General features: G+C 69.8%; 52 protein-coding genes (1 of these 52 running past the window's edge). 34 read left to right on the plus strand and 18 right to left on the minus strand.

Features of this window, described 5'->3' with window-relative positions:
- Nucleotides 1-362: 362 nt before the first annotated feature.
- Nucleotides 363-1070: an ABC transporter ATP-binding protein gene (locus ACZ5WE_RS35705; protein ID WP_467695438.1), complete on the minus strand. Its 708-nt coding sequence runs from the start codon at nucleotides 1068-1070 to the stop codon at nucleotides 363-365.
- Complete coding sequence (locus ACZ5WE_RS35710; RefSeq protein ID WP_467695440.1) at nucleotides 1067-2152, minus strand: ABC transporter permease; 1086 nt, start codon at nucleotides 2150-2152, stop codon at nucleotides 1067-1069. Before ACZ5WE_RS35710 ends, ACZ5WE_RS35705 begins: the two co-directional genes overlap by 4 nt.
- A 273-nt stretch (nucleotides 2153-2425) precedes the next feature.
- Between ACZ5WE_RS35710 and ACZ5WE_RS35715 the strand changes: the two genes are divergently transcribed.
- Both ACZ5WE_RS35715 and ACZ5WE_RS35720 read left to right on the plus strand, forming a co-directional pair.
- A complete protein-coding gene (locus tag ACZ5WE_RS35715) occupies nucleotides 2426-3622 on the plus strand; it encodes a sensor histidine kinase (protein WP_467695573.1) in 1197 nt (398 codons plus the stop codon).
- A gap of 20 nt (nucleotides 3623-3642) precedes the next feature.
- On the plus strand, nucleotides 3643-4299 hold the full coding sequence (locus ACZ5WE_RS35720) for a response regulator (RefSeq protein WP_467695442.1): 657 nt from the start codon (nucleotides 3643-3645) through the stop codon (nucleotides 4297-4299).
- A gap of 30 nt (nucleotides 4300-4329) precedes the next feature.
- Here the strand turns inward: ACZ5WE_RS35720 and ACZ5WE_RS35725 are convergent, their stop codons facing one another.
- The gene (locus ACZ5WE_RS35725; protein ID WP_467695444.1) at nucleotides 4330-5145 is read right to left on the minus strand and encodes an IclR family transcriptional regulator; all 816 of its coding nucleotides are present in this window, start codon (nucleotides 5143-5145) and stop codon (nucleotides 4330-4332) included.
- 395 nt (nucleotides 5146-5540) lie between these two features.
- Between ACZ5WE_RS35725 and allB the strand changes: the two genes are divergently transcribed.
- Together allB and alc are read left to right on the plus strand one after the other, a co-directional pair.
- The gene (gene allB, locus ACZ5WE_RS35730) at nucleotides 5541-6875 is read left to right on the plus strand and encodes an allantoinase AllB (RefSeq protein WP_467695446.1); all 1335 of its coding nucleotides are present in this window, start codon (nucleotides 5541-5543) and stop codon (nucleotides 6873-6875) included.
- Between the two features lie 5 nt (nucleotides 6876-6880).
- A complete protein-coding gene (gene alc / locus ACZ5WE_RS35735; RefSeq protein ID WP_467695447.1) occupies nucleotides 6881-7996 on the plus strand; it encodes an allantoicase in 1116 nt (371 codons plus the stop codon).
- Nucleotides 7997-8079: 83 nt separating this feature from the next.
- Here the strand turns inward: alc and ACZ5WE_RS35740 are convergent, their stop codons facing one another.
- Entirely contained in the window at nucleotides 8080-8820 is a 741-nt protein-coding gene (locus ACZ5WE_RS35740; protein ID WP_467695449.1) for an SDR family NAD(P)-dependent oxidoreductase, read from the minus strand.
- 221 nt (nucleotides 8821-9041) lie between these two features.
- Between ACZ5WE_RS35740 and ACZ5WE_RS35745 the strand changes: the two genes are divergently transcribed.
- From ACZ5WE_RS35745 to ACZ5WE_RS35755, 3 genes are all read left to right on the plus strand, one after another.
- Nucleotides 9042-9956, plus strand: coding sequence for a DMT family transporter (locus ACZ5WE_RS35745; RefSeq protein WP_467695451.1), 915 nt, complete (start codon nucleotides 9042-9044; stop codon nucleotides 9954-9956).
- Nucleotides 9957-10005: 49 nt separating this feature from the next.
- A complete protein-coding gene (locus ACZ5WE_RS35750; RefSeq protein WP_467695452.1) occupies nucleotides 10006-10389 on the plus strand; it encodes a hypothetical protein in 384 nt (127 codons plus the stop codon).
- Between the two features lie 89 nt (nucleotides 10390-10478).
- A complete protein-coding gene (locus ACZ5WE_RS35755; RefSeq protein WP_467695453.1) occupies nucleotides 10479-10898 on the plus strand; it encodes a guanyl-specific ribonuclease in 420 nt (139 codons plus the stop codon).
- 47 nt (nucleotides 10899-10945) lie between these two features.
- Here the strand turns inward: ACZ5WE_RS35755 and ACZ5WE_RS35760 are convergent, their stop codons facing one another.
- Nucleotides 10946-11152 carry a hypothetical protein gene (locus ACZ5WE_RS35760; protein ID WP_467695455.1) on the minus strand — a complete coding sequence of 69 codons (207 nt, stop codon included), beginning with the start codon at nucleotides 11150-11152 and terminating at the stop codon, nucleotides 10946-10948.
- Between the two features lie 159 nt (nucleotides 11153-11311).
- On the opposite strand from ACZ5WE_RS35760, the gene ACZ5WE_RS35765 reads away from it, so the two are divergent.
- Together ACZ5WE_RS35765 and ACZ5WE_RS35770 are read left to right on the plus strand one after the other, a co-directional pair.
- On the plus strand, nucleotides 11312-12610 hold the full coding sequence (locus ACZ5WE_RS35765) for a sensor histidine kinase (RefSeq protein WP_467695457.1): 1299 nt from the start codon (nucleotides 11312-11314) through the stop codon (nucleotides 12608-12610).
- 55 nt (nucleotides 12611-12665) lie between these two features.
- Nucleotides 12666-13337: a response regulator gene (locus ACZ5WE_RS35770; protein ID WP_467695459.1), complete on the plus strand. Its 672-nt coding sequence runs from the start codon at nucleotides 12666-12668 to the stop codon at nucleotides 13335-13337.
- Between the two features lie 41 nt (nucleotides 13338-13378).
- Here ACZ5WE_RS35770 and ACZ5WE_RS35775 read toward each other — a convergent pair whose 3' ends face one another.
- Nucleotides 13379-14398 carry a Gfo/Idh/MocA family protein gene (locus tag ACZ5WE_RS35775; protein WP_467695461.1) on the minus strand — a complete coding sequence of 340 codons (1020 nt, stop codon included), beginning with the start codon at nucleotides 14396-14398 and terminating at the stop codon, nucleotides 13379-13381.
- Between the two features lie 127 nt (nucleotides 14399-14525).
- Between ACZ5WE_RS35775 and ACZ5WE_RS35780 the strand changes: the two genes are divergently transcribed.
- From ACZ5WE_RS35780 to ACZ5WE_RS35810, 7 genes are all read left to right on the plus strand, one after another.
- Nucleotides 14526-15275, plus strand: coding sequence for a GntR family transcriptional regulator (locus tag ACZ5WE_RS35780; protein WP_467695575.1), 750 nt, complete (start codon nucleotides 14526-14528; stop codon nucleotides 15273-15275).
- Nucleotides 15276-15398: 123 nt separating this feature from the next.
- A complete protein-coding gene (locus ACZ5WE_RS35785) occupies nucleotides 15399-16391 on the plus strand; it encodes a sugar ABC transporter substrate-binding protein (protein ID WP_467695463.1) in 993 nt (330 codons plus the stop codon).
- Between the two features lie 95 nt (nucleotides 16392-16486).
- A complete protein-coding gene (locus tag ACZ5WE_RS35790) occupies nucleotides 16487-17500 on the plus strand; it encodes a sugar ABC transporter substrate-binding protein (RefSeq protein WP_467695465.1) in 1014 nt (337 codons plus the stop codon).
- Nucleotides 17497-18567 (plus strand): ABC transporter permease, encoded by a 1071-nt coding sequence (locus ACZ5WE_RS35795; protein WP_467695467.1) that lies wholly within the window; start codon nucleotides 17497-17499, stop codon nucleotides 18565-18567. The genes ACZ5WE_RS35790 and ACZ5WE_RS35795 overlap by 4 nt, the downstream gene beginning before the upstream one ends.
- Nucleotides 18564-19391, plus strand: coding sequence for an ATP-binding cassette domain-containing protein (locus tag ACZ5WE_RS35800; protein WP_467695469.1), 828 nt, complete (start codon nucleotides 18564-18566; stop codon nucleotides 19389-19391). The genes ACZ5WE_RS35795 and ACZ5WE_RS35800 overlap by 4 nt, the downstream gene beginning before the upstream one ends.
- Nucleotides 19392-19527: 136 nt before the next feature.
- A complete protein-coding gene (locus ACZ5WE_RS35805) occupies nucleotides 19528-20685 on the plus strand; it encodes an ROK family glucokinase (RefSeq protein ID WP_467695471.1) in 1158 nt (385 codons plus the stop codon).
- A 3-nt stretch (nucleotides 20686-20688) separates the two neighbouring features.
- The gene (locus ACZ5WE_RS35810; RefSeq protein WP_467695472.1) at nucleotides 20689-21327 is read left to right on the plus strand and encodes a sugar kinase; all 639 of its coding nucleotides are present in this window, start codon (nucleotides 20689-20691) and stop codon (nucleotides 21325-21327) included.
- A 103-nt stretch (nucleotides 21328-21430) separates the two neighbouring features.
- Here ACZ5WE_RS35810 and ACZ5WE_RS35815 read toward each other — a convergent pair whose 3' ends face one another.
- The 5 genes from ACZ5WE_RS35815 to ACZ5WE_RS35835 form a co-directional block, all read right to left on the minus strand.
- On the minus strand, nucleotides 21431-22369 hold the full coding sequence (locus tag ACZ5WE_RS35815; RefSeq protein ID WP_467695474.1) for an ornithine cyclodeaminase family protein: 939 nt from the start codon (nucleotides 22367-22369) through the stop codon (nucleotides 21431-21433).
- Between the two features lie 34 nt (nucleotides 22370-22403).
- On the minus strand, nucleotides 22404-22778 hold the full coding sequence (locus ACZ5WE_RS35820; protein ID WP_467695476.1) for a DUF3662 domain-containing protein: 375 nt from the start codon (nucleotides 22776-22778) through the stop codon (nucleotides 22404-22406).
- A gap of 104 nt (nucleotides 22779-22882) precedes the next feature.
- Nucleotides 22883-23488 (minus strand): chemotaxis protein CheB, encoded by a 606-nt coding sequence (locus tag ACZ5WE_RS35825; RefSeq protein WP_467695477.1) that lies wholly within the window; start codon nucleotides 23486-23488, stop codon nucleotides 22883-22885.
- Nucleotides 23489-23551: 63 nt separating this feature from the next.
- Complete coding sequence (locus ACZ5WE_RS35830; protein WP_467695479.1) at nucleotides 23552-24085, minus strand: SMI1/KNR4 family protein; 534 nt, start codon at nucleotides 24083-24085, stop codon at nucleotides 23552-23554.
- A gap of 141 nt (nucleotides 24086-24226) precedes the next feature.
- Nucleotides 24227-30811, minus strand: coding sequence for a DNA/RNA non-specific endonuclease (locus ACZ5WE_RS35835; protein ID WP_467695481.1), 6585 nt, complete (start codon nucleotides 30809-30811; stop codon nucleotides 24227-24229).
- Nucleotides 30812-31130: 319 nt separating this feature from the next.
- Here ACZ5WE_RS35835 and ACZ5WE_RS35840 point away from each other — a divergent pair, with 319 nt between their 5' ends.
- The 6 genes from ACZ5WE_RS35840 (at nucleotide 31131) to ACZ5WE_RS35865 (ending at nucleotide 35279) form a co-directional block, all read left to right on the plus strand.
- Nucleotides 31131-31634, plus strand: coding sequence for a hypothetical protein (locus ACZ5WE_RS35840; RefSeq protein ID WP_467695483.1), 504 nt, complete (start codon nucleotides 31131-31133; stop codon nucleotides 31632-31634).
- Between the two features lie 2 nt (nucleotides 31635-31636).
- The gene (locus ACZ5WE_RS35845; RefSeq protein ID WP_467695485.1) at nucleotides 31637-31834 is read left to right on the plus strand and encodes a hypothetical protein; all 198 of its coding nucleotides are present in this window, start codon (nucleotides 31637-31639) and stop codon (nucleotides 31832-31834) included.
- Nucleotides 31835-32032: 198 nt separating this feature from the next.
- Nucleotides 32033-32242 carry a DUF6243 family protein gene (locus ACZ5WE_RS35850; protein ID WP_467695487.1) on the plus strand — a complete coding sequence of 70 codons (210 nt, stop codon included), beginning with the start codon at nucleotides 32033-32035 and terminating at the stop codon, nucleotides 32240-32242.
- 240 nt (nucleotides 32243-32482) lie between these two features.
- Nucleotides 32483-33781, plus strand: a complete 1299-nt coding sequence (pcaDC, locus tag ACZ5WE_RS35855; RefSeq protein ID WP_467695489.1) for a bifunctional 3-oxoadipate enol-lactonase/4-carboxymuconolactone decarboxylase PcaDC — start codon at nucleotides 32483-32485, stop codon at nucleotides 33779-33781.
- A gap of 40 nt (nucleotides 33782-33821) precedes the next feature.
- On the plus strand, nucleotides 33822-34454 hold the full coding sequence (locus tag ACZ5WE_RS35860; RefSeq protein ID WP_467695577.1) for an MBL fold metallo-hydrolase: 633 nt from the start codon (nucleotides 33822-33824) through the stop codon (nucleotides 34452-34454).
- A gap of 45 nt (nucleotides 34455-34499) precedes the next feature.
- A complete protein-coding gene (locus ACZ5WE_RS35865) occupies nucleotides 34500-35279 on the plus strand; it encodes an exodeoxyribonuclease III (protein ID WP_467695491.1) in 780 nt (259 codons plus the stop codon).
- 76 nt (nucleotides 35280-35355) lie between these two features.
- On the opposite strand, the gene ACZ5WE_RS35870 is transcribed toward ACZ5WE_RS35865, so the two are convergent.
- Nucleotides 35356-37137 (minus strand): SGNH/GDSL hydrolase family protein, encoded by a 1782-nt coding sequence (locus ACZ5WE_RS35870; RefSeq protein ID WP_467695493.1) that lies wholly within the window; start codon nucleotides 37135-37137, stop codon nucleotides 35356-35358.
- Nucleotides 37138-37389: 252 nt separating this feature from the next.
- Between ACZ5WE_RS35870 and ACZ5WE_RS35875 the strand changes: the two genes are divergently transcribed.
- The 5 genes from ACZ5WE_RS35875 to ACZ5WE_RS35895 all read left to right on the plus strand — a co-directional run bounded on the left by ACZ5WE_RS35875 (nucleotide 37390) and on the right by ACZ5WE_RS35895 (nucleotide 41134).
- Entirely contained in the window at nucleotides 37390-37827 is a 438-nt protein-coding gene (locus tag ACZ5WE_RS35875) for a DUF6278 family protein (RefSeq protein ID WP_467695495.1), read from the plus strand.
- A 121-nt stretch (nucleotides 37828-37948) separates the two neighbouring features.
- On the plus strand, nucleotides 37949-38692 hold the full coding sequence (locus ACZ5WE_RS35880; protein ID WP_467695497.1) for an amino acid ABC transporter ATP-binding protein: 744 nt from the start codon (nucleotides 37949-37951) through the stop codon (nucleotides 38690-38692).
- Nucleotides 38693-38708: 16 nt separating this feature from the next.
- Nucleotides 38709-39614 (plus strand): glutamate ABC transporter substrate-binding protein, encoded by a 906-nt coding sequence (locus ACZ5WE_RS35885; RefSeq protein WP_467695578.1) that lies wholly within the window; start codon nucleotides 38709-38711, stop codon nucleotides 39612-39614.
- Nucleotides 39615-39623: 9 nt separating this feature from the next.
- Complete coding sequence (locus ACZ5WE_RS35890; RefSeq protein ID WP_467695499.1) at nucleotides 39624-40268, plus strand: amino acid ABC transporter permease; 645 nt, start codon at nucleotides 39624-39626, stop codon at nucleotides 40266-40268.
- Nucleotides 40265-41134: an amino acid ABC transporter permease gene (locus tag ACZ5WE_RS35895; RefSeq protein ID WP_467695501.1), complete on the plus strand. Its 870-nt coding sequence runs from the start codon at nucleotides 40265-40267 to the stop codon at nucleotides 41132-41134. Before ACZ5WE_RS35890 ends, ACZ5WE_RS35895 begins: the two co-directional genes overlap by 4 nt.
- A 37-nt stretch (nucleotides 41135-41171) precedes the next feature.
- On the opposite strand, the gene ACZ5WE_RS35900 is transcribed toward ACZ5WE_RS35895, so the two are convergent.
- The 3 genes from ACZ5WE_RS35900 to ACZ5WE_RS35910 form a co-directional block, all read right to left on the minus strand.
- Entirely contained in the window at nucleotides 41172-42776 is a 1605-nt protein-coding gene (locus ACZ5WE_RS35900) for a CocE/NonD family hydrolase (protein WP_467695502.1), read from the minus strand.
- A 124-nt stretch (nucleotides 42777-42900) separates the two neighbouring features.
- Nucleotides 42901-44100, minus strand: coding sequence for a L,D-transpeptidase (locus ACZ5WE_RS35905; RefSeq protein ID WP_467695504.1), 1200 nt, complete (start codon nucleotides 44098-44100; stop codon nucleotides 42901-42903).
- A 146-nt stretch (nucleotides 44101-44246) separates the two neighbouring features.
- Nucleotides 44247-45005 carry a hypothetical protein gene (locus ACZ5WE_RS35910; protein WP_467695506.1) on the minus strand — a complete coding sequence of 253 codons (759 nt, stop codon included), beginning with the start codon at nucleotides 45003-45005 and terminating at the stop codon, nucleotides 44247-44249.
- A 104-nt stretch (nucleotides 45006-45109) separates the two neighbouring features.
- On the opposite strand from ACZ5WE_RS35910, the gene ggt reads away from it, so the two are divergent.
- Entirely contained in the window at nucleotides 45110-46921 is a 1812-nt protein-coding gene (gene ggt / locus ACZ5WE_RS35915) for a gamma-glutamyltransferase (protein WP_467695507.1), read from the plus strand.
- A 38-nt stretch (nucleotides 46922-46959) separates the two neighbouring features.
- On the opposite strand, the gene ACZ5WE_RS35920 is transcribed toward ggt, so the two are convergent.
- Nucleotides 46960-48801 carry a WD40 repeat domain-containing protein gene (locus ACZ5WE_RS35920; protein WP_467695509.1) on the minus strand — a complete coding sequence of 614 codons (1842 nt, stop codon included), beginning with the start codon at nucleotides 48799-48801 and terminating at the stop codon, nucleotides 46960-46962.
- A 45-nt stretch (nucleotides 48802-48846) separates the two neighbouring features.
- Entirely contained in the window at nucleotides 48847-49614 is a 768-nt protein-coding gene (map, locus tag ACZ5WE_RS35925; RefSeq protein ID WP_467695511.1) for a type I methionyl aminopeptidase, read from the minus strand.
- Between the two features lie 61 nt (nucleotides 49615-49675).
- On the opposite strand from map, the gene ACZ5WE_RS35930 reads away from it, so the two are divergent.
- The 6 genes from ACZ5WE_RS35930 to ACZ5WE_RS35955 all read left to right on the plus strand — a co-directional run bounded on the left by ACZ5WE_RS35930 (nucleotide 49676) and on the right by ACZ5WE_RS35955 (nucleotide 56533).
- Nucleotides 49676-49927 (plus strand): helix-turn-helix domain-containing protein, encoded by a 252-nt coding sequence (locus ACZ5WE_RS35930; RefSeq protein ID WP_467695513.1) that lies wholly within the window; start codon nucleotides 49676-49678, stop codon nucleotides 49925-49927.
- Nucleotides 49928-50186: 259 nt separating this feature from the next.
- A complete protein-coding gene (locus tag ACZ5WE_RS35935; RefSeq protein WP_467695515.1) occupies nucleotides 50187-51701 on the plus strand; it encodes a hypothetical protein in 1515 nt (504 codons plus the stop codon).
- A gap of 182 nt (nucleotides 51702-51883) precedes the next feature.
- Nucleotides 51884-52726, plus strand: a complete 843-nt coding sequence (locus tag ACZ5WE_RS35940) for a nitrilase-related carbon-nitrogen hydrolase (protein WP_467695517.1) — start codon at nucleotides 51884-51886, stop codon at nucleotides 52724-52726.
- Nucleotides 52723-54006, plus strand: a complete 1284-nt coding sequence (locus ACZ5WE_RS35945; protein WP_467695519.1) for an aspartate aminotransferase family protein — start codon at nucleotides 52723-52725, stop codon at nucleotides 54004-54006. The genes ACZ5WE_RS35940 and ACZ5WE_RS35945 overlap by 4 nt, the downstream gene beginning before the upstream one ends.
- Nucleotides 54007-54097: 91 nt before the next feature.
- Nucleotides 54098-55501: a dihydropyrimidinase gene (gene hydA / locus ACZ5WE_RS35950; protein WP_467695520.1), complete on the plus strand. Its 1404-nt coding sequence runs from the start codon at nucleotides 54098-54100 to the stop codon at nucleotides 55499-55501.
- A 15-nt stretch (nucleotides 55502-55516) separates the two neighbouring features.
- Nucleotides 55517-56533, plus strand: coding sequence for a TIGR03842 family LLM class F420-dependent oxidoreductase (locus tag ACZ5WE_RS35955; protein ID WP_467695522.1), 1017 nt, complete (start codon nucleotides 55517-55519; stop codon nucleotides 56531-56533).
- Here ACZ5WE_RS35955 and ACZ5WE_RS35960 read toward each other — a convergent pair.
- Nucleotides 56514-56618, minus strand: partial view of an endonuclease/exonuclease/phosphatase family protein gene (locus tag ACZ5WE_RS35960; protein WP_467695524.1) — the final stretch only. The gene runs 720 nt beyond the window's last position; 105 of the gene's 825 nt are visible here — the last part of the coding sequence; its start codon lies off the right edge, out of view; it ends in the stop codon at nucleotides 56514-56516. The genes ACZ5WE_RS35955 and ACZ5WE_RS35960 overlap by 20 nt on opposite strands.

Raw genomic sequence — 56618 nt, forward strand, 5'->3', positions numbered from 1 at the left:
CGGACGGGCTGACCCGTGCGGCGCCGTCCGCTGGCTTCGCCTCGCTGAGTTCGTCCTCAAGCGACGGACGGGTTGGAGTGCTTCGTGCGGCGTGGATCACCGGCTTCGCCGAGTTCGTCGTCAGGTGCTGGATGGGCTGGAATGCTTTGCGCGGCGGGCATCACCGGCTTCGCCGAGTTCGTCCTCAAGCGCCGGACGGGCTGACCCGTGCGGCGCCGTCCGCTGGCTTCGCCTCGCTGAGTTCGTCCTCAGGTGGCGGGGGCGGGTTGAGACCTCGTGCGCCGCTTGCCGTCGGCCAGCGGGGTGTGGGCTGAAAACCTCGTGCGCCGCTTGCCGCCGGCTTTGCCTCGCTGGGTTCGTTCTCACGTGCCCGACGGGCTGGGGGCCGCCACCCTCCCGTCCATCAACTCCACCACCCGGTCGGCGACAGCCAACCGTGCCCGGTCATGCGTGACCAGGACCGTCGCCGTCCCCCACTCCCGCGTGAGCCGCCCGAGGAGATCAAGGACCGCCGCGCCCCGCTCATGGTCCAGCGCGCTGGTCGGCTCGTCCACCAGGAGTACCGCCGGTGCGTTCATCAACGCCCGGGCGATGCTTACCCTTTGGCGCTGTCCGCCCGACAGCTGGTGCGGGCGTCGATGCGTGAGGGCCGCCAGGCCCACCGTGTCGAGCAGCTCCCGTGCCCGATCCCGCGCCCTCTTCCGGGCCTCACCGGCGCCGGAACGTCCGCGCCCGTCCAGGCGTGCCATCAGTTCCACCTGCTCCAGCGCCGTCAGCGACGCCAGCAGGTTCGGCTGCTGGAAGACGATCCCCATCCTGCGCCGCCGCAACTGGGCACGCTCGGCCGGGGACAGCGGCCCCGTCTCCGTGCCTTCGACCACCACCCGCCCCGCGTCGGGAGTCACCAGCGTCGCCGCCACCGCGAGCAGGCTGGACTTACCGGAACCGGAGGGGCCGACGACCGCCGTCATCGTCCCGGCGGGGACCTCGAGGCCGACGCCGTCCAGCGCCGTCAGCCTGCCCTCACCGTCCGGGTACGTCAGCGTGATGTCTTCGAGGGACAGACTCATCGGGCACTCCCCAGCGCGGTCAGCGGATCTACGGCGGTGATCCGCCTCACGGACAGGCCCGCGCCCAGCGCCCCGAGGGCGATCATCACGGCGGCGGGCCACAGCACGGTCGGCGGATCGAGCACGAAGGGGACGTCACCGCCGCTGATCGCCGCACCGACCACCGCCGCGATCCCCGTCCCCAGAGCCGTGCCGGCGGCGAGCATCAGCACGGCCTGGCCCAGAGCGTCCCTGAGCAGATACGGCGTCGACGCGCCGAGCGCCTTCAACACCGCGATGTCACCGGCGCGTTGGATGGTCCACACGGTGAAGAACGCTCCTATGACGAGCGCGGAGATGACGAAGAGGAAACCGCGCATGAGCTGCAGCGAACCGTTCTCCGCCTGGTAGGAGCCGATCGCCGTGAGCGCGCCGTCGAGGGACTTCGTCTGCGTGCCCGCCGCCTTGTCCCCGGCCGCGAGGTCGGCCCCGCCACCGGTCCGCAGCGCGATGACCGTGGCCTGCTCATCCGTCGACGTACCCCGGTGGCCGAGCCCCTGCCAGTCGTCGAGCGCGGTCCAGACGACAGGCGTGTGGCTGTACGAGGCGTCCGACGCGACCCGCGCGACCCGCTCCTCGACCCCGCTCCCGCCGAGCCGCACCGTGTCCCCGGGGCCGACGCCGAGGTCCGCCGCAGTCTTCACGGAGAGCACGGCCTCACCCGGCGCGATCCCGGCAGGCGCGATCCCGGAGTCCGGCTCGACGCCGAAGGCGGAAACGGCGGCCGAGCGGCCACCCGCGGTGGCGTTGAGGGTGCTGATGCCGATGGGCTCGGCGGACCGTACGCCCGGCCGCCCTGCCCAGGTCTTCCAGGCGCGCTCTTCCACCAGGGAGTTGGTGAAGGAGACGGACTGGCCGGACGGTGGCGCGGCGAAGGCGATGCGATCGGCCGGCAGGCCGGTGATCGCGGAGGTGTTCTCCTTGGCGAGCCCCGCAGTGAGCCCGGAAAGCAACCCCACGAGCAGAGTCATGAGCACGACGACGGCTCCCATCAGGGCGAACCGCCCCTTGGCGAACCGAAGGTCTCTCCATGCGACGAACATGCCCCCACCCTCCGTCCGCGCACGCCCCCACGGCATCGCGCCACAGCACGCTTCACCCGAATCGAAGGGGGGAGCCCGCGATCAACCTTTCGGTTGACGGAAGCCAGGGCGGCGGCGCCTACGCTGGAGGGTCCGATGAACACCTCCACCGAGCGCCCGCCCCCGCACCGGGGCGCGGTGCAGTCCCGGCAGGAGCTGCGGGGCGGTTCCCGTTCCGTGGGGTGCGTCGGGCCCGGGACTCCGCTCCCGCCCCCGTCCCCGACCGAGGCCCCGATGCTCCCCGCCGACTCCTCGCCCTCCTCCCGGACCACCCCGGTGGCTCTGGCCCTGCGCCTGTGTCTGCACGCGCTGCTCGCGGGGCTGCTCGCGCTCGCCGCGGCGCGGGCCGTGGCCGACGGTGCGCCGCGAGGCGGTGCCGTCGTGGCGGCCGTGGTCGCCATGGGCGGCGTCTACGCGGCGGGCACGCTCAGTCCGGCCGTGGCGCGGTCGCAGCGCGCGGCGGCGTTGTGGCTCGCGGCGCTCGCCGTGTGCTGGGCGGCGCTGCTCGCCTTGTCGCCGGACGGGCTGTGGACGGCCTTCCCCCTGTACTTCCTCCAACTGCATCTGCTGCCGGTGCGCTGGGCCCTGCCCGCGGTGGCAATGACCGCCGCGGCCGCGATCGCCGGTTTCGTGGCGCACGGCTCTCCACTCTCGCCGGGCAGCTTCATCGGGCCGCTGCTCGGCGCGGCCGTGGCGGTCGCCACCGTCCTCGGGTACGAGGCGCTGTACCGGGAGAGCGAGCGGCGCCGTCAGTTGATCGACGAGCTCATGGCGACGCGGGCCGAGCTCGCGGCCGCCGAGCGGACCGCGGGCACCCTCGCCGAGCGCGAGCGTCTCGCACGCGAGATCCACGACACGCTCGCGCAGGGGCTCTCCTCCATCCAGCTCCTGCTGCGCGCCGCGCAACGCGCGCTGCCCGCGGGATCGCCCGCCGCGCCGCACATCGAGCAGGCCCGCGGCGCCGCGCAGGACAACTTGGCGGAGGCGCGTCGCTTCGTACGGGCCCTCAGCCCGCCCGACCTGGAGCGCGGCTCGCTGGCCGGAGCCCTTGAGCGGCTCTCCGCGTCCCCCGGCCCGGACGTCCACGTCCAGTTCACGGTGAGCGGCACGCCCGCCGAACTCCCGACCCCCTACGAGGTAGCCCTGCTCCGCACCGCCCAGTCCGCCCTCGCCAACACGCTCCAGCACGCGGCCGCGGGGCGAGCCGAGATCACCCTGAGCTTCATGGACACCTCCGTGTCCCTGGACGTCGTCGACGACGGGCGCGGCTTCGACCCGGCATCGGCGCCCTGCGGGGACGGGGGTTTCGGGCTGCCCGCGATGCGGGCGCGGGCCCGGTCGCTCGGTGGGACGCTGAGCGTGGAGTCGGCGCCGGGGCAGGGGACGGCCGTCGCGGTCACGCTGCCGCTCCCGACGGAGGCCGTGCTGTGAGCGCCGGGGTGCCGCGGGCTGTGAGGGCCGGAGCGCCGCAGCCCATCAGGCTGCTCCTGGCCGACGACCATCCCGTCGTACGCGCCGGTCTGCGCGCGGTGCTCGACACCGAGCCCGACTTCGCCGTGGCGGGGGAGGCGGCGACGGCCGAGGACGCGGTGTCGCTCGCCGCGGCCGGCGGGTTCGACGTCGTACTGATGGATCTCCAGTTCGGGACGGGGATGCACGGGGCGCAGGCCACGGCCGCGATCGCCGCCGAGCCCGGCGGGCCGCGGGTGCTCGTCCTGACGACGTACGACACGGATGCCGACATCCTCGCCGCGGTGGAGGCGGGGGCCGCGGGATATCTCCTGAAGGACGCGCCGCCGGAGGAGCTGGCCGCGGCGGTGCGGACCGCGGCCGCGGGGCAGTCCGCGCTCGCGCCCGCGATCGCCCATCGGCTGATGGACCGGATGCGGGCGCCCGGGGAGGCGCTGACCGTGCGGGAGTTGGAGGTGCTCAGACTGGTGCGGGAGGGACTGTCGAACCTGCAGATCAGCAAGCGGCTCTTCCTGAGCCAGGCCACCGTGAAGTCCCATCTGGTGCACATCTACGCGAAGTTGGGCGTCGACTCGCGTACGGCGGCGGTGGCGGTGGCGACGGGGCGCGGGCTGATCCGGGGCGGCGCCGGTCAGTAGTTGTCCCCTCGCCCCCGCGCCGGGGGGGGGCTACGCCGCTGGACCCGAACTGGCCAGCGCGGCGGACAGCTCCACCGCCACCTCCTGCAGCACCGGCACGATCTTCTCCACCGCGGCCTCGGTGACGCGGCCTGCCGGCCCTGAGATCGAAATGGCCGCAGCCGTGGGGGAGTTGGGGACCGACACCGCGAGGCAGCGCACCCCGATCTCCTGTTCGTTGTCGTCGACCGCGTAGCCGGCCGTGCGGACCACTTCCAGCGCGTCGAGGAAACCCTCGGGCGTGGTGATCGTCTTCTCCGTGGCGGCGGGCATCCCGGTGCGGGAGAGCAGCGCCCGTACCTCCTCCGGAGGGGTGTGGGCGAGGAGGGCCTTGCCGACGCCCGTGGAGTGGGGCAGGACCCGGCGGCCCACCTCCGTGAACATCCGCATGGAGTGCTTGGACGGCACCTGCGCGACGTACACGATCTCGTCCCCGTCGAGCAGCGCCATGTTCGCGGTCTCGCCGGTCTCCTCGACCAGGCGCGCGAGGTAGGGGCGTGCCCAGGTGCCGAGGAGGCGCGAGGCCGATTCGCCAAGGCGGATCAGGCGCGGGCCCAGGGAGTAGCGGCGGTTGGGCTGCTGACGTACATAGCCGCAGGCGACCAGCGTGCGCATCAGGCGGTGGATCGTGGGCAGCGGGAGGCCGCTGCTGGCGGAGAGCTCGCTCAGGCCGACCTCGCCTCCGGCGTCCGCCATCCGTTCGAGGAGGTCGAAGGCGCGCTCGAGGGACTGGACACCGCCGCTGGCAGCGGGCGGCTTGGAGGCGGCGACTTCGGTGGAGGCGTCGCTGGCGCTTGACGTCGGCACGGCGCAGTCCTTTCGGGGCTGACGGGCAAGGCAGCAGCCTACCGGGCGGTTCCTCGCGAAGTCCCTTCGCGGCTCTGGCGTCCGAGCCGGTCAGGGCAGCTCAGGGTCCGGTCAGGGACCGGTCGGGGAGCCTTTGTCCGCTTCTTCGCCGTCACCCCCAGCGATCGTTTTGACGGCCCGGTTGTGCGTAGCTACGTTCTGGCTTGCGGAATTCTAATTCCACTTTGTGGAAACGTCCAGAGTGCTCCAGGTGACCTCTTGACGGTTCGGGGTCGGCCGTGAAGACTCATTCAACAGAACGTTGAATTCCGTTTAGCGGAATCGAATGGTCTGTGTAGCGGAAAAGAACGAACAGACAAGCGACAGCGAAGAGACGAAGAGAGGGCGTTGAGGACGTGGACGTAGAACTGGTGCTGCGCTCGACTCGCGTGATCACCCCGCAGGGAACCATCGCCGCGTCGGTCACGGTCTCCGGGGGGAAGATCGCGGCTGTGCTCGCGTACGACGCGGACGTACCGGCGGGGGCCAGGATCGAGGACTTCGGTGACGACGTCCTGCTGCCCGGGCTCGTCGACACGCACGTCCATGTGAACGACCCGGGCCGCACGGAGTGGGAGGGCTTTTGGACCGCCACCCGCGCCGCTGCCGCCGGTGGCATCACCACCCTCGTCGACATGCCGCTCAACTCCCTGCCGCCGACCACCACGGTCGACAACCTGCGCACGAAGCAGGACGTCGCCCGCACCAAGGCGCACATCGACGTCGGTTTCTGGGGCGGCGCCCTGCCCGACAACATCGGTGACCTCAAGCCCCTGCACGACGCCGGCGTCTACGGCTTCAAGTGCTTCCTCTCGCCGTCCGGCGTGGACGAGTTCCCGCACCTCGACCAGGACCGCCTCGCCACCTCCATGGCGGAGATCGCCGGGTTCGGCGGGCTGCTCATCGTGCACGCCGAGGACCCGCACGAGCTGGACGCCGCCCCGCACAAGAGCGGCCCCAAGTACACGGACTACCTGGACAGCCGGCCGCGCGTCTCCGAGGACGCCGCCGTCGAGGGCCTCATCGGGCTCGCCAAGCGGCTCGGCGCCCGTGTCCACGTACTGCACCTCTCGTCCTCCGACGCGCTGCCCCTGGTCGCCGCCGCCAAGCGCGAGGGCGTCAAGCTCACCGTCGAGACCTGCCCGCACTACCTCACGCTCACCGCGGAGGAAGTACCGGACGGCGCGAGCGAGTTCAAGTGCTGCCCGCCCATCCGCGAGGCCGCCAACCAGGACCTGCTCTGGAGCGCGCTCGCCGACGGCACCATCGACTGCATCGTGACGGACCACTCGCCGTCCACCGCAGACCTCAAGACCGACGACTTCGCGACCGCCTGGGGTGGCATCTCCGGGCTCCAGCTCAGCCTCCCCGCGGTCTGGACCGAGGCCCGGGGACGCGGTCACAGCCTTGAGGACGTGGTGCGCTGGATGTCGACGCGCACCTCCGAGCTGGTCGGACTCGACCAGAAGGGCGCCATCGAGGCCGGTCGCGACGCCGACTTCGCGGTCCTCGCGCCCGACGAGACCTTCACCGTGGACCCCGCGGAGCTGCAGCACCGGAACCGAGTCACGGCGTACGCGGGCAAGACCCTCAGCGGCGTCGTGAAGTCCACCTGGCTGCGCGGCGAACGCATCCTGCACGGCGGCGAGTTCAGTGAACCCGCAGGCCGACTTCTGGAAAGGAACAACTGATCACCGTGACGGCGATACCCACCTTCACCGGCGACGCCAGCCCCTACGGCGGCGGCGACCCCTACGCGGACTACCGCACCGCGGACTTCCCCTTCACGCAGTACGCCAACCTCGCCGACCGGCAGCTCGGCGCCGGTGTGATCGCCGCCAACGACGAGTTCTTCGCGATGCGCGAGAACCTGCTTCTCGCGCACCCCGCCGTGTTCGACCCCGAGCACTTCGGTCACAAGGGCAAGGTCATGGACGGCTGGGAGACCCGCCGCCGCCGTGGTGTCTCCGGCGAGCACCCGTGGCCCACCGCCGACGACCACGACTGGGCGCTCGTACGCCTCGGCGCCCCCGGCGTCGTACGCGGCATCGTCATCGACACCGCCCACTTCCGCGGCAACTACCCGCAGGCCGTGTCCGTCGAGGGCACGAGCGTCGAAGGTTCGCCGACCCCGGAGGAGCTCCTCTCGGACGACGTGAAGTGGACGACTCTCGTACCCCGCACGGCAGTCGGCGGCCACGCGGCCAACGGCTTCGCCGTCGACCTCGAGCAGCGCTTCACGCACCTGCGCGTCAACCAGCACCCGGACGGCGGCGTGGCCCGCCTCCGCGTCTACGGCGAGGTCGTCGCCGACCCCAAGTGGCTCGCGGCGCTCGGCACGTTCGACGTCGTCGCCCTGGAGAACGGCGGCCAGGTCGAGGACGCCTCCGACCGCTTCTACTCCCCGGCCACCAACACCATCCAGCCGGGCCGCTCCCGCAAGATGGACGACGGCTGGGAGACCCGGCGTCGCCGCGACAACGGCAACGACTGGATCCGCTACCAGCTGGTGGCCCAGTCCGAGATCCGCTCCGTCGAGATCGACACCGCGTACCTCAAGGGCAACTCGGCCGGCTGGGCGGCGCTTTCGGTCCGTGACGGGGGCAGCGGTGAGTGGGTCGAGGCGCTGCCCCGCACCCGTCTGCAGCCCGACACGAACCACCGCTTCGTCCTGGACACCCCGGTTGTCGGCACGCATGTGCGCATCGACATCTTCCCGGACGGCGGCATCTCCCGGCTGCACCTCTTCGGTTCGCTGACCGAGGCGGGCGCGACCCGCCTGACGGCGCGTCACCAGGAGCTCGGCGGCTGATCCGCAGTCGCTGAAGTGCCCTGAAGAACGTGGGGCGCACCGGGTGGAAAGCCCCGGTGCGCCCCATCACCATGCCCGCGCGCTTACGCGGTGTACCCGCCGTCGACCACGAGCTCCGAACCCGTGATGAACGCGGCGTCCTCACCGGCGAGATAGGCGACGAGCGAGGCCACCTCGTCGGCGGTTCCGAAGCGGGCCAGCGCGGTCCCCGCCTTCTGGGGCTCGGCGAACGGCCCGTCGGCCGGGTTCATGTCCGTGTCGATCGCGCCCGGGTGGACCACGTTCACGGTGATCCCGCGTCCGGCGAGCTCCCGCGCCAGGGGCTTCGTCATGCCGGTGAGGGCCGCCTTGCTCATCGCGTACAGCGTTCCGCCGCCCCCGCCGGAGTACCGGGCGAGCGCCGATCCGGTGGAGATGATCCGGCCTCCGTCGGCAAGACGCCCGGCCGCCGCCTGCGAGGCCAGGAAGACCGAACGTACGTTGATGTCGAGCACCCGGTCGACGTCCGAGAGGGCCAAGTCCCCTATGGGGCCGAGGACTCCGATGCCCGCGTTGTTCACCAGGATGTCCAGGCGGCCCAGGTCGTCGGCCGCGCGCTCCACCGCGCCCGCGGTGTCACCGGGGTCGGCCGCGTCGGCCTTGATGGCGAACCCGCGCCGCCCCGCCGACTCGATCTTGGCGACGACGTCGAGAGCGGCTGCCTCTTCCTTGACGTACGTGATGGCGACGTCGGCGCCCTCCTGTGCGAGCCGCAGGGCGATCGCCGCGCCCATGCCGCGGCTGCCACCGGTGACGAGGGCGGTCTTGCCGGTCAGAGAAGACATGTCAGAGCCTCATTTACGTGGATGAGCGTAGGTAGACACAGCTGGATGCGGATAGATGTGTCATGCCTGAGAAGTGCTTGCGGGTTCAATGAAAGCGGGCGGCGTCCCCGGTCGCTGGCGGGAAATGGACACCGGTTTCCCGGCAGAGCGGATACGGTGATCGACCCGCGTGAGAGCCGCCGAAGTCTCCACACCGCCGCATCCGTTGGAGACCGCGCCCCGTGTCGACGCTCACCGCTCCCGCCGTGCCCGCAGCGCGCCGCGCCTGGCTCACCGATCTGCCCGTCCTGCTCGTGGCCGTGGTCTGGGGCGCCAGCTATCTCGTGGCGAAGGGCATCACGACGACGCACACGGTCGTCGCCGTCCTGGTGCTGCGGTTCGCCGTCGTGCTGCCCGCGCTCGTGGTGGCCGGATGGCGAGGCCTGCGCGCGCTGACGGCGCCGCAGTGGCGCGGGGCGGGAGCGCTCGGCCTCGTCCTGAGCGGGATCTTCCTCCTGGAGACGTACGGCGTCGTCCACACCTCGGCGACCAACGCGGGCCTCATCATCAGCCTCACCATGATCTTCACCCCGCTCGCCGAGGCCGCGGTGACGCGCAGGAGGCCGCCGCGCGCCTTCCTCGCGGCGGCGGCGCTCTCCGTGCTCGGCGTGGTGCTGCTGACGCAGGACGGCGGCTTCACGCGGCCGTCCATGGGCGACGGACTCATCCTCCTTGCGGCGCTCGCGCGCACGGTGCACGTCCTGGCGATGTCCAGGATCAAGGCGCTGCGGGACGCCGAGGACGCGGACTCACTCTCGCTCACCACCGTCCAACTGGGCGCTGCGGTAGGCGTGTTCGCGGTGCTCGCCGCCGCGGGCACGGGCGCGTCGCCCTGGTCGGTCGCCGCGGACTTCGGTGCGCGTGAGTGGGCCGGGCTGCTCTTCCTCTCCGTGTTCTGCACGCTCTTCGCCTTCTTCGTGCAGATGTGGGCGGTGCGCAGGACGTCTCCCTCGCGGGTGAGCCTGCTGCTTGGCACGGAGCCGTTGTGGGCGGCCGCGGTGGGGATCGCGGTGGGCGGGGAGCGGCTGGGTGCGGTGGGTCTGGTGGGAGGTGTGCTGGTTGTGGTGGGGACCAGTTGGGGCCGCCGGGTCCGGTGATACCTTCCGTGGTCGATCGACCAGGAGGTCGATCCACCAGGGGGAGCGCATGAACGAGTACTTCGAGCAGGATTTCGCCGCGGGCGCGGAGAAGCGCCGTATCTGGGGCGGGGTGCTGTTCCTCGCCGCGGGTGTCATCTGGGCCGTGCTCGCGTGGCAGTTGATGGCGCCGTTCAGCGGGGGTGACGACGAGTCGTCGAGCAGCCGCGAGTGCCAGTCGATGCTGTTCTACGAGGGGGACCGCCCGACCTGGGCGGAGTCGACGTGGGACGACTGCCGCGCCGAGCGCCGCTGGCCCGAGATGCTGGTCTGGCTGGGGCTCTCGGTGCCGCTCTCGGTGGGCGGCGCGGTGCTCTACACCGGTGGGAGCACCAGTCTGCGGATGCGTGAGTACATGGCGCAGCACCGTATCGCCGCCGCGAAGAAGAACTGAGGAAGAACCGGTGGCGCCCGGTCAACTCCCGGAAAATTCCCCGTACTTGACGTTGACACGACAACCTCTACGCGCGTCACACTGGTCGCATGCGAATCCCCCCACGAATCGTGAGCGTCACCGCCCTCGCCGCCGCCCTGCTCGTCGGCGGCCCTGTCGCCGCCTCCGCGAGCGCGGCCCCCGACCACCACGCCCCCGTGTCGACGGCGTACTCCATCACCGCCGTCGGCGACATCTGTTACTCCGCGCTGCCCGCCCAGGCGCACGACACCCTGGACCTGATCGAGGCGGGCGGCCCCTACCCGTATCCGCAGGACGGCACCGTCTTCCAGAACAGGGAGGGCATCCTGCCCTCCCAGGGTTCGGGCTACTACCACGAGTACACCGTGAAGACGCCGGGCTCACCGGACCGCGGCGCCCGCCGCATCGTCACCGGTGAGGAGAACCAGGAGGACTACTACACCGCCGACCACTACGAGTCCTTCGACCTGGTCGACTACGCCTGCTGAGCCCGCTGCGGCCCCCCGTGACCGCAGCGACCCCGCATCAGCGGGCACTAGCGGGACTTCCGGCTCCCCGCGACGGCGAACAGGGCGAACGCCAGGACGATCAGCGTGACGCCCGCGTAGATCTCGTAGCCGTCGAGGAATCCGATCCGCTGCACGAGGCCCCAGCCGCGCAGCCGGCCGGTCAGCTCGTGCACCAGGGCGGCCACGCCCTGGACGAGGAAAAGGAATCCGAAGACCTCAAGTACCTGCTTCATGCCCAAAAGCCTCGCCCCGTGAACCCCTCGCGCACATCGGCCACGGGGCGAGGCTTCTTCCTCCCCATCCCCTCCCAAAGTCTCAGCCTGTGCGACTTTGGTAGACGATCATGTCCGGACGGCGTCCTGCGCCCTCGACAGTGCGTAGATTTGTCGACCATGAGCGGCAATGAGCCCCGGCCTGTTCCCCCGGCGCCCCCGGCCCCCTTGGCCAGGCGCCCATGGGCGCTTCCCTCGGCCGTCGCCGCCGAGTTCGACCCGGACCGCGGGCCGCGCAAGAGCGGGCGCAGGCCCCGGCGGACCGCACGCGACTGGCTGGTCGACTTCGCCTGCTTCGCCGTGGCCGTCGTCATCGGGATGGTGGGCGCGGACGCGATCGGCAAGAACCCGAACGTCTCGGCCGCGGCCGCCGAGGCCGACCAGCTGTTCGGCGCGCTCGCCTGTGCCGCCGTCTGGCTGCGCAGGCGCTGGCCGGTCGGGCTCGCCATCGCCATGGTGCCGGTCAGCGTGGTGTCGGACACCGCGGGCGGCGCGGCCGTGGTGGCCCTGTTCACCCTCGCCGTGCACCGGCCGTTCCGGTACGTCGGCTGGATCGGCGGGGTCTCGATCGCCGTGATTCCGGTCATCTACCGGTTGCGGCCCGACGCCGACCTGCCCTACCTCGTCACCGTCATCCTCGGCGGGCTGCTCAGCGCCTCCGTCATCGGCTGGGGCATGTTCGTGCGCTCGCGCCGCCAGCTCCTGCTGAGCCTGCGCGACCGCGCGATCCGCGCCGAGAACGAGGCCACGCTCCGCGCCGAGCAGGCCCAGCGCCTGGCCCGCGAGTCCATCGCCCGCGAGATGCACGACGTGCTGGCCCACCGCCTCACCCTGCTCAGCGTGCACGCGGGCGCCCTGGAGTTCCGCCCGGACGCGCCCCGCGAGGAGATCGTCCGCGCCGCAGGTGTCATCCGCGAGAGCGCGCACGAAGCGCTGCAGGACCTGCGCGAGGTGATCGGCGTCCTGCGCGGCGGCGACGACGGGGAGGCATCGGGCCGGCCGCAGCCCACCCTCGCCGCCCTGGAGACCCTGGTCGCCGAGTCACGCGACGCGGGCATGAAGGTCGCACTCGACCACCGCGTCACCGACCAGGCCGCCGTGCCCGCCGCCGTCGGCCGCACCGCCTACCGCATCGCCCAGGAGGGCCTGACCAACGCCCGCAAGCACGCCCCGGGCGCCGAGGTCACCGTCCTGGTGTCCGGAGCCCCCGGCGAAGGCCTCAACTTGTCGGTGCGCAACCCGCCGCCGCCCGGCGACGTGCCGAAGGTCCCCGGTTCCGGCCAGGGACTGATCGGCCTCACGGAGCGGGCGACACTGGCGGGCGGCCGCATCGAGCACGGGTCAGCGGGGGACGGCGGCTTCCGCGTCGACGCCTGGCTGCCGTGGGACCCACCCTCCGGTCGCGGCGGCGAGCCGTGAGCGGGGGCGCCGGCGCATGAGTTCCCGTGTCCGGAGATCTCGTTACTGTGGGGCCATGAACCCGATCCGCGTGCTTCTCGTCGACGACGACCCGCTGGTCCGTGCCGGTCTGTCCTTCATGATGGGCGGCGCGGACGACATCGAGATCGTCGGCGAGGCGGCGGACGGCTCCCATGTGGCCCCGCTGGTCGGCGAGCTCCGACCCGATGTCGTTCTGATGGACATCCGCATGCCCACCATGGACGGCCTCGCGGCGACGGAGGCCCTCCGCAAGCGCCCCGACGCCCCCGAGGTCATCGTCCTCACCACCTTCCACGCCGACGAACAGGTGCTACGGGCCCTGCGAGCGGGGGCTGCCGGGTTCGTCCTCAAGGACACCCCGCCCGCCGACATCGTCGCGGCGGTACGGGCGGTCGCCGCGGGGGAGCCGGTGCTTTCCCCCACGGTGACGCAGCAGCTGATCACGCAGGTGACGGGGGTGAACCCCCAACAGGGGCGCCGCGAGCGGGCGTTGGAGCGGCTCGCGCTCCTTGGGGAGCGGGAGAGGGAGGTGGCGGTCGCGGTGGGCCGGGGCGCGTCGAACGCGGACATCGCGGCGGAGCTCTTCCTGAGCGTGGCCACGGTCAAGGCCCACGTCTCCCGAGTCCTGACAAAGCTGGACCTCAACAACCGTGTGCAGATCGCGCTGTTGGCGCATGACGCGGGGCTGCTGGACGGGGTGGAGTAGCGGCCGACGCGGAGCCGCGCCCGGTGATCGGCCGCCGGTGATCAGTCCCCGGCGATCTCCGCCATCCGCACCAACCGCCCTTCACTCCGCGACAGTTCGCACGCCTCCGCGATCCGCAGAGCCTCCAGCGCCTCCCGGCCGTCGCAGGTGTTCGTCCGCTCTCCCCGTACGAGATCCACGAACGCGGCGAGCTCCGCCTCGTACGCGGGGGTGAACCGCTCGAGGAAGCCTGGCCATGGCTTCTCGGGCGGGGGTGGGCCCGACGGTTCCACGGACGACAGGGGAGTGCGGTCGTCGAAGCCGACCGCGATCTGGTCGTCTTCCCCGGCCAGTTCCATCCGTACGTCGTAGCCCGCGCCGTTGCACCGCGTGGCCGTCGCCGTGGCGAGCGTGCCGTCGTCCAGGGTGAGGACCGCCGCCGCCGTGTCGACGTCGCCCGCGTCACGGAACATCGAGGGCCCGGCGTCCGAACCGGTCGCGTACACCTGGGTCACCTCACGGCCCGTCACCCACCGCAGCATGTCGAAGTCGTGGACCAGGCAGTCGCGGTAGAGGCCGCCGGAGAGCGGGAGATACGCGGCCGGCGGCGGAGCGGGGTCGGAGGTGATCGCCCGGACCGTGTGCAGCCGCCCGAGCCGCCCCGACCGCACGGCCTCGCGCGCAGCCACGTACCCCGCGTCGAACCGTCGCTGGAAGCCCAGTTGGAGCACCGTGCCCGCGGCTTCGACCTCGCGGAGCGCGGCGAGCGTGCCCGGCAGGTCGAGGGCGATGGGCTTCTCGCAGAAGACCGGCAGGCCCGCGCGCGCCGCCTTGCCGATCAGCTCGGCGTGCGCGGAGGTCGCCGCGGTGATCACCACCGCGTCCACGGCACCCGACCGCCCGCTCCCCGTGAGGACATCGTCCACCGAAGCAGCCGACGCCGCGCCGATCCGTGCCGCGAGCCCCGCGGCCCGCCCGGCATCGGCATCGGCGACGACCAGCGCGTCCACCTCCGGATGCCGCTGCAGAGCCGCGGAGTGAAATGTGCCGATACGACCCGTTCCGATCAATCCGATGCGCATGGACCCACCCTCGCCACGCCCCGCGATCCTGTCAATCCTTTGTCCGGACAACAGAACTTCAGAACTTCCCGTCATCATTCCCGGCGACTACGCTCGCCACGTGCCCAAATCAGCCGCCAAACCAGCCGTGGACCCGACCGTCTCGCTCCAGCTCGGCGTCGACCGCAGCAGCCCGGTCCCGCTGTACTTCCAGCTGTCCCAGCAGCTGGAGGCGGCGATCGAGCGCGGCGCCCTGACGCCGGGCACCCTGCTCGGCAACGAGATCGAGCTCGCGGGCCGCCTCGGCCTGTCCCGGCCGACCGTCCGCCAGGCCATCCAGTCGCTCGTCGACAAGGGGCTGCTCGTGCGCCGCAGAGGCGTCGGCACCCAGGTCGTGCACAGCCAGGTCAAGCGCCCCCTCGAACTCAGCAGCCTCTACGACGACCTGGAGGCCGCGGGTCAGCGCCCCGAGACCCGCGTCCTGCGCAACACCGTCGAACCCGCCTCCGCCGAGGTCGCCGCCGCGCTCGCCATCGCGGAGGGCGACGAGGTCCACCTGGTCGAGCGGCTCCGCCTGGCGCACGGCGAGCCGATGGCCTACCTCCGCAACCACATCCCGTCCGGGCTGCTCGCCCTCGACACCGCGCGCCTGGAGGGCACCGGGCTCTACCGCCTGATGCGCGGTGCGAGCATCACCCTGCACAGTGCGCGCCAGTCCGTGGGTGCCCGCGCCGCCACCGCCGACGAGGGCGAGCGGCTCGGTGAACCCGCCGGGGCCCCGCTGCTCACGATGCAGCGCACGACCTTCGACGACACGGGCCGCGCGGTCGAGTTCGGCTCCCACATCTACCGCGCCTCGCGCTATTCCTTCGAGTTCCAGCTCCTCGTACGGCCGTAGTCCCGGTTCCAAGTCGCTCACAGTCGTCAGAATGTTCTGACAAATCCATTGACGCTGCCGCGCGCGCGCCGCTAGAACTCCCCCAGCCGCATTCGGGCGGCCGGGAGAAGAGGTGGTCCCACCATGCGTACAGCCCGCACGGCAGCAACCCTCATTGCGGCCATCGCGCTACTCGCCGGCTGCAGCAGCTCCGGCGGCAAGGACGACGAGGACAAGTCGGGCGACGGCGGGGGAGGCGGCAAGGGCGTCAACACGCCCCGTCTCAAGATCGCGATGGTCACGCACTCGGGCGAGGGCGACACCTTCTGGGACATCGTCCAGAGCGGCGCCAAGCAGGCGGCCCGCAAGGACAATGTCCAGTTCCTCTACTCCAACGACAAAGAGGCCAAGGGGCAGGCCGAGCTCGTCCAGTCGGCGATCGACAAGAAGGTCGACGGCATCGTCGTGACCCTGGCCAAGCCCGAGGCCATGAAGGCCGTCCTCGGCAAGGCGGAAGCCGCGGGCATACCGGTCGTCACGATCAACTCCGGCGGCGATTTCTCCGCCGACTACGGCGCGCTCGGCCACATCGGGCAGGACGAGTCGGTGGCGGGCGAGGCCGTCGGCGACGAGCTCAGCGAGCGGGGCAGGAAGAAGGTGCTCTGCGTCATCCACGAACAGGGCAACGTCTCGCTGGAGCAGCGCTGCGCCGGCGTCAAGAAGACCTTCAAGGGCTCGGTCGAGAACCTCAACGTCGAAGGCACCAACGCGCCGAACGCCCAGTCATCCATCAGTGCGAAGCTGCAGGCCACCAAGGGCATCGACGCCGTGGTCACGCTCGGCGCCCCCATCGCCGCCCTCTCGGTGAAGGCCAAGGAGGACTCCGGCAGCAAGGCCGAGGTCGCCACCTTCGACCTGAACGCCGAGGTCGTCAAGCGCCTCAAGGCCAAGGAGGTCGGCTTCGCCGTCGACCAGCAGCCCTACCTCCAGGGCTATCTCGCCATCGACGAGCTGTGGCTCTACAAGACCAACGCGAACGTCCTCGGCGGCGGCAAGCCCGTCCTCACCGGCCCCGCCATCGTCACCGAGAAGGACGTGCCGAAGCTGGAGAAGTACACCGCACGCGGTACCCGATGAACGCATGCGTGATCCGCGTGGTCGATACTTGGGCGGCTGGGGCCGGGGATCCGGACCGGCCTCACCGAGGAGCAGAGCTAGAAGGGCACGGCGTCGTGGCAAGGGTTCAGACAGGGGTACGTGCGGTGGGCGCCGTGCTGGTCGCGGTGCTCGGGGTATCCCTCGCGGGGTGCAGCAGCACCGGCGGCAAGCGCGCCGAGGACGCACGCAAGGCGGCGACGGCACACGGCAAGGCCGCGGTGAGCACGCCGAGGTGGACGTTCGGGATGGTGACCCACTCGGGTGACGGTGACACGTTCTGGGACATCGTCCAGGAAGGTGCCGAAGAGGCGGCCCGCAAGGACAACATCAAGTTCCTCTACTCCCACAACGCCGAGGCCCAGCAGCAGGCCCAGCTCGTGGACTCGTACATCGACAAGAAGGTCGACGGCATCATCGTCAGCCTCGCCAAGCCCGCCGCGATGAAGGGCGCCCTGGCCCGCGCCGAGAAGGCCGGCATCCCGGTGATCACCGTGAACTCCGGCTCCGCGGAGTCCAAGGAGTTCGGCGCGCTCACCCACATCGGGCAGGACGAGAGGATCGCGGGCGAGGCCGTCGGCGACGAGCTCGACAAGCGCGGCAAGAAGAAGGCGCTCTGCATCCTGCACGAGCAGGGCAACGTCGGCCACGAGCAGCGCTGCGAGGGTGCCAAGAAGACCTTCGACGGCACGATGCAGAACCTGTACGTGACCGGCACGAACATGCCCGACGTGCAGGCCTCCATCGAGGCCAGGCTCCAGTCCGACAAGTCCGTCGACTCGGTCGTCACGCTCGGCGCTCCCTTCGCCGACACCGCGGTGAAGGCGGCGGACAGTGCGGGCAGTGACGCCGAGGTCGACACCTTCGACCTGAACGAGAAGGTCGCGGCGGGCCTGAAGGACGGCACCCTCGGCTTCGCCGTCGACCAGCAGCCCTACCTCCAGGGCTACGAGGCCGTGGACCTGCTCTGGCTCTACAAGTACAACGACGACGTGCTCGGCGGCGGCAAGCCGGTCCTCACCGGGCCGCAGATCGTCACCAAGGACCAGGCCGCCAAGCTGGAGGAATTCGCGAAGCGAGGGACCCGATGACAGCCACAGCACCGGCGCCCGCCCCTTCTCCCGGCTCTCCGGACACGAAGACGGACGAGCGCCTCCTGAAGTCCTCGCCGCTGAAGAAGCTGATGGGCCGCCCCGAGCTCGGCTCCGTCGTCGGCGCCATCGCCGTCTTCATCTTCTTCTCGGTCGCCGCGGACAGCTTCCTGCAGGCCACCAGCCTCGCCACCGTGCTCTACGCGGCCTCGACCCTCGGCATCATGGCGGTGCCGGTGGCGCTCCTGATGATCGGCGGCGAGTTCGACCTTTCGGCGGGCGTCATGGTGACGTCCTCCGCGCTGATCTCCTCGATGTTCAGCTACCAGATGACGGCGAACGTCTGGGTCGGCGTGTTCGTCTCGCTCCTGGTCACGCTCGCGATCGGCGTCTTCAACGGCGTGATGCTGACGCGCACCGACCCGCCGAGCTTCATCATCACGCTCGGTACGTTCCTGATGCTGACCGGCATGAACCTCGGCTTCACGAAGCTGATCAGCGACACGGTCTCCACGAAGTCGATCGCCGACATGCAGGGCTTCAGCTCCGCCAAGGACGTCTTCGCCTCGACGCTCACCATCGGCGGCGTCGACTTCAAGATCACGATTCTCTGGTGGCTCGGACTGATCGCGGTCGCCACCTGGATCCTGCTCCGCACCCGCGTCGGCAACTGGATCTTCGCGGTCGGCGGCGGCGAGGACGCGGCCCGGGCGGTCGGCGTGCCGGTCGCGGCGACCAAGATCGGCCTCTACATGGGTGTCGCCTTCGGCGCCTGGATCTCGGGCCAGCACCTGCTGTTCTCGTACGACGTCGTCCAGTCCGGGGAGGGCGTCGGCAACGAACTCATCTACATCATCGCGGCCGTCATCGGCGGCTGTCTGATCACGGGCGGATACGGCTCCGCGGTCGGCGCGGCCGTGGGCGCCCTCATCTTCGGCATGGTCAGCAAGGGCATCGTGTTCGCCGAGTGGAACCCGGACTGGTTCAAGTTCTTCCTCGGAGTGATGCTGCTCCTGGCGACCCTGCTCAACCACTGGGTCCGCAAGCGCGCGGAGGCGACGAAGTGAGCACCGAATCGACCGAAGTCACCGACGCCGTGCCGGGGCCGGACCGCACCCCGCTCGTCGAGCTCGGCGACGTCAGTAAGTACTACGGCAACATCCGCGCCCTCGAAGGCGTGTCCCTGGAGGTCCACGCGGGCGAGATCTCCTGCGTCCTCGGCGACAACGGTGCGGGCAAGTCGACCCTCATCAAGATCATCGCGGGTCTGCACCAGCACGATGCCGGAACCTTCCGGATCGAGGGCGAGGACGCGAAGCTCAGCACGCCGCGCGACGCGCTGAACCACGGCATCGCCACGGTCTACCAGGACCTCGCCGTGGTCCCGCTGATGCCGGTCTGGCGGAACTTCTTCCTCGGCTCCGAGCCGACGAAGGGCGTGGGCCCCTTCAAGCGCCTGGACGTCGACCTCATGCGCGAGACGACCCGCGCGGAGCTGCTGCGCATGGGCATCGACCTGCGGGACGTCGACCAGCCCATCGGCACCCTGTCGGGCGGCGAGCGCCAGTGCGTGGCGATCGCGCGCGCCGTCTACTTCGGCGCCAAGGTCCTGGTCCTCGACGAGCCGACCGCGGCGCTCGGCGTCAAGCAGTCGGGCGTCGTCCTGAAGTACGTGGCGGCCGCGCGGGACGCGGGCCTCGGAGTGGTCCTGATCACCCACAATCCGCACCACGCGTACCTGGTCGGCAACCGCTTCATCCTCCTGAAGCGCGGCACGATGTTCGGCAGCTACGCGCGTGACGAAGTCACCTTGGACGAACTCACCCGCCAGATGGCGGGCGGCTCCGAACTGGACGACCTCCGTCACGAACTGGAGGGGCAGGCCCCGTAGGGGCTTGAGGGGGCGCGGGGAACTGCGCGCGCTCGGCGACAGCGAACCCGCAGGTGAGAGACGGGCAGGCGGCAGCTTCGCCGAGCCACGGGACACCGGTGAGCCACAGCGGCAGCGAAATGGCAGAATCGCCGCAATGAGCACCTACCGCGATCTCGCGCACCGCGGCTCCGCCCGAGCCACCGTCCTGCGGACCGTGGGCACGCGTGAGCGCCGATCACATCTGACGGCGCCCCGTGTGCCCACCGTCGGCATCGACATCGGCGGCACGAAGGTGATGGCGGGCGTCGTCGACGCCGACGGCAACATCCTGGAGACGCTCCGCACGGAGACCCCGGACAAGTCCAAGAGCCCCAAGGTCGTCGAGGACACCATCGTCGAGCTGGTCCTCGACCTCTCCGACCGGCACGACGTGCACGCGGTGGGCATCGGCGCCGCGGGCTGGGTCGACGCGGAACGCAACCGCGTCCTGTTCGCCCCGCACCTGTCCTGGCGCAACGAACCCCTGCGCGACCGCATCTCCGGTCGCCTCGCGGTCCCCGTGCTCGTCGACAACGACGCGAACACGGCCGCGTGGGCGGAGTGGCGCTTCGGCGCGGCCCGCGGTGAGGACCACCTGGTCATGATCACGCTCGGTACCGGCATCGGCGGCGCGATCCTGGAGGACGGCCAGGTCAAGCGCGGCAAGTTCGGGGTCGCCGGCGAATTCGGGCACATGCAGGTCGTCCCCGGCGGCCACCGCTGCCCGTGCGGCAACCGCGGCTGCTGGGAGCAGTACAGCTCCGGCAACGCGCTGGTCAGGGAGGCCCGCGAGCTCGCCGCGGCCGACTCACCGGTCGCGTACGGGATCATCGAGCGGGTCAAGGGCAACATCCCCGACATCACGGGCCCCCTGATCACGGAGCTGGCCCGGGACGGCGACGCGATGTGCGTGGAGCTGCTCCAGGACATCGGCCAGTGGCTCGGCGTCGGCATCGCGAACCTCGCGGCGGCCCTCGACCCGTCCTGCTTCGTGATCGGTGGTGGTGTATCGGCCGCCGACGACCTCCTGATCGGCCCGGCCCGCGACGCGTTCCGCCGCCAGCTGACCGGACGCGGCTACCGCCCCGAGGCCCGTATCGCCCGCGCCCAGCTGGGCCCCGAGGCGGGCATGGTGGGCGCCGCCGATCTGGCACGCCTGGTGGCCCGGCGCTTCAGGAGGGCGAACCGCCGCCGGGTGGAGCGCTACGAACGCTACGAGCGGTTCGCACAAGCGCGCCGTACCAACGATCGCACTTCGCAGGGAACTCAGTAACTGATGACCGTCCCCCGCCAGCCTTCGTCCCCGGACTCTCCGGACTCCCCGGGCTCACCGGGCTCTCCGGATTCCCCGGATTCCCCGGACTCCGCCGACGGAGGTGGCGGTCCGCGCGAGGACCGCCGCCACATGATCCGCCGCCGCTGGCTGACGGCCACGATCATCGTGCTCCTGATCGGTGTGCCGGCCGGCTATCTGGTGATCTCCGCGAACCAGAGCCGCAACAGCGGCCGCGACAAGGAGGCCAAGTACTCCGCGACCGGCCTCACCGCGGGCTGGCCGTCCAAGGTGCAGCGCCGTCTCTACGACGTACCGATCCCCCCGTACTCCAGGGAGGTCGCCTACTACGAGACGAACAACTGGCGCACCAGCCGCCTGTACGCCCAGTTCCTGACGAGCAACAAGGGCCTGGACAAGTTCCTCAAGCGGATCGGCACGAGCACCGAAGCGCTGAAGAAGAACGACCTCACGATCAGCAAGCGCGACCGCAAGGTGGTCGGCTGGGAGTTCACCGACCCGGGCCCCTGGCTGGGCCTCACCCATGTGAAGAAGGACCCGGCGCCGACCCTCGACGTGGTGGTGAACCGCGCCAACCCGGAGCACCCGATGGTCTATGTGGTGTCTACGACAACCCCGTAACTGGCGTGTTTCTTCGGTGAGCTGACCGTCGGACGGCTCGTACGCCGGCGCCCATGATCCCCAGAGACGTCCGAAGGTGGCGCGCAGGGACATGCTGCCGGGATCAGCTGAGGCGTGCCCACCGCTCGTACGCCGCCGCCCCCACCCCCAGGTCCTCCCAAGCCATCCCCGCCGACTTGAACAGCCGGGGCCGTCCCTCGGGCATCTCCACCTCGCCCCGCACCAGTTCGCCCAGAGTCCGCAGCCGCCCCGCGTCGAAGGCGCCCGCGGCCACCGCGAGTGCGATGTCCCCGCATTCCCGCAGTGCCACCTCGTGCGACTCGGCCACCACCAGGCCGCCTCGCAGAAGCTCCTCGTCCACCTCACGCGCGTCCGGCTCGTGCGAGCCCACCGCCGCGACCGTCGCGTGGGCCGGGAGCAGTGCGCTGTCGAACAGCGGCTCGCGAGCCGTCGTGCAGCAGCAGACGACATCGGCGGTCGCGACGTCCGCCGGAGTCGCGGGCGTCGCGGACAGGCCCGTATCGCGGCAGCGGTCGACGAAGGCCGCCACCCGCTCGGGACTGCGGGCCACCACGTCCACGTGAGCCAGCGTGGGACGTACCGCGCGGACCGCTGCCACGTGGCCCCAGGCCTGGGGGCCGGTCCCGAAGACCAGCAGGCGGCGGGTGTCCGGCACGGCGAGGTGCCGGATCGCCGCTCCTGACACCGCGGGCGTACGCAGCGAGGTCAGCGCGATGCCGTCCAGCAGCGCCAGGGGAGTGTGGGTCGTTCCGTCAAGGAGGAGGTACACGCCCTGGATGCGGGGGAGTTCGCGGTCCGCGTTCCCCGGCGTGACCGTGGCGATCTTCACCCCCGTGTACGACGTCGTCGAGGACGGCATCAGGAGGAGCTGGCCGCCGGGTACGTCCACCACGCCCCGCGGGGACTCCGCCTCCGGGTCCAGACCTGCCTTGAGGACGGCTTCCACCGCTTCGACGGCCGTGGACATCGGAACGAGCCGGGCGATGGCATCGGCGTCGATGTAGGGCGGGGCCTCGCTCATGTCTGGTCCTTTCGGGGCTGTCCGGCGCCGCGGCTCAGTGGGGGGCGATCCGGCTGCGGACCTGGAAACGGCCCACTGACTCGTGGCCGGACGACTGCAGGGCGACCGCGACGGGCCCCGCGAACGTGTATCCGTGTTCGGCTGCGTGGCGACACACGTGACCCACCAGCTGGCGCGACACCTCCTCGGTGTGCGCGGTGAGTTGGCTGTGACTCTCGGACGGCAACTCGACGACGAAGGCATTGGGAACCAGGACGCGCTGCCGGTCGAGGATCAAGGCATTGTCGTCGCACTCCCGCTGGAGTACGGCCACCACCTCCGCGTGCCGGCGTGGCGACGGAATCACGTGCGCCCACAGAGCAGAGGTCCATCGTTCCATGGTCCGTTCGACGGTGTTGAGAAGTCCCATCGAGTTCGGCTGCCCCACGGCGGCTGAGGCACTCTCGCCCGTACGAGTGCATCGAGCTCTCACATCCCTCGGGGCCCGGTGCTGGACGGCGCCCGGCGTGGCGGTCAGCTGTGGGGTGGGCTCAGGAGCCGCCGGATGAGGGGCGCGATGCCGTCGGCGGGACGTACGAAATCGACCTGGCCGGTATCGATGGCGGATTTCGGCATTCCGTGGAATGCGGCCGTCGCGGGGTCCTGCACGATGACGGTGCCGCCCCGCGTCTTGACCGCTTCCACTCCCCGGGCGCCGTCGCCGTCGGCGCCGGTGAGCACGCAGGCGATGAGCAGAGGTCCGTGGGCCTTCGCGGCGGACTCGAAGAGGGGATCGGCGGCCGGGCGCACGTAGTTGACCGGGTCCTCCCGGGTCAGAGCCAGGCTGCCGTCCGCCGCCACGCACAAGTGGTGATCGGGCGGCGCGATGTAGACGCTGCCCGCCGCCGGACGCTCGCCGCCCCGGGCCAGTGCGACGCTGAGGGTGGTGGCGCGAGACAGGACGGCGACGATATGCGTCTCGCGGGAGCGTCGCAGGTGATGGGCCACCAGCACGGAAACGGGGACCTCGGCGTCGAGGCCACCCAGTAGCGTCTGCAGACCCTGGACACCCCCGGCGGAGGAAGCCACCACCACGGTCGCGTGGCGGTCGTCGGGCTCCTGCGGATGACTGCTGTTCACGCGAGGACAGTAGCCGGGCCCGGGCCCCATTTCGAGTCCGATGTCCGCCGAAGCGGTATGTGCTCAGTCGTCGTCGGCGGAACCCGCCTCGAACGTCGGGTCCAGGGCATAGTGCGCGATCCCGAACGGTTGGAAATCGGCGTCCGCGAGCACCCTGTACAGGAATTCCGACGTGGACATGTCGTACCTGTGCCAGTCCCCGTCCTCGGCTCGCGCGAGGATCGGGTATGTGCCGGGCTGCCCGGCATCGACCAGCCAGAAGTATTCATCAGCCCATTCAGTGGATCCCCAGGAGACAAGCCCTTTCTCCCCCGGAGCGTAGATCGCATGGGGCTCGACGGCGGAAACCCCTGCGGCTTCGCCGTCCCGGTCGACTGAAAGAGCAACTCGCCATTGCGTCAGAAAGTCGAAGGCGAGACCCTCGTCGCGCCCGAGGAAATAGACCGAATCGCTGAAGACCCCGCCGCCAAAAGCCTCGTAGAGCTCTTTGTAATCCGCGGGCAGCGGAAACTGCAGCTCCCCCTCGATCGCCTCCCAGTCAACGGAAAGCCCCAACGGCTCCCATCCCGTCAGTTCGATCAGTCGCTGGACCCACATATGGCAACCTCTCAGGCAGAATCAGGCAGAATCAGACAGAAGGAGTGCGGGTGGATACCAGTCGCGATATCCACCCACACTCACACAGTTCCTGGACGAACTACTTCAGCCAGCACCTTCGGGCCCTGGCAACTTCACGACTCAGGGTTCGAGCCCTGTAGGCGTATTCCAGATCTTCGCCCCCGGCTCGAATTCTCCCGTGTCCATGTTCAACCACGTGATGGTCAGGTGGTCCGGTGCCCCTCGCCGGGTGTAGTGCGGGGTCACCTCGTAGTAGACCGTCTGGCCGGACTCCACCATGGCGGCCACCTGGTTCTCCACCTTCTTCATCTGCGACCTGTTCGGTGTGGCCCACAGGGAGACCAGATTCCGGGGCTCGGTACCGCTACCACCCAGGCGGTTGGCGAGGAGGTGGCCACGGTTCATCCCCTTCTTGAAGCCCGGAGGAGTCAATTCGGGGTAATCCCTCTGGGGGCGCGGCACGGGACTTCCCGCGATCTTGGAACCGGCGTCGCCCTTTGTCGCGCCCTTGTCGTTGATCCAGTTGTAGTCACCGTCGTTGAGACAAGCACGCACCCCCGTCGCCCTCTTCTGCTGGTCGAGCGGCTGGTAGTACACCATACTCTGACCTTGCCCGCAGTCATCTCTGGTGAAGGGGAAGCGCGCAGCCCCCGGCTGCCACTCCTTTTCGGAATCCGGCTTGACCAACAAGCCCTTGCTGTAGTCGGGTTTCGCGCCGGGCTCCGACTCGTATCCGTTCGAAGCCGTGGATGAATTCCACCCGATTCCGTTGAGGAAGATATCAATGGGATTGGCCACGCTGCGGGCGCCCTTGGCGAGCTTGACCGCTCCCTTGGCCGCGCCCTTGACGGTGTCGACGACGTCGGAACAGAACCCGCAGGATATGTGCCCGTCAAGCTCGACCCGGCTGATGGGGTTGCCCCCCGTGAACGAATACCGGTTGCCGGTATACGGATCGGCCCCCAGCCCCATATCGGCCAACGCCCCGTTGTACATATCCCGGGTCGTAAACCGATTCAGCCCCGGACTGTAGTCACGGAAGCCCATGTCGTACGTGCCCGAAGACGCGTCCCACCGCTTCGAGTTGAAGCGGTACGGGTTGTACGTCTCCTTGGACGGGTCGCCCGCATCCGGCTTGTCGATTCCGGTGAAGTCGGACTTCTCGTCGGAGCCGTATGCCGTGTAGCCGTACGTCGCCTTCGTGGAGCCGTCCGCGTCCGTCAGGGACTCGACGTCGGTGTGGGAGTTGTAGCCGTAGTACGCGTCTTCGCCGGCAGCACCGTCTGCGGCATGCTTGACCTGCGAAAGGCGCTCGCCCCAAGGGCTGTACTGGTACGACTTGGTGAGTTTGCCGGCGACCTCTTCACCCAGCACCTCGCTCGACATGCCGAGGTAGTTGAAGTCGGTCGTCCTGCCGTTCTCGGTCTTCGATGACGTGCGGTCCAGCGGGTCGTACTTGTACTGGGTGTTCTTCATCGAGCCGGAAGCCGCATCCAGCTTGCCGTGCTCCACCACGTGGTCGAAGCCGTCGTAGGTGTTGCGCTCGACGACCTTGCCGCCCGAAGTGACCGATTCCTGACGGCCGAACGGGTCGTAGTTGTACGACAGCGTGCCTTCCGGAGTCGTGGACTTCAGGAGGCGGTTGCGGTCGTAACCAAAGGTGGTCGTCTCGCCCTTGACCGTCTGGGAGACCACGTTCGCGTTGTCGTCGTGGACGTACGTCTCCGTGCCCGCGCCGTGCCCCGTGCGGACCGACTTGGCCAGCCGGTCGGCCGGGTCGTAGGTGTAGTCCGTCGTCGAGGACAGGTACGCCGAGTTGTCGTCGGCGTTCATCTTCTTGGCGAGGTCGCGCGCCTTGTTGCCGTTGGCGTCGTAGGCGTAGTCGTGGGACGAGACGAGCGTGCCGTCCGGCTTCTTCTCCGTCTGGGTGTCGAGGGCTCCGTCCAGGTAGTAGGCGTAGTCGACCGTGTTCTTGTTGGCCTTGGTCTCGCGGCTCTTCTGGCCGCGCCAGGTGTAGTCGTACGTCGTGACCTTCGGCGAGGCGTCAACAGCGCTCGTGCCGACCGAGACCGACTTGACCAGCTCACGCGCGTCGTAGGTGTACTTGCTGTACTGGTCGGGATGGGCCAGCGTCTCCGGCTGGCCGTTCGCGTCGTACGTGTACGACGTGGACTTCTTCTCCTCGCCGGCCAGCGCCTCGACGACCTTCGACGCCTGGTTCAGGCCCGTGTACGACATCGTGTACGCGTCGATCTTCGTGCCGGTCGAGGTGTCGTCGATCGAGGTCAGGTTGCCGTTGACGTCGTAGGCGTACGCGAACCGCTTGCGCTCGGTGTCCACGGCGGCCGAGTTGTCGCGGACCAGCTTCACCTGCTCGGCCTCGGCCTTCAGCGTGGTCGTCTGGTCCTGCTTGTACTCCTTCTCGCCGAGCTTGGCCCACTTCCCGCCTTCGGCGCTCTGCGCATACGCCGTGTACGTACCGGACTTGGGGATCGTCAGCTTCCACGCGCGCTCGTCGCCGCCGGCGCCAGACGTCCTGACCGACTGGGACTCGACGCCGAGGACCTCGTTCCTGCCGACCGGAATGCCGTCGTCGTCCAGGGACTTGAGCTTGCCGTCGGGGTAGTAACCCCACCGCATGGTGCGGCTCGATGAGCCCGCGGCCGACGTGAGTTGACGTGCCGACTGCTGACCGAGTTCGGTGTGGTCGTAGGTCGTGGTGATGTTCCACGGGTCCGTGGACTTCTTCACCCAGCCGTTGTCGAAGTAGTCGTAGGTCGTGTCGTTGCGGGTGCTCTCGCCCTCCGACGGCGGCATCGAGACCTTCGAGACCCGGCCCACCGCGTCGTACGACGTCTCCGTCCAGACCTTCCGGTTGTACCGGGGATCCTTCGGGTCGTACGGCTGGATCTGGCGCTGCGGACGGTTCAGAGCGTCGTACGTCGTCTCCGCCACGAAGTCGTCGGCCGCCTCGGTGTTCACCGCTCGGGGCGTGAAGACCTTGATCCGGTTGCCGACCTCGTCGTAGCCGAACTTGGTCTCGCGCGTGGTGTCAGCGGTGTGCGGGGCCTGGACGACAGCGAGCTTGCCGCGCTCGTCGTAGTGATTCCTGGTGGTGTTGTCCTTCTGGTCGGTCGTGGAGACGAGCAGGGAGTCCTTGTCGTACGCCTGCTTGGTGGTGCGGCTCGTCGCGTCCGTGACCGCGACGACACGGTGGTTCATGTCGTAGTCGGTCTTGATGGTGTAGTCGTCCGGGTCGGCCGACGCGTTCTTCTTCGGATCGATGACCCTGGCCACGTTGCCCACGTCGTCGTAGAGGTAACGGACCTTCTCGTTCTTGGCGTTGGCGACCTCGACGAGCTGATAGATCTCGTCGTAGACGTTGGTCGTGACGTAGTCGTCCGGGTCGGACGCCGTCGCCACACCCTTCGGCTCGGTGGTCGTCCGCAGATTGCCGACCTTGTCGTACGTGTACGCGGTCTTCCGCTCCGCCGCGGTATCGCTGTCCTTCGGCGCGGTGGCCGAGACGACCTGGTCCGCCTTGTCGTAGACCGCGGTCGACGTCGCGCCGTTGGGGGCCTTGGACTTCGTCACGTTGTCGTTGGCGTCGTACTCGGGAGCCGGAGTCGTGATGAAGACCCCCGCCACCTGGTCCTTGGGCGCCTTGGAGACCAGCGGGCGACCGAAGGTGTCGTAGGTCTGCGTGGTCTTCTTGCCCAGCGCGTCCGTGACCGAAAGGACCTGACCGCGCTCGTCGTACTCGGTCCTGGTGACCTTGCTCAGCGCGTCGGTCGTCGTGGCCGGGTAGCCCGACGGTTTGAAGTCCTGGTAGGTCGACGGGTTGCCGTTGGCGTCCGTGGCCTTGGTGAGCTGCCCGTACGCGTCGTAGTCGTACGAGGTCGTGTAGTCGCCGGACGTGGCGGACGCGACGCCCTTCGGGTCGGTGACCGTCTTCAGGTTGCCTTTGGCGTCATGGCCGAACTCCCAGGCACGGCCCTCCGCCGAGGTCTTCCTGACCAGGTCGGCCGAGTAGCCGTCCGCCCGTGTCTTGTACTCGTAACGGACCGAGTGGAGCGGGGACTTGCCCGGCGCGCACTCGTCCGCTGACGGCAGGCCCGCCTTGTTCTCCTCCGCCGAGGTCATCCAGAGCGGGAAGCCGGTCTTCTGGTCGTGGCAGTACGCCGTCTTCGCCCCGTTGGCCTCCTCGAGAACGGTGACGTTGTTGTCGGAGTCCCACGTCATCCTGGTCGCCTGGGACTTGGCGTTGACGACCTTCACCGGCCGGTCGCCGGAGTCCGTCTCGTACGTGGAGGCGTGCTTCTCGGCGTCGGTGACCGTCGTCTCGTCGCGGCCCTCCGGCAGCTTCTTGTACGCGAAGTCCGCCCGGCCGTCGAGGCGGTCGGTGATGTCCTTGGTGGACCAGCGGTAGTCCGTCTCGGCGGTGACCGAGTAGCCGAGGCCGGTGGAGTTGCCGCGTGGGTCGGTGACCTTGGTCAGCTTGGTGTTCCTGCTGCCCTGATCCTTGTCGTACGCGAAGGAGAAGACCTTCGGCTGCGACGAACCGTCACCGTCAGTGATACGGCCCAGATGGCCCTTCTCCGTGTAGAGGAAGGAGACCTTGCGGCCGGAGACGTCCGTGACCGACTTGAGATGGCCGTAGATCGACGGGTTCCACAGATCGGTTCCCGAGACCTTCTCGCCCTGGGCGTTGAGGTAGTCGTACGTCGCATCGCCCTCCCGGTAGTAGTCGAGCTGCATGGTGACCCGACCGGACGGGTCCTTTATCCGCGTGAGGAACTTGACGTCGCGGTTCCCCGTGTCCCGCAGCTCGTACTCGTACGTCTGCGTATTGCCGTTCTTGTCGACGACCGACGTCAGATAGCCGTCACAGCCGATCACGAAACGGGTGCCGTCCGGACGGGTCATCGTCCAGGCGTCCGGCACCTCGGGGCCGGCGCCCACCGCGCACGACGCGGCGGCTCCTGCCTTCGCCGAGAGGCGGTAGTGGTAGCCGGGCGCGGGCTTCCAGCTGCCGTCGTCCTGTTTGCGGAAGATCTGCTGGGTGCCGTCGCCGTCCACGACATACGCCTCGGACGGGTTGGTGTCGGGGTGCACGTCCAGGACACCGCCCAACCGGAACGGGCCGGACATCTGCGCCGACCAGCCGTGGCCCAGCAGGCTGTCCGAGGTGTCCTGCGCGTTGTAGGTGACGCGCGCGAACGTGTTGATGCCGCGGCCGGGGTTGGAGAACGCGTTGTACGACCAAGAGGCGTTGCCCGAACCCAGGTTGGATGACAGGGACGAGCCGGCGCCGGTGTCCTTGCCCGTGTACGCGTGGTACTTCTCCAGGCCGAGCCGGTCCGCCGTCGGGTCCTCGACGGCCGTCTGCTGCGTCAGGCCGCCGATACCCGGCTTCTCGGAGAGCCAGGAGCCGTCCGTCTTGTTGCGCAGGTCCCAGGTCAGCGTGTAGCCCGCACGCCGGTTGCCGTCGACCACCGGCGACTTGACCGTGGCCGTCACGGTCGTGGAAGCGCCGGGCGCGAGGGCCGGAACGTCCGCCTTCAGTTGATTCGCGGCCGTCGTGGCGTCCGAACCGTCCGGGTGCGACCACCGGTAGCTCAACTCACGCTCACCGGCGGGCCACTCCGTGGTGGTCGTGTTGGTGACCGTGACATCCACCGGGTAGGTGTTGTCCGCGCTCATACGGGTCGGAGTGCCGGGCGCGTAGTACGTGTCCCACGGCGTGGGCTCGGCAGCGACGACCCGCAACTCGGCGGCGTCAGCGACGCCCGGTCGGCCCTTGGTGTGCTTCGCCGGCCCGGCCAGGACACCCTTGTTGGCCTTCGGATGCTTCACCCACTGGTGCGCCAGCGAGGTCGCGTCCAGGGACATGGTCGCCCCGTCGGGCCTGCCGTCGGCGAAGACCGGCCCGAGCTCACCGGACGCCGTCTTGGTGAACTCCTTTTTCAGGGGGCGCAGTTCATACAGCGCGCCCTTGCCGCCGGTGCCCGATGCGTGCTTGTCCGGCAGTTCGAGGCTCAGTCGCGCCTCCAGGATCTGAGCCTTCTTGGAGATCTCGGAGGTCGGGAACTCCAGAAGGGTGCCTGCCTTCCCCGAGATCCGGACAGCATCCGCGTGGTCCGCCTCGATCACCCGCACGGTGTGTCCCGGCTTGGGCACGCCGACCCGCAGCACGGGAGAGCCGAGCAGCCTGCCGTCCTTCGTCTGCGCCAGGATCCGGTACGAGTAGTGGCGGCTGATCTCCGTGGCATGTGACGCCGGTGTCGGTTCGGTGGTGGTGTCCCTGAACCGCTGGGCCCCCTTGCCCAGCGTGGACACGAGGGTCGAGGTCGTCGGCGCGAAGTCGCGCCGCGGGGAGCGGTGCACCTGGTACCCGACGATGCGGTCCTTCGCGCCGCCGACGGTCGCCTTGGGCCAGGAGAGCTCCGGGCCGGTTCCGTGTACGACCGCGGGGACGTCGAGCGTGGTGCCGCCGGCTCCGTAAGCGACTTTCAGGTGAGGGGAGTTCTGCGGGTAGCGCCGCTTGGGCGGGTCCGGCGGCGGGTCACTCCGGGCGGTCTGCCCCTGCTCGGTCGGCTGCTGCGGTAACGCGTCGGGGGCCGCGAAAGCGACCTGGGGCAGCGCGGTGCCCAGGACCCCCGAGACGATCACGCCGACGAGCAGCCGGCGATGGCCAATTCTCACGGTGACAACTACCTCCCCGCCCTTGTTCCAAGGCCTTGCAGCAGTGCGTGCGGGACCTTGAACGGGCAGCACTGAGCACTGCTCCCGGAATTCAGGAACAGCGAACGGATAATCGACGCGGCGGATTATTTAGGCGCCGGGAGGTCGCCTGTCAACGTCGTTCAGGTTCTGGACATTTCTCGTGTTCCCAGTTCATCTGGGTAATCCGCCCAGGCGTGGCGGACGAATAGTCCGGTTTCTTCCGGGCGTGGCGCTTCGCGGCCACGGTCGGGTATAACCAGCCGGATTCGGCAGGGCTTTGTTTATCGAAAGGGCTGGCATGAATGACGATTCGACGATTCACGGCGACAGGGAATCGGACTCGTCCGACCCCGTGATCGCCGAATCCACCGACGCCGATTCGGCGCCGGAATCCGCGCGCTCCCGTCGCCGGGTGTTCACCGCGGCCGGTGTGCTGATCCTCGGCTGCGGCGCCTTCGCGGCCTACGGCGTGGCCGGGGACGACGAACCGGGGGCACGCCCGGTTCCCACGGCATCCGTCACCTACGAGATCACCGGCGCGGGCAAGGCCGACGTGTCGTATCTCGCCCGCGACGTGCGGGGCACCGCCAAGCAGGAGAAGGCCGTCGCACTCCCGTGGAAGAAGACCGTCCGGGTGCCCCTCGGCCAGGAGCCGACCGTCCGGGTCCAGCTCGACGAGCGGGGCGGAGAGGCGAGCTGCACTCTGGCCGTCCGCGGCGAACACGTGCAACGCGCCACCGCGACCGGCTCCTACGGGCGGGCCACCTGCACGGCGGCCGAACTCCCGGCCAGGAGGGGTTGACCGTGCGCCCGCCCGCTTTCGCGGTGAACGACCGCGTCTGTCACCCCCGCGAACCGGGGAACATCGGCACGGTCGTGTCGGTGGAGCTACGCGGACGTGTGTTGCGGCGCTGGGTGTACTGCGTGCGGTGGCGCTCGGGGGTCGACCCCGTACCCCTGCTCGACGGTCTGCGGCTCGCGTCGGCGAGGCCCTCGCCATAGCAGGCCGTCCCGGCGCCGGGACGGCGAAAAACCTGGTGTGCGGGGCCGACGGAACCGGGTAACGTCGTGGTCATGTTCTTCCAGACGCTGATTTACGAGTGAGAGCGTGATGGGCCCCTGCTGACGTCCTTCGACGCCGCCGCGCCCGTCCCCCACCGATGAGTCCGTAGATCACTTCACACCATTCCGGGAGAACCCGTGAGCAAGAACATCAACAACCCCGTGGGCATGGGCGGCGGCAAGCGCAAGAAGCTGTCCCGCGCCGAACGGCAGAACAACGGCCCGCACCGCAACCTCGACCGCCAGGGCGCCGCCGACCAGAAGGCGGAGCTGGTGCGCAAGATGCGCGAGAAGGTCGGCTCGGCCGAGAGCGCCGGGCAGACGAGCGACGACACCGCACAGAGCTGACGCACCGCCGCCGCGGGGCGGCACCGCACGCAGCAGGGCCCGGACCGTGACGCGCGGTCCGGGCCCTGCTGCCGTACGGGGCGCGGCCGCTCCCGCCCAGCTCTCGGCCGAGCACCCGCGGCTGGGAGTCGTCCGTCGCCGCGAACGCTACGCTGCCCGGGAGGTCTTCCACCTGGTCGAACAGCCACAGCCAGGACCCCGCTCATGGGGGCTGTCGTGACAGATGAGAGGGTCGGGCGAGTGAGCGAGACACCGATGAACACCCTGCAATACCGCTTTGACGGGCCGGAAGACGCTCCTGTCCTGATCCTGGGTCCCTCGCTGGGTACCACCTGGCACATGTGGGACCGGCAGGTGCCCGAGCTGGTCAAGCAGTGGCGTGTGTTCCGTTTCGACATGCCCGGACACGGGGGCGCCCCCGCCCACCCCTGCGGCTCTGTCGGCGAGCTCGCCCAGCGGCTCCTCGCCACGCTCGACGAGGTCGGTGTGCAGCGCTTCGGCTACGCGGGCTGCGCGTTCGGCGGCGCGATAGGGGCCGAGCTCGCCCTGCGGCACCCGCAGCGCGTCGCGTCGCTCGCGCTGATCTCGGCCTCGCCGCGCTTCGGCAGCGCCGACGAGTTCCGCCAGCGCGGGGTGATAGTGCGCAGCAACGGCCTCGACCCCATCGCGCGTACCTCCCCCGAGCGCTGGTTCACGCCCGGCTTCGCCGCCGCGCAGCCCGCGATCACCGACTGGGCCGTACAGATGGTGCGGACGACCGACCCGGGCTGCTACATCGCCGCCTGCGAGGCCCTCGCCGCCTTCGACGTGCGCGCCGAGCTGGGCCGGACAGGGGTGCCCACGCTCGTCCTTGTCGGGTCGGAGGACCAGGTCACCGGGCAGGGCGAGGCCCGCACCCTGGTCGCGGGCATCCCGGACGCCCGCCTCGCCGTGGTGCCGGGGGCCTCCCACCTCGCCCCCGTCGAGCAGCCCGCCGCCGTCACCGACCTTCTCGTACGTCACTTCTCCACCGCCTGGCAGCTCGCGCCCGACGCCACCGGGACGCACGCGGCGATCAGCGCCACGCCCCTCAAGCCGGTGCTCGCCCCGCCGCCGCCCGTCTTCCCGGTCGCCGAGATCGGGCCCATGGAGCAGCCGGAGGCCGTGGCCGGCGGGCGCGCGGACCCGTACGAAGCGGGGATCAAGGTCCGCCGCGAGGTGCTCGGCGACGCGCACGTGGACCGCGCGCTCGCTGCCGCCGATGACTTCTCCACGGACTTCCAGGAGCTCATCACGCGCTACGCGTGGGGCGAGGTCTGGAACCGGCCCGGCCTGGACCGGCGCTCCCGCAGCTGCGTCACCCTCACCGCGCTCGTCGCGGGCGGCCACCTGGACGAGTTGGCCTTCCACACCCGCGCCGCCCTGCGCAACGGCCTCACCCCGCAGGAGATCAAGGAAGTCCTGCTCCAGGCGGCCGTCTACTGCGGCGTACCCGCGGCGAACTCCGCCTTCAAGGTCGCCCAGGCCGTGATCCGCGAGGAAACCACGCCCCAGGAGTGACGCGTAGCAGGATGGGGGCATGACGACTGCTGCGAAGAGCATCAAGCTCACGAAGAAGACGCACGCCTGTGTCCGCCTGGAGCGGGACGGCCGGAGTCTCGTCATCGATCCGGGCGGCTTCAGCGAGGATGACGCGGCGCTCGGCGCCGACGCGATCCTCGTCACGCATGAGCACCCCGACCACTTCAGCGAGGACCGGCTGCGCGCCGGCATGGAGGCCGACCCCGCCGCCGAGATCTGGACCCTGCGCTCCGTCGCGGAGAAGATCTCGGCCGCCTTCCCGGGGCGGGTGCACACCGTCGGGCACGGCGACACCTTCGAGGCCGCCGGGTTCGGTGTGCAGGTGCACGGCGAGCTGCACGCCGTGATCCACCCGGACATCCCGCGGATCACGAACGTCGGCTATCTGGTGGACGGTTCGGTCTTCCACCCGGGCGACGCGCTGACCGTCCCGGAGCAGCCGGTGGACACCCTGATGCTGCCGGTGATGGCGCCCTGGAACAAGATCTCCGAGGTCATCGACTACGTGCGCGAGATCAAGCCGCAGCGCGCCTACGACATCCACGACGCGCTGCTCACCGACCTGGCCCGGCCGATCTACGACTCGCAGATCGGGTCCCTCGGCGGCGCCGAGCACCTGCGGCTCACGCCGGGGGAGTCCGCCGAGCTGTGACCGGCGGCCCCGGGGCTGTCAGTGGCGCCCGGTAGGTTGGGAAGCATGCGCATTGCCACCTGGAACGTGAACTCGATCACCGCTCGGCTGCCCAGGCTCCTCGCCTGGCTGGAGAGCAGCGGTACGGATGTGCTGTGCATCCAGGAGACCAAGACCACCGCGGAGCAGTTCCCCGCCGCCGAGCTGCGCGAGCTCGGCTATGAGTCGGTGGTGAACGCCACGGGGCGGTGGAACGGCGTCGCGCTGGTCTCCCGCGTGGGCCTCGACGACGTGACGACCGGACTGCCCGGCGGCCCCGACTACGACGGGATCCAGGAGCCGCGCGCGATCTCCGCCACGTGCGGTCCGGCCCGCGTCTGGTCGGTGTACGTGCCGAACGGCCGCGAGATCGACCACGCGCACTTCGCGTACAAGCTCCAGTGGTTCGAGGCCCTGAAGACCGCGGTGGCCGCCGACTCGGCGGCCGACCGGCCGTTCGCGGTCCTCGGTGACTTCAATGTGGCGCCGACCGACGCGGACGTGTGGGACCCCGCCCTGTTCGAGGGCGCCACGCACGTGACCCCCGCCGAGCGCGCGGCGCTCGCGGCGCTGCGCGACGCGGGCCTCTCGGACGTCGTGCCGAGGCCCCTGAAGTACGACCACCCGTTCACGTACTGGGACTACCGCCAGCTCGGTTTCCCCAAGAACAGGGGAATGCGCATCGACCTGGTGTACGGGAACGAGGCGTTCACCAAGGCCGTGACGGACTCGTACGTGGACCGCGAGGAGCGCAAGGGCAAGGGCGCGTCCGACCACGCGCCGGTCGTGGTGGACCTCGACGTGTGACACAGCGGTGAGGGGTGCCGTCCGGGGAAATCCCTCCGTCCGGCACCCGCTGTCCGCTGCCCGGGGCGTCCGCTCCCTACGGCTCGAGCAACCGCAGATCCACCGATTCCGCGAGCGCCGAGAGCCCCGCGTCCCCGGGATGGAGATGGTCCCCGCTGTCGTACTCCGCCCGCATCCGTGCCGGATTCGCCGGATCCCGCAGCACCGCGTCGAAGTCCAGGACGGCGTCGAAGTCGTCGCCGCCGCGCAGATAGGCGTTGACCTTCACCCGCTCGGCATCCGCCGCCGCCGTGCACAGTGACTCGCCCTGGCAGGGCGCGATCGTCGCCGCCACCACCCGCAGGCCCCGTTCCTGGGACCGCCCGGCGATCTCCCGCATCCCCTCGATGACCTGCTCGGCCGAGGCACCCCACCGCACATCGTTGACACCTTCGAAGACGACGACCGTACGGGCCGACGTCTGGGCGAACACGTCACGGTCCAGGCGGTGCAGCGCGCTCACGCCACCCGTGTCCGTCGAGACACCGTCCCCGGGGTAGCGGTCCGTGACCACGCGGTTCGCCGAGATCCCCTGGTTCAGGACTCCGAAGCGCGGCACCTCGTCCTGCCGCAGCAACCGCGTCGCAAGGACGTTGGGCCAGCGGTGGTTGGCGTCCTGCGTCGACTTCACGCCATCCGTGATGGAGTCGCCGAGCAGTACGACGGAGCCGGGTCCGCCCGACACGTCGACGCCCGTGAGCAGCGGCCATGTCGAGATCGTCGACGTGTACGCCGCCGGGGAGCCGTCCGACGAGTGATCGCCGGGTCCGCTCACGTACGAGCGCTGAATGGCCTGGCTGTGGACGGGCGCGGTCGTCACCGTCTCCGGGAGGTGGAAGCTCACCAGGAGATTCGTGTCCTCGGGCACGTCGAAGTCGAGCGGGTCGCTGAACGCCTGTGCGCCCGCGGGTACTTCGGTGCCCTCCTCGCCGCGGAACGACAGCGGCTGCGGCTCGCCCCTCGCCCCCGCCCCGGCCTCCTGCACGGCCACCGTCGCGCTCCCGATCCGCACCGGGGCTGACGCGAACGTGTTGTCGAGCCGGATGCGTACCCGCGGCCCGCCCGTGCTGGTGTGGACGACGAGCCGCACGGTCCGGTCGGCCCACGGGCCCACCGCGGTGTACCCGGCCGGCGACGCCGACCAGCTGCCGGTCCACCCCTTGGCCGGCTGCCGCACGGAGAGCGAGAAGACGTGCAGATCCGGGGTGCCGGAGTCCTTCGGCAGGGTCACCGACGCGACCTCGCGCCCGCGCGCCACCGGTACGGTCACGACGTACAGCCGTGCCTTCTCGGCGAGTTGGCCGCCCGGGGTGTTCACATGCGGCAGCGCGACCGCCTTCGTGGCGAGCGGGCCCGCGCGCCAGTCCGGCGCCGTCAGAAGGTACGTCCCCTTCGAACCGTCCCGGTAGCGCACCGTCCCCGTGCCGCTCGCCTCGCCGCCGGTGCCCGCGACCAGGAAGGCCAGGGCGTCCCCGCGCCCGCGCACCCGCACGGACTGCCCGTCGGCGCGGACGTTGTCCGCATCGCCCGGGCCCGTGCGGGGCAGGGCGAGCCGCGCTCCGTCCACGGCGAGCGAACGGCCCGGTGTCCAGCCCGCCGCATCGAGGTCCCGCGCCGAGAGCGAGCTGCCCGAGCCGTCGAAGTCCGCGTCTGCGGGTCGCGCGTCGTCACTGACCGCCCTGTTGTCGAAGAGCCGCTCCAGGGGGAGCGGCCCGGGTCTGTGCGGGGCGGCCTGCGCCGTTGCCACTGGGACGGCACTGGCGAGTACCGCCAGTACGGCTGCCGCTCCCCATGAACGTCGGCCTGGACGTTGGAGCATGTAGACCCCCCAGGGCTGTAGCTGACGTGACGACAGGTGCGCCATGAAGCTAAGGAGGCCGGGGAGAAGCGTCAATGAGGTGCGCGTGAACATGACCCGAACTCACCGCGATGCCGGTGTCGGGTGCGGCTGGGCGGCTCGCACCGGCAGTTCGCCGACGCGTCGGGGGCACTCGCATGATTCCGTGATCAACTGACGCAAGTTACATTCGTTGGACCGGGGAGCAGAGGCACCCTCACGGAGAGGCCGATCATGAACATCTCCTTCTTCGACAGGTGGCGCAGGCAGTCCGCCGACCGGAGGCCAGGACTCGCCTCGGTGTTCGACGAGGATCCGGCCGGTGTGGCCGAACTCCTTTCCGAATGCGAGCTGCTGCGTTCCCAGGCAGCTACCGCCGGGCTCGAACTCGACGACTCCCCGGCCTCGTTGACCGCGCTCGACCAGCTCCTGCCGCGCTGGCGCGACGACCCCGAACTGCTGCCGTGGCTCGGCAACGACGCGGGTCTGTACCTCGGTTCGGTCATCGTCCGCAGGGTGCCCGGCGCCACCTGGCACGTCTGGCCCGGCGGCAGCCCTGTCGTGTGGCTCCCCTCGGGGCGGGAGATCCAGGTGGTGGAGGCAGGGCTCGACTGGGCGGTGCAGGGTGCTCCTGAGCTGTCCCAGGTCTACGCGGAGGCGTCGGAGACGTAGCCGCGGGATGACGTAAGTGCAAATACGGTTAATGCCCATAAGTGCGTGTCGTCCAGTAAGTCCCGTTTTCACGTGGATAGTTTGCGCGGACCGACACCGCTGAGAGTGGGCAGGGCAGGGCATGGCCGTCGATCCGCTGATCGAGCTGCGTGATGTGAACAAGTACTACGGGGAGCTGCATGTCCTCCAGGACATCAACCTCACCGTCGGCAAGGGGGAGGTGGTCGTGGTCATCGGCCCGTCAGGGTCGGGGAAATCAACGCTCTGCAGGACGATCAACCGGCTGGAGACGATCCAGTCGGGAGCCATCGCACTGGACGGGCAGCCGCTTCCGGAAGAGGGCAAGGCCCTGGCCTCGCTCCGCGCCGACGTAGGCATGGTCTTCCAGTCCTTCAACCTCTTCGCACACAAGACAGTGCTGCAGAACGTCTCCCTCGCGCCGGTCAAGGTGCGGGGCAGGAAGAAGGACGACGCCACGCGGCGCTCCCGCGAGCTCCTGGAACGGGTGGGCCTCGCGACACAGGCCGACAAGTACCCGGCACAGCTCTCGGGCGGCCAGCAGCAGCGCGTGGCCATCGCACGCGCGCTCGCCATGGAGCCCAAGGTGATGCTCTTCGACGAGCCGACATCGGCCCTCGACCCCGAGATGATCAACGAAGTGCTCGAGGTCATGCAGGGTCTCGCCCGCGACGGCATGACCATGGTCGTCGTCACCCACGAGATGGGCTTCGCCCGTTCGGCCGCCAACCGTGTCGTCTTCATGGACGCCGGACGCATCGTCGAGGACCGGGCCCCCGAGGACTTCTTCAGCAACCCGGAGAGCGACCGCGCCAAGGACTTCCTCTCCAAGATCCTCAAGCACTGACGGGGGGACAGGCATGATGCGTACGACACGTCTGCTCGCGGCGCTCGTCCTCGCCGCCTGCGCCGCGACCGCCTGCGGCAAGGAGGGCAGCCCCCCGGTGAAGGGGCCGCAGCCCGACGAACTGCCCAAGTACCAGGTGGCGACGGGCTTCACACTGCCGCAGTCCAGTACCTGGAAGAAGGCCAAGAGGCGCGGTCACCTCGTCGTCGGGGCCAAGGAGGACCAGCCGTTCCTCGGCGAGAAGAACCCCGCCACCGGGCAGTACACCGGCTTCGACATCGAGATCGCCAAGATGATCTCGGCCTCGCTCGGCTTCGACCCGAAGTCGATCCGGTTCAGGACGATCGCGTCGGCGAACCGCGAGACCGCCCTGCAGAACGGGCAGATCGACTACTACGTCGGCACCTACACCATCAACGACCTCCGGAAGAAGCTCGTCGGCTTCGCCGGCCCCTACTACATGGCAGGACAGGGCCTGCTCGTGCGCACCGACGAGAACGACATCAAGGGGCCGCAGGACCTGGACGGCAAACGGGTCTGCTCCGCTGCCGGCTCGACCCCCTACCAGCGCATCCAGAAGGACTACCCGAAGGCGACGCTCGTCGCGTACGACACCTACTCGGTCTGCGTCGACAACCTGCTGACCTATCAGGTCGACGCCGTCACCACCGACGACGCCATCCTGATCGGGTACGCGGCCAAGGTGCCCGACGAGCTCAAAGTGGTCGGCAAGCCGTTCTCGAAGGAGCCCTACGGCATCGGCGTCCCCAAGGGCGACAACGCCCTGCGGTTCGCCGTCGACGACGCCCTCGCCGCCCGGGAGAAGAACAGCGACTGGAAGAAGGCCTACGACGCCACCCTCGGCCTCTCCGGGGTCCCGGCGCCCAAGCCGCCCGCCATCGACCGCTACCCGGCGAGCTGAGGAGGCGTCGTGGACGTACTGACAGACAACTTCTCCACCTTCGGCGAGGGGTTCGTCGGCACCGTCGAACTCACCGTCTACGCCTCCGTCCTGGCCCTCGTGCTCGGCTTCCTCATGGCGTCGTTCCGGGTGGCGCCGGTCGGCTCCTTCCGGGTGTTCGGCACCGCCTGGGTGACGGTCCTGCGCAACACCCCGCTCACCCTGCTCTTCTTCGCGGTGCTGCTCGGGCTCCCGCGCTTCGGACTCGTCCTGCCCTTCAAGGTGTTCGCCGTGCTCGCGCTCGGCTGCTACACCTCCGCCTTCATCTGTGAGGCACTGCGTTCGGGCATCAACACCGTCCCCAAGGGCCAGGGCGAGGCGGCCCGCAGCCTGGGGATGACCTTCGGACAGACACTGTCCATGGTGGTGCTCCCGCAGGCCTTCCGGTCCGTCATCTCGCCGGTCGGCTCCAACCTCATCGCACTGGCCAAGAACTCGGCGATCGCGGGCGCGTTCAGCGTCACCGAGCTGCTCGGCACGTACAAGACGCTCAACGAGCTCGGCTACAACATCGTCTGGACGTTCGTCTGGATCGCCGTCGGCTACCTGATCATCACCCTCGCCATCAGCGCCATCTTCAACGTCCTCGAAAAGCGCTGGGGAGTCGCCCGATGAAAGCCCTCTCCCACGATTCCACCGCCCTCTACGACGTACCGGGCCCCAAGACCGAGCGCCGGCACAAGCTCTACGGGCTGCTCTCCACCGTGGTGCTGCTCGCCCTGTTCGGCTGGGTCCTCTACCTGCTCTTCGACACCGACCAGTTCACCGAGACGAAGTGGATGCCCTTCGAGTACAAGGGGATCCAGGAACTCCTGCTCAGGGGCCTGGGGAACACGCTCAAGGCCTTCGCCATCTCCGCGGTGCTCGCGCTCGCGCTCGGCGGTCTGCTCGCCGTGGGGCGGCTCTCCGAGCACCGGCCGGTGCGCTGGCTGGCCACGCTCCTCGTGGAGTTCTTCCGCGCGATGCCGGTCCTGGTGATGATCTTCTTCGTCTTCGTGGCGCTGAAGGTCCAGCCGCTGCCGGCGCTTGTCACCGGGCTCACGCTCTACAACGGCTCGGTACTCGCCGAGGTCTTCCGATCGGGCGTGAACTCCGTGGAGCGCGGGCAGCGGGAGTCGGCGTACGCGCTCGGCATGCGCAAGACACAGGTCATGAGCTACGTCCTGGTGCCACAGGCCCTGCGCGCCATGCTGCCCGCCATCATCAGCCAGTTGGTGGTGGCCCTGAAGGACACCTCGCTCGGCTTCTTGATCACCTATGAGGAGTTCCTCCACGCCGGGAAGCTGATCGCGTCGAACCTCGACTACGATCTACCTTTCATCCCCGTGGTTCTGGTGATCTCGCCGATCTACATCGGGATGTGCATGCTGCTCTCGTGGTTCGCCCAGTGGGTGTCCAAACGACAGCGGCGCAATCCCAAGACCGAGGCCGCGGAAGTGGCCCCGGCCGAACCAGGGACGCTGCTGCCGGGTCCGCAGTAGCTAAAGGGGCCAGGGCCCACCCGGCAGCAGCCGGTGATCACTGTTCGCGCAGCGGGACCGACACGTACGACGGGTCGGACGCGGGCGAGGAGAAGGTCAGCTGCGCGCCGGACGGGTTGTGCTCGATGTAGAGCGGGTCGACCGTGTCGACCACCAGGGCGAGCTTGTGTCCTGCCGGAACGTCGTAGGCCGTGGAGAACAACTCCAGGTCCACGCCGAACGGTTGGCCGGGGGTCTTGCCGTGGAAGGTGTACGGCGCGTTGCTGACCAGCTTGCCGAGGCCGAGCGGGCCCACGTCGTAGAGGTACGCGACGAGGGTGCCGCTCTCCTTGGTGCTGGTGAGCGTGGTGTGCAGCTTCGCCGTTCCGCGCACCCGCTGGGCCGCGTCGTACTTCTGCGACTGCCAGACGCCCGCGTAGCGCCGCGGAAGCAGCGGGAGCGAGGCCATCGGCGGGATCTTGAGGAACTGGTCGAGGGTGTTCGAGAGCAGCACGGTGCCGCCGTTGGCGCCCGAGTCGACGTTCGTGCGCAGCGTGGTGGAGCCCGCGAGGTCGATCTTCTTCTTCGTCGCGCCGACCGACTTCCAGTCGGGGTAGCCCTCGTAGCCGCCGGTCGAGCGCGACTTGAGCTGGACGGGCTGCTCGCCGTCGACGCCGTTCTTCTCGCCCTTGAGGTGGTGGTCGAACCAGCGCCGGGTCGAGGCCCAGGTGTCGTTGGGCAGTCCGAACAGGCCGGTCAGCTCGGCGGTCGCGTGGTCGCCCGGACGGAATTCGAGGCGCTTGGGCCCGGTCAACTGCTCGTAGAACGCGGCGTATTGATTGGGCGGGAAGATCGTGTCGCCCCAGGCGTTGCCCAGCATGACGGCCGCGCCGTTCTTGTTGATCTGATCGATGTAGGTAGCGGGGGAGCGCTTCTTGCCCCACGCGATCATCTCGTCCTCCTTGTCCAGATTGGACGCGAGGAAGTCCTTGAGGGTCTGCTGGAGTTCGGGGCTCGGACGACCCGTGAGGACACCGGCGCCGCCGAGCAGCCCGGCGGCCTGGCGGTGCTGGGTGCGGCCGCTGTAGATCGAGTCGATGAGGTTGCCCCAGCCGCTGAGAGCGGCCACGGCCTTGATCCGCTTGTCGTGCCCGGCGGCGAGCAGGCTGATGCCCGCGCCGTACGAGACGCCGCCCATGCCCACCTTCTCGGGGTCGGCCGGGGTGTTCTCCAGGGTCCAGTCGATGACCTTCGAGGCGTCGGCGATGTCCTCGGGGCCGCCGGTCTCGATCTCGCCGCCGGACTGCCAGAAGCCGCGCGAGTTGTAACTGACCACGACGTAGCCGGAGTCGGCGAGCTGCTGGGCCTGTGCGACGTACTCGATCTGCGGCACGGCCCAGCTGGTGGGCAGCACGATGGCGGGGTACTTCGTGCCGTCAGCGCCGGCCTTCGCGCCCTTGGGGGTGAAGACGTTGGCCTTGAGGATCGTGCCGCCGTCGCCGGGGATGTCGACGAAACGCACGTCCGCGGAGCTCGCCGCCTGTGGAGCGGCCGCCGGCGCCGCTTGGGCGGCCGGGGCGAGGCCGAAGGCGGCGCCGGCGACGAGAGTCGCCGACACGGCGCCCACGGTGGTCGTACGCAGAGCCTTGCGCGGTTGTCCCACGGGTCACTCCTTACTCGTGCAAGCAAAGTGACCCGACGGTAACCTCGAGGCTTTACCGGGGGTAACCCGTCGGTAAGTTACGCCCCGGTAACGATTGTTGAGCTGTCTACTTCCAGTTCGGCCTTCAGCCCAGCGCGCTCTTCGTCTGCCAGTCGGCCCAGGAGATGTTCCACTCGCCGTAGCCGTTGCCCGGGTCGGGCACGCCCTTCGAGCCGCTGCCGGAGACCTCGAAGGGGTCGCCGACCCGGACCTGGCCGTAGAGCCAGGAGGCGTCGCCGTCGCTCATGCCGATGCAGCCCGAGCTGTGGTTGGTGTTGCCGAAGTACGAGGCGTTCCAGGGGGCGGCGTGCGCGTACATGCCCGACCAGGTCAGACGCATCGAGTTGTCGACCATCTTGTCGTAGGCGTCGCCGAGGCCGACCGTCTCGGAGCGCATGTTGATCGTGCCCTCCTTGGCCATCAGGACGGACGTGCCGCCCCAGGACGCCTTGTCGCCGCCGGGGGTGCCCGCCGACATCGGGACGGTCCTGACGCTCTTTCCGTCCCGTACGAGCGTCGCCTGCTTGCTGTCGAGGTCGACCTTGACCTTCTGGCTCCTGCCGACGGTGAACCCGGTCGCGTAGTCACGGACGAACCAGCCGCCGTCGGTGCCCGAGTCGATCCCGCCGAGACGGGCGTCGAGCTTCACCTTGGTGCCGGACTCCCAGTAGTCCTTGGGGCGCCAGTCGACGCGGTCCTTGCCGTCGTAGTTCTTGATCCAGCCCCAGGATCCGGTGGTGTTGTTCGAGGTCTTCACCTTCAGGTGCCTCTCGACCTCGGCCTTGTTCTTCACCGGGTGGTCGAAGACGACCGACAGGGGCTGTGCGACGCCGACCGTGGAGTCCTTGCCGGGCGTCAGGGAGAGCTTGTTCACCTGCTCCGGTGCGGCCGTCTTGAAGGAGGCCCGTGCGCTGCCGCCCTCGTCCGTCGTCGCCTCGACCTTGTACGAGGTGCCGGGCACCGCCTTGCGGTCCGAGGTCCAGGTGGTGCCGTTCGAGGCGACCTTGCCGGTGAGCTTCGCGCCCTTCGAGTCGGTGACCTTGACCTGCTTCAGCTTGCCGTCGGCCAGCGTCACCTTGACCGGGGAGCCGGCCTTGGCCTGCTTGCCCTGCAGGTTGACGGATATGTCCGGCTTGTTCGCGGCCGTGTCGGCGGACGCGGGGGTGCTGCCCGAACAGGCGGTCAGGGCGGCGGCCAGTGCCGCGAGGCCCGCGGCCGTGACCGCGGCCCCGGTGTGGCGGGGGCGTAGGGGGCGTCGGCGACTCGGCGAGCTCAGGGGCCTCAAGGGAACGTACCTCCGTGCGAATGTGGAACTGCACGGTGAGAGGGACAAAGGTCCCGGTGGGTTGCCTCTTGCCCCGAATTTCCCGACTAGGTCACATGGGCGGCGTATGAGCCGGGCGTGACCGTCGGCGCTCGGTGATCGCGTACCTACTTGGCGCGATGGGAACTGCGCGGCGGCGTGATCGCGGGGGCCGGGGCCTGGGCGGCGCGGGTGACGTCCCCGACGAGCTCGACGACATCGGGACCGTACGCCTGGGAGTTGACGACCTTCAGGAGCAGGACGAAGGTGTTGGCGCCGTGCTTGCGGGCGAGGCGCTCGTGGTGCCGGGCGAGATAGCGGGTCGCCGCCTGGTTGGTGATCGCGCGCTGGCCGCAGAAGACGAAGACGGGTCTCGCCTCCTGGTCCTGCCCCGCGGTGAGCCGCGCGAGGATCACGTACTCCGTGATGCCGCCCTCCATGCGGTACCGCTCGTTGCCGACCTGGAAGGCCCCGCGGTCAGGTCCCGGCTCCGGGTCGGTGTTGATGCGGACGCCGGGCAGCAGGGAGTGCATGTGCGCGGCCATGCGGCGGTTGACGGCCGGGGAGCCGACGCAGAACTCCGTGCGCTCGCCGAAGCTCTGCTGGGCGGCGTCGTGCGCGACGAGCTGGGCGTGCGCCCCGCAGTCCTTGATCAGCGCGGCCAGTTCGAGCAGCGCGAACACGTCGTGGCGTACGACGGTGAGCTCGGGGCCGCCCGCCTCGCGGTTCACCACGAGCAGCGACTCGGCGTTCTCGGGCAGCCCGAAGAAGGCCTGCTTGCGGCGGAGCTTGCGCCGCCAGAGGTAGGTACGGGCGAGCCAGCCCAGCACGGCACCCAGGCCGGCCGCGATCAGGCCGAGGACGATGTTGCGCACGTCTTCAGTCATGGGGGCGCATGCTAGCGGGCGCTAGGACCCGTGTTCGAGGGGGTCCTGACGCCGTGGGGGGAGCGAAGTTACGCTGCGCGGACGGTTGTTGACTGGAGGTACGAATGCGTCGTGCTGTCGTACGGAATCTGACGCTATTGGCGGTCGGAGGGGTGTTGGTGTCGGTCGGAGCGGCCGTGCCCCCTTCGTCTCCGCGCTCGGCTGAACCGGCCTCGACGTCCCCGGGGAAGACACCACTCGCCGTCGGTCATGGCGGTGCCGTCTCCAGCGTCGACCCTGACGCGTCGGCCGCCGGGATCGAGGTCCTGAAGAAGGGCGGCAACGCGGTGGACGCGGCAGTCGCCACGGCGGCGGCCCTCGGCGTGACCGAGCCCTACTCCGCGGGCGTCGGAGGCGGCGGCTACTTCGTCCACTACGACGCCAAGAGCCGCAAGGTCAGCACGATCGACGGGCGTGAGACGGCCCCGCTGACCGCCGACTCCGGCCTCTTCCTGGAGGACGGCAAACCGATCCCCTTCGCGGACGCCGTCACCAGCGGCCTGGGTGTGGGCACCCCCGGCACCCCCGCGACCTGGCAGTCCGCACTCGACAAGTGGGGCAGCAAGCGGCTCGGCACGCTCCTGAAACCCGCCGAACGGCTCGCGCGCGACGGATTCACCGTGGACGGGACCTTCCGCTCGCAGACCGAGTCGAACCAGCAGCGGTTCGCCGACTTCCCGGCCTCGGCGAAGCTGTTCCTGCCCGGCGGTGCGCTGCCCGTGGTCGGCTCCACGTTCAAGAACCCCGATCTCGCGCGGACGTACGAGGAGCTGGGCCGCAAGGGCGTCGGGGCGATGTACCGCGGCGGCATCGGCAAGGATGTCGTACGGACCGTGAACAAGCCGCCCGTGGACCCGGCGTCCGGGCGCGTGGCCCGGCCCGGCGACCTGTCGACGAAGGACCTGAAGGCCTACGCGGCGAAGCGGCAGGCGCCGACGAAGACCTCCTACCGGGGCCTCGACGTCTACTCGATGGCTCCCTCGTCCTCCGGTGGCACGACCGTCGGTGAGGCGCTCAACATCCTTGAGCGGACCGACCTCTCGAAGGCCTCGAAGAAGAAGTACCTCCATCGGTTCATCGAGGCGAGCCGCGTCGCGTTCGCCGACCGCGGGCGATGGGTGGGCGACCCCGTCTTCGAGGACGTGCCGACGAAAGAGCTGCTCTCGCAGAAGTTCGCCGACTCGCGGGAGTGCCTGATCCGCGACGACGCGGCCCTGAAGAGCCCGCTCGCGCCGGGCGACCCGCGGGACCCGGCCGCCTGCGGGTCCGGTGACAAGGCGGCGCCGACCACGTACGAAGGGGAGAACACGACACACCTCACGGCCGCCGACAAGTGGGGCAACGTCGTCGCCTACACCCTGACCATCGAGTCGACGGGCGGCAGCGGGATCACCGTGCCGGGGCGCGGGTTCCTGCTCAACAACGAACTCACCGACTTCTCCTTCGCGCCGGCCGACCCGGCCGTGCACGACCCGAACCTGCCGGGTCCCGGCAAGCGGCCCCGGTCCTCGATCGCGCCGACGATCGTGCTCGAGAAGGGGCAGCCGGTGGTCGCCCTTGGATCGCCGGGCGGAGCGACGATCATTACGACCGTCCTGCAGACCCTCACGGGATTCGTCGACCGTGGCCTTCCGCTCGTCGACGCGATCGCGGCGCCGCGCGCAAGTCAACGCAACGCCGCACAGACCGAGTTGGAGCCGGGGCTCTGGGAGAGCTCGGTGCGGGCCGACTTGGAGGCCATCGGCCACTCCTTCAAGCAGAACCCGGAGATCGGCGCGGCCACCGGGGTGCAGCGGCTGCCGGGCGGCAAGTGGCTCGCCGCCGCGGAGAAGGTGCGGCGTGGTGGCGGGTCGGCGATGGTGGTGCGGCCGGAGTGAGGCGGGACGGGCGGGCCCTGGCGGGCCCGCCCGGTGGTTCAGCGGGCCGCGCAGTTCTGCTCCAGCTCGTTGGCCGCCCAGCGGATCGGCCCCTCCGGGTCGTCGTGCAGGTAGCGCAGCACGGGCAACGCGTCGCGTACCGCCGTGAGTTGAGCGTCACCTCGGCCGCCGCGTGCCTGGTGGACGTCCGCGAGGTCCGCGATCAGGAGGAGCAGCGTGCTGCGGGCACGGTTGTCCGGGTCCGTCATGATCTCGACCAGGAACGGGATCGCCGGGACGGCGGCTGTCGATGCCGCCTCCTTGGAGACGAGGAGGCGGTAGAGGTCGTGGACCGCGTCCATGGCCGTCTTCTTGTCGTCCGACGTCACCTTGCCGATCAGCTCGGGGATCATGTGGCCGGGGCCCCGCGCGGTCCACAGCGAGCCCCAGTCGACGCTCTCCAGGCGCAGTTGGAGGTCCCGGTGCGGCCACAGCTCGGCCAGGTCGAGGCGGAGGGCGGCTGTGGACTCCGCGTCGGTGACACGCAGTGTGCCGGCCGTGTCCAGGCCCAGGTACTTGATGCCGGTGCCGAGGCGGAGGTTGGCCACCGCGTCGGAGGCCAGGTCCCAGACGCGCACCAGGCCGTCCGCCCAGGCCGCGGCGAGCGCGGGCCCGGTGGGCAGGACCGCGGCGGCGAGTGAGCTGACCGGAGTGCTCCTGCGGGCGAACGGCGCGCGCAGTGGCTTGCGGCGGGTCGACCAGTAGCGGATCACGCCGTGCGCGTCGCCGCTCAGGACCAGGCGGGTGCCGGTCGCGAGCTCCAGGCAGGTCACCGAGGTCACCGGGGCGCGGTGCAGGCCGAGGGTGATGGTCTCCGGATCCTCGTCGTCCGTCTCGCGGACGTGCACGCAGCCTTCGCTGTCGCCCGCGACGAGCAGCGTCGGACCCTGGAGCGAGGCCACTGCCCTGAGCGTGCCCGGGGCCTCGACGAGCGCGGCTGCCGCTCCGGCGACGACGGGCGGCTGCGGGTACTCACGGGTCAGGACCGTGAACCTGCCGCGCGGGTCGGCGTCACCCGCGGAGAGTGAGACCGGGCCCAAGTCCTCAAGCGGCACGGGCACTTCGGCAGGCGGTCGGATGTCCTTGTCCGTCCACTCAAGGCCCAGCGTGCGGGCGACGTCGAGCAGCGCCGCGCGGGTGCGGCCGTTGATCACTATCCTGAAGTCGGCGCTGGGGCCCCGCCCGTGACGTATGACCGCGTCCGGAGCGCCGTAGGAGAGCGCGTCGGTGCCCATCTCCTGCCAGGGCAGCAGGCCCAGTTCGCGGTACGAGCCCTCCAGACGGCGTATGACCTCGGGGTCGGCGTCCACGGTGTCCCGGCCGAAGCGCAGCGTCCAGCCGTAGTGCGCGGGCATCCGCTCGAAGGCCAGCTGCATCAGGAACTCGGAGAGCGAGCGGCTCTGCACCACCCACTCGCCGCCGATGCTCACGAAGACCCGGGGGTCGGGGAGTTCGGCCTCGGCGGCGAGATAGCCCCATTCGTGGGCGTAGTGGTACTCGGACATGAACACGCAGACGCGGGTGTCCGCCGAGCGGGTGTCCGCGTCGAGCTCGGAGATCCTGGGTGGCCACTGTGTGTGGACCCAGTACAGGCGCGGGTTGAAGGCGAAGGAGTTGAGCGGGGAGTCCCACCATTCGTTGAGCGCCTGGGGGACCGGCAGGCCCCAGTCGATGCCGTGCTCCTTGTTCTCGCCACCCCAGCGGGAGTGCCCGGGCTCCCCGCCCGGATCCTCGTAACCCCACTCGCGCTGCACTTCTTCCAGCAACGACCAGCGGGGGCGCCCCTGTTGGCGCCCAAGCCGGTCCGCGAACTGTCCGTAATCAATGATCTCGTGTGTCACCGATGCATCGTACGGATGATCTACGTGACAGATGTCTTCGCGGCGTCACAGTGCGGTGAGGATGCGCGGGCCGTCGTTAGTGATCGCCACTGTGTGTTCCGCGTGGGCCGCGCGGCTGCCGTCGTTCGTGCGCAGCGTCCAGCCGTCCGGGGCCGGGTGGTAGTGGTCGATGCCGCCGCTGATCACCATGGGCTCGATGGCCAGGGCCATGCCGTGCTTCAGGGGCATGCCTCGGCCCGCGCGGCCTTCGTTCGGCACGCCAGGGTCCTCGTGCATGCGGCGGCCGATGCCGTGGCCGCCGAAGTCTTCCGGAATGCCGTAGCCCGCGTCCCTGCACACCACGCCGATCGCGTGCGCGATGTCGCCGATGCGATTTCCCACCACGGCCGCCGCGATGCCCGCTTCCAGGGCACGCTCGGCGGTCTCGATGAGGCGTACGTCCTCGGGGCGGGCCTTTCCGACGGTGAAGCTGATCGCCGAGTCGCCCACCCAGCCGCCGAGCTCGGCGCCGAAGTCCGCGGAGAGCAGGTCTCCGTCCCGCAGGCGATAGCCGGTGGGGATGCCGTGCACGATCGCGTCGTTCACGGACGCGCAGAGGACCGCGGGGAACGGCGTGGGGGCGAACGAGGGGCGGTAGCCGAGGAAGGGCGACGTCGCACCCGCTTTTCGCAGCACGTCGTGTGCCACCTCGTCCAGCTCGAGCAGGGATACGCCGACGTCCGCGGCCTCCCGTACGGCAGTGAGGGCCTGAGCGACGATCCGGCCCGCTTCGCGCATCGCGTCGATAGATGTGTCTGTCTTGAGTTCCACCATGCCAATTACTATACCGGTATGAGAATGGGTTTCTGTGCACGGTCGGGACTAGACTGACCGCATGGTGCGGACCCCCCTGACCCCAGAAGAGCACGAACGCGGCGAGCGGCTCGGCCGGCTCCTGCGCTCGGCGCGTGGTGAGCGGAGCATGGTGGAGGTGGCCGCGAGCGCCGGTCTCTCCGCCGAGACGCTCCGCAAGATCGAGACGGGGCGGGCCCCGACGCCCGCCTTCTTCACCGTGTCGGCGCTGGCGGTGACGCTCGGCCTCTCGCTGGACGAGGTGGCGCAGGCGTGCGTGATGGTGCCGGTTTAGCCGGCTCTGGCGGAACCCATGGGCACGGCACGTCTGGTGCGGACGGGTGGCGTGCGAGGGGCTGGGGAGCGGCCGGAAAACTGCGTGTAGTCGTCCCGTAACACGTCTGGTGTTATCTTCCGGTCCGGAAGACTCCAGGCTCCATGGGGCGGTGCTGGCTCGGATGGCAGTGGGACAACTCCCTGATCAGGTACGGGAGTTCGCGAGGTACCTGAGAGACCTCCTGGCGCGGCTCGATCCGGGCGCCGGGTGGTGCGGCGTGTTCTGGTCCCGTGACCCCGAGGGGATGCGGGCCTGTCTGGATGGCTCGGAAGTGCCCCCCTGGGATGTGATGGAGGCGCTGCTGCACGATCTGGCCGCGGGGCACGGGACGCAGGCCGCCGAGCGCGAGACGGAGCGGGCGCGGGCGCTGCACGCGGCCTCCCTGGCCGCGTACGACGCGCGGTCCGGAGGGCGGGTGCTGCTCGGCGAGCGCCTCGACATGATGCTCACCGAGCAGCGGTTCGCCGTGGAACGACAGGCGGAGCTGGGCCGCTCGCTCGCGCTCGCGGCCACGCCGGACGAGGTGGAGCGGCTCAACCGCGATCTGGCCTGGGTCGGCGACGACCACGACCGGGCGACCGCACGGTGCGCGGAACTCCGGGAGCGCATCGAGCGGTTGGACCGCGCGGACCGCCCGCAGTGGGTCGACTTCGGGACTCCGGTGGCGGACGACTTCGCGGCTGTGGAGGCGGATGACTTCGAGGACCTGGACTCCAGCTACGACGTCGAGCCCGGCTACGACAGCGAGTCCAGCTACGACGTCGAGCCCGACTACGACAGCGAGTCCAAGTACGACTACGGCTCCGACGACTTCGGGGAGCAGTCGCAGAACGCCTTCGGGGCTCAGGCCGCGGACGGCTTCGGGCCGGCCCCCGCCGAACGGAGCGCCCCGGCTCCCGGCGCCCGCACCCTGTCGGCCGACCCGGAATCACAGCCGGACCCGGGCGCAGACGCACCCCGTGTGCCCAAGCAGAGCCGCAAGTCGCGCGACACGTCCCGCCGCACGCGCCGCCCCCGCGGCGCCCGTTTCGCGGGGTTCGCGGGGGCGGACGACGACGGGGGTGCCGAGGCGGCAGCGGCCGGTGCCATCGCCGTACCGGAGACGGCCGCGCCATCGCCTGCCGCGGCCGGCCCGCGCGGCGCGCGGTTCGCGCACGCCGCCGATGGCGGTGGACGGCGTGACGACGTGACGCCGCCTGACCGCGATGCCGGGCGTGCCACCGCCGAAGCTGTCGCCGCGCTCATCAAGCTCCGTGGCGAGGGCCGCAGCGGCGAGGCGCACGGCGTGCTTGTCGAGGCCGCGGGCTGGCCCGCGCCGCGCCTGCCCGAGTTCGCCGGTGAGCTGCACCGCGCGGGCCTCGGCGCCGACTGGTCGACGCTGCTCTGGGAGGCCGCGTCGCTGCCGCCCGACCGGCTGGTCGCGCTCGCCGACGCCCTCGCAGGGGCAGGCCGCGCCGAGGACTGCCGCAAGCTGCTGCGGCAGGGCGTGTCCCGGCCCGCCCAGGAGATCGCCGAGGCCGTGCTCGCGCTGGTCGACGCCGGCCGCGAGCGCGAGGCCCGCGCCCTGCTCGACGCCTACATCCGCGTCCGTACCCCCGAGGACACGGCCGGCTGCGCGCACACCGATCCGTACCGCCTCATCCCGATGCTTCTCCGGGCGGCCCAGGGGGTGTCGGACGAGCGCCACTGGGATCTCGTGCACGCGCTGCGCGTTGCCGGATTCAGCACCTGACGCCCCCGCTTCCTTGGCGCGTTCTCGCCCGCTTCTCGCCCGCTTGGGTGCGAAACATGATCGACTCCGCCGGTTAACGGCGATGGTCTTGCCCAGCCCGTCGGGGAGGCTTACGTTTTCCTGTCTACGCACCAAGTCTACGGGCGTAGAGGCTCTCTGACGTCCCGTCGAAGGAGCAGCTCATGGCCAACGTCGTACGCGCCGCACTGGTCCAGGCAACCTGGACAGGCGACACCGAATCCATGATCGCCAAGCACGAGGAGCACGCCCGCGAGGCGGCCCGCCAGGGTGCGAAGATCATCGGATTCCAGGAGGTGTTCAACGCCCCCTACTTCTGCCAGGTCCAGGACCCCGAGCACTACAGGTGGGCCGAACCCGTGCCGGACGGTCCCACGGTCACGCGGATGAAGGAACTCGCCCGCGAGACCGGCATGGTCGTCGTCGTCCCGGTCTTCGAGGTCGAGCAGTCCGGGTTCTACTTCAACACCGCCGCCGTGATCGACTCGGACGGCTCGTATCTGGGGAAGTACCGCAAGCACCACATCCCCCAGGTCAAGGGCTTCTGGGAGAAGTACTACTTCAAGCCGGGGAACGCGGGCTGGCCCGTCTTCGACACCTCGGTCGGCAAGGTCGGCGTCTACATCTGCTATGACCGCCACTTCCCCGAGGGCTGGCGCCAGCTCGGCCTGAACGGCGCCCAGATCGTCTACAACCCCTCCGCCACGTCCCGCGGCCTGTCCGCCTACCTCTGGCAGCTGGAACAGCCCGCCGCGGCCGTCGCCAACGAGTACTTCATCGCCGCGATCAACCGCGTGGGCGTCGAGGAGTACGGCGACAACGACTTCTACGGGACGTCGTACTTCGTCGACCCGCGCGGACAGTTCGTCGGCGAGAGGGCGAGCGACAAGGCCGAGGAACTCGTCGTCAGGGACCTGGACTTGGGGCTCATCGAGGAAGTACGCCAGCAGTGGGCGTTCTACCGGGACCGCCGCCCCGACGCGTACGAAGGACTGGTACAGCCGTGAGTGACCTCCACACCCGCCACAAGGCCGTCCTGCCCGAGTGGCTCGCCCTCTACTACTCCGACCCGCTGGAGATCACCCACGGCGAGGGCCGCCACGTCTGGGACGCGGACGGCAGGCAGTACCTCGACTTCTTCGGCGGCATCCTCACCACCATGACCGCCCACGCGCTGCCCGAGGTCACCAAGGCGGTCAGCGAACAGGCCGGGCGGATCATCCACTCGTCCACGCTCTACCTCAACCGGCCGATGATCGACCTCGCCGAGCGGGTCGCCGGCCTCTCCGGCATCCCGGACGCCCGGGTCTTCTTCACCACGTCGGGCACCGAGGCCAACGACACGGCGCTGCTCCTGGCCACCGCGCACCGCCGCTCGAACCAGATCCTGGCCATGCGCAACAGCTACCACGGCCGCTCCTTCACGGCCGTCGGCATCACCGGCAACAACTCCTGGTCGCCGACCAGCCTCTCGCCGCTCCAGACGCTGTACGTGCACGGCGGCGTCCGCAGCCGCGGGCCGTACGCCGCGCTGAGCGACGCCGAGTTCATCGAGGCCTGCGTCGCCGACCTGAAGGACATGCTCGGGCAGGCGCGCGGGGGAGTGGCCGCGCTGATCGCGGAGCCCATCCAGGGGGTCGGCGGCTTCACCTCTCCACCGGACGGGCTCTACGCCGCCTTCCGCGAAGTCCTGTGGGAGCACGGCATCCTGTGGATCTCGGACGAGGTGCAGACCGGCTGGGGCCGCACCGGCGACCACTTCTGGGGCTGGCAGGCGCACGCCGCGAGCGGCCCGCCGGACATCCTCACCTTCGCCAAGGGCATCGGCAACGGCATGTCCATCGGCGGTGTCGTCGCGAGCGCCGAGGTCATGAACTCCCTCGACTCCAACTCCATCTCGACCTTCGGCGGCTCACCGGTCACCATGGCGGCAGGCCTCGCCAACCTCACGTACCTCCTGGAACACGACCTCCAGGGCAACGCGCGACGCGTCGGCGGTCTGCTCATCGAGCGGGTGCGCGCCATCTGCGCCCAGCTGCCCGTCGTACGCGAAGTGCGCGGCCGGGGCCTGATGATCGGCATCGAGCTGGTCAACCCCGTCACGGGCGAGGCCGATCCGCAGGCGGCCGGCGCGGTGCTCGAAGCCGCACGCGAAGGCGGCCTTCTCATCGGCAAGGGCGGCGGCCACGACACCAGCGTCCTGCGTGTCGCCCCGCCACTCTCGTTGACCGTGGCGGAGGCGGAAGAAGGGGCGGCGATCCTCGAACAGGCTCTGCGGAGCGTCTAGTTCACGCACCGGACCATGAACCCGCTCATGTGCCTGCTTGTCCACCTGCCTGCGCCCACGAACGTACGAGCATGAAAGGGAGCGCCCCATCATGAGTACCCGCACCCTGATCCGCGGCGGACTCGTCATCACCGCCGCCGAAGAGGCCCACGCCGACGTGCTGATAGAGGACGGCAGGATCGCAGCGCTCGCCGCACACGGCTCGGGCGCCGCCGAGGCCTGGACCGCGGACCGCGTCATCGACGCCACCCACAAGTACGTGATCCCGGGCGGAGTCGACGCGCACACGCACATGGACTTCCCCTTCGGCGGCACGTTCTCGTCGGACGACTTCGAGACGGGCACCCGGGCCGCGGCCTGGGGCGGTACCACGACCATCGTGGACTTCGCCGTGCAGACGAAGGGGCAGGCGCTGCGCGCGGGCCTCGACGCCTGGTACGCGAAGGCGGACGGCAAGTGCGCGATCGACTACGGCTTCCACATGATCCTCTCGGACGTCAACGAACGCACCCTGAAGGAGATGGACCACCTCATCGAGGAAGGGGTCAGCTCCTTCAAGCTCTTCACGGCGTACCCCGGCGTCTTCTTCAGCGACGACGGGCAGATCCTGCGGGCGATGCAGCGGGCCGCCGCCAACGGCGGGCTGATCATGACGCACGCGGAGAACGGCCTCGCCATCGATGTCCTGGTGGAGCAGGCCCTCGCGCGCGGCGAGACCGATCCGCGCTATCACGGCGAGGTGCGCAAGTCGCTCCTGGAGGCGGAGGCGACCCACCGGGTGATCAAGCTCGCCCAGGTGGCGGGCGCTCCGGTGTACGTGGTGCACGTGTCGGCGCAGGAGGCGGTGGCCGAGCTGGCCAGGGCGCGCGACGAGGGCCTGCCGGTGTTCGGCGAGACCTGCCCGCAGTATCTGTTCCTCTCCACGGACAACCTCGCGGAGCCCGACTTCGAGGGCTCCAAGTACGTCTGCTCGACCCCGCTGCGGCCACGCGAGCACCAGGCGGCCCTCTGGCGGGGTCTGCGCACGAACGACCTCCAGGTGGTCTCCACGGACCACTGCCCGTTCTGCTTCGTGGGGCAGAAGGAGCTGGGCCGCGGGGACTTCTCCAAGATCCCGAACGGCCTTCCGGGCGTCGAGAACCGCATGGACCTCCTCCACCAGGCCGTCGTCGACGGGCACATCAGCCGCCGCCGCTGGATCGAGATCGCCTGCGCGAGCCCGGCCCGGATGTTCGGCCTGTACGGCAAGAAGGGCACGATCGCGCCGGGCGCGGACGCGGACGTCGTCATCTACGACCCGGCCGCCGAGCAGATCATGTCGGCGGACACGCACCACATGAACGTGGACTACTCCGCGTACGAGGGCAAGCACGTCATGGGCCAGGTGGAGACGGTCCTCTCCCGCGGTGAAGTGGTCATCGACCAGCGGAAGTTCACCGGCCACGCAGGGCACGGCGCGTACGTCCCGCGCGGCACCACCCAGTACCTCGGCTAGGAGAGGCGACGCACCATGGACTTCGGACTCGTCCTGCAGACCGATCCGCCGGCCGCGCAGGTGATCAGCCTCATGAAGCGCGCCGAGCGAAACGGCTTCCGCTACGGCTGGACCTTCGACTCGGCCGTGCTGTGGCAGGAGCCCTTCGTCATCTACAGCCAGATCCTGGCGAACACGCAGCGGCTGATCGTCGGCCCGATGGTCACCAACCCGGGCACTCGCACCTGGGAGGTGACGGCCTCCACGTTCGCCACGCTCAACGACATGTACGGCAACCGCACCGTGTGCGGCATCGGGCGCGGCGACAGCGCGATGCGGGTGGCGGGCCGCACCCCGAACACCCTCGCCCGGATCAGCGAGGCCATGAAGGTCATCCGCGCGCTGGCCTCGGGGGAGGAGGCGGACCTGGGCGGCACCACGATCCGCTTCCCCTGGATCGGGACGGACGCCCAACTCCCGGTGTGGATGGCCGCGTACGGGCCCAAGGCGCTGAAGATGGCGGGCGAGGAGGCGGACGGTTTCATCCTCCAGCTCGCCGACCCGTATCTGACGGAGACCATGGTGAAGGCGGTCCGCGACGCGGCCGCGGCCGCGGGCCGGGACCCATCCGCGGTCACGATCTGCGTCGCAGCCCCCGCCTACCTCACGGAGGACGACTCACCCGCCGCGCTCGCCCACGCCCGTGAGCAGTGCCGCTGGTTCGGCGGGATGGTCGGCAACCACGTGGCCGACCTGGTCGCGAAGTACGGCGAACACTCGGGCCTGGTCCCCGAGGCCCTCACGGAGTACATCAAGGCCCGCGAGGGCTACGACTACTCCCACCACGGCCGCGCCGACAACCCCGACACGGCCTTCGTCCCCGACGACATCGTCGACCGCTTCTGCGTCATCGGTACGGCGCGTCAACACATCGCCAAACTGGAGGAGTTGAAGCGGCTGGGCGTCGATCAGTTCGCGCTGTACGCGATGCACGACGCCCGCGAGGGCGTCATCGACGGGTACGGCGACACGGTCATCCCCGCTCTGTCGTGAGCAGCCCCACTTCCAGGTCGGCGACAACTCCGTAATGATCGCCGGCCCATACGCCGCCGGTCGGCTCGTCGAAGGCGAGGCGGGC

This window comes from Streptomyces sp. NPDC033180, assembly GCF_055577645.1.

What these genes read in the sequence shown, in the direction of transcription:
- ACZ5WE_RS35830 (WP_467695479.1), bottom strand. Translation starts at nt 24,085, where the DNA reads ATGTGGGTCCAGCGACTGATCGAACTGACGGGATGGGAGCCGTTGGGG.
- ACZ5WE_RS35895 (WP_467695501.1), top strand. Translation starts at nt 40,265, where the DNA reads ATGAAAGCCCTCTCCCACGATTCCACCGCCCTCTACGACGTACCGGGC.
- ACZ5WE_RS35870 (WP_467695493.1), bottom strand. Translation starts at nt 37,137, where the DNA reads ATGCTCCAACGTCCAGGCCGACGTTCATGGGGAGCGGCAGCCGTACTG.
- ACZ5WE_RS35875 (WP_467695495.1), top strand. Translation starts at nt 37,390, where the DNA reads ATGAACATCTCCTTCTTCGACAGGTGGCGCAGGCAGTCCGCCGACCGG.
- ACZ5WE_RS35705 (WP_467695438.1), bottom strand. Translation starts at nt 1,070, where the DNA reads ATGAGTCTGTCCCTCGAAGACATCACGCTGACGTACCCGGACGGTGAG.
- ACZ5WE_RS35750 (WP_467695452.1), top strand. Translation starts at nt 10,006, where the DNA reads ATGAACGAGTACTTCGAGCAGGATTTCGCCGCGGGCGCGGAGAAGCGC.
- hydA (WP_467695520.1), top strand. Translation starts at nt 54,098, where the DNA reads ATGAGTACCCGCACCCTGATCCGCGGCGGACTCGTCATCACCGCCGCC.
- ACZ5WE_RS35865 (WP_467695491.1), top strand. Translation starts at nt 34,500, where the DNA reads ATGCGCATTGCCACCTGGAACGTGAACTCGATCACCGCTCGGCTGCCC.
- ACZ5WE_RS35910 (WP_467695506.1), bottom strand. Translation starts at nt 45,005, where the DNA reads ATGACTGAAGACGTGCGCAACATCGTCCTCGGCCTGATCGCGGCCGGC.
- ACZ5WE_RS35710 (WP_467695440.1), bottom strand. Translation starts at nt 2,152, where the DNA reads ATGTTCGTCGCATGGAGAGACCTTCGGTTCGCCAAGGGGCGGTTCGCC.
- ACZ5WE_RS35760 (WP_467695455.1), bottom strand. Translation starts at nt 11,152, where the DNA reads ATGAAGCAGGTACTTGAGGTCTTCGGATTCCTTTTCCTCGTCCAGGGC.
- ggt (WP_467695507.1), top strand. Translation starts at nt 45,110, where the DNA reads ATGCGTCGTGCTGTCGTACGGAATCTGACGCTATTGGCGGTCGGAGGG.
- ACZ5WE_RS35815 (WP_467695474.1), bottom strand. Translation starts at nt 22,369, where the DNA reads ATGAGCGAGGCCCCGCCCTACATCGACGCCGATGCCATCGCCCGGCTC.
- ACZ5WE_RS35795 (WP_467695467.1), top strand. Translation starts at nt 17,497, where the DNA reads ATGACAGCCACAGCACCGGCGCCCGCCCCTTCTCCCGGCTCTCCGGAC.
- ACZ5WE_RS35715 (WP_467695573.1), top strand. Translation starts at nt 2,426, where the DNA reads ATGCTCCCCGCCGACTCCTCGCCCTCCTCCCGGACCACCCCGGTGGCT.
- ACZ5WE_RS35840 (WP_467695483.1), top strand. Translation starts at nt 31,131, where the DNA reads ATGAATGACGATTCGACGATTCACGGCGACAGGGAATCGGACTCGTCC.
- ACZ5WE_RS35885 (WP_467695578.1), top strand. Translation starts at nt 38,709, where the DNA reads ATGCGTACGACACGTCTGCTCGCGGCGCTCGTCCTCGCCGCCTGCGCC.
- ACZ5WE_RS35820 (WP_467695476.1), bottom strand. Translation starts at nt 22,778, where the DNA reads ATGGGACTTCTCAACACCGTCGAACGGACCATGGAACGATGGACCTCT.
- ACZ5WE_RS35940 (WP_467695517.1), top strand. Translation starts at nt 51,884, where the DNA reads ATGGCCAACGTCGTACGCGCCGCACTGGTCCAGGCAACCTGGACAGGC.
- ACZ5WE_RS35775 (WP_467695461.1), bottom strand. Translation starts at nt 14,398, where the DNA reads ATGCGCATCGGATTGATCGGAACGGGTCGTATCGGCACATTTCACTCC.
- ACZ5WE_RS35785 (WP_467695463.1), top strand. Translation starts at nt 15,399, where the DNA reads ATGCGTACAGCCCGCACGGCAGCAACCCTCATTGCGGCCATCGCGCTA.
- ACZ5WE_RS35930 (WP_467695513.1), top strand. Translation starts at nt 49,676, where the DNA reads ATGGTGCGGACCCCCCTGACCCCAGAAGAGCACGAACGCGGCGAGCGG.
- ACZ5WE_RS35765 (WP_467695457.1), top strand. Translation starts at nt 11,312, where the DNA reads ATGAGCGGCAATGAGCCCCGGCCTGTTCCCCCGGCGCCCCCGGCCCCC.
- ACZ5WE_RS35770 (WP_467695459.1), top strand. Translation starts at nt 12,666, where the DNA reads ATGAACCCGATCCGCGTGCTTCTCGTCGACGACGACCCGCTGGTCCGT.
- map (WP_467695511.1), bottom strand. Translation starts at nt 49,614, where the DNA reads ATGGTGGAACTCAAGACAGACACATCTATCGACGCGATGCGCGAAGCG.
- ACZ5WE_RS35880 (WP_467695497.1), top strand. Translation starts at nt 37,949, where the DNA reads ATGGCCGTCGATCCGCTGATCGAGCTGCGTGATGTGAACAAGTACTAC.
- ACZ5WE_RS35740 (WP_467695449.1), bottom strand. Translation starts at nt 8,820, where the DNA reads ATGTCTTCTCTGACCGGCAAGACCGCCCTCGTCACCGGTGGCAGCCGC.
- ACZ5WE_RS35805 (WP_467695471.1), top strand. Translation starts at nt 19,528, where the DNA reads ATGAGCACCTACCGCGATCTCGCGCACCGCGGCTCCGCCCGAGCCACC.
- ACZ5WE_RS35755 (WP_467695453.1), top strand. Translation starts at nt 10,479, where the DNA reads ATGCGAATCCCCCCACGAATCGTGAGCGTCACCGCCCTCGCCGCCGCC.
- ACZ5WE_RS35955 (WP_467695522.1), top strand. Translation starts at nt 55,517, where the DNA reads ATGGACTTCGGACTCGTCCTGCAGACCGATCCGCCGGCCGCGCAGGTG.
- ACZ5WE_RS35810 (WP_467695472.1), top strand. Translation starts at nt 20,689, where the DNA reads ATGACCGTCCCCCGCCAGCCTTCGTCCCCGGACTCTCCGGACTCCCCG.